General features: G+C 41.5%; 49 protein-coding genes and 1 pseudogene (1 of these 50 running past the window's edge). 17 read left to right on the forward strand and 33 right to left on the reverse strand.

The features are described from left to right. Positions 1 to 628 precede the first annotated feature (628 nt). From L1D22_RS19860 to L1D22_RS19905, 10 genes are all read right to left on the reverse strand, one after another. Positions 629 to 1165, reverse strand: coding sequence for a HEPN domain-containing protein (locus L1D22_RS19860; RefSeq protein ID WP_239830967.1), 537 nt, complete (start codon positions 1163 to 1165; stop codon positions 629 to 631). A gap of 161 nt (positions 1166 to 1326) precedes the next feature. Continuing rightward, positions 1327 to 2874 (reverse strand): VWA domain-containing protein, encoded by a 1548-nt coding sequence (locus L1D22_RS22420; RefSeq protein WP_239830968.1) that lies wholly within the window; start codon positions 2872 to 2874, stop codon positions 1327 to 1329. Further along, entirely contained in the window at positions 2867 to 4378 is a 1512-nt protein-coding gene (locus L1D22_RS19870; protein WP_239830969.1) for an AAA family ATPase, read from the reverse strand. The genes L1D22_RS22420 and L1D22_RS19870 overlap by 8 nt, the downstream gene beginning before the upstream one ends. Positions 4379 to 4425: 47 nt before the next feature. Beyond that, positions 4426 to 7704: a DEAD/DEAH box helicase family protein gene (locus L1D22_RS19875; RefSeq protein ID WP_239830970.1), complete on the reverse strand. Its 3279-nt coding sequence runs from the start codon at positions 7702 to 7704 to the stop codon at positions 4426 to 4428. A gap of 200 nt (positions 7705 to 7904) precedes the next feature. After that, a complete protein-coding gene (locus tag L1D22_RS19880; protein WP_239830971.1) occupies positions 7905 to 8795 on the reverse strand; it encodes a hypothetical protein in 891 nt (296 codons plus the stop codon). Beyond that, positions 8795 to 10261 (reverse strand): AAA family ATPase, encoded by a 1467-nt coding sequence (locus L1D22_RS19885; protein WP_239830972.1) that lies wholly within the window; start codon positions 10259 to 10261, stop codon positions 8795 to 8797. Before L1D22_RS19885 ends, L1D22_RS19880 begins: the two co-directional genes overlap by 1 nt. A 51-nt stretch (positions 10262 to 10312) precedes the next feature. Further along, positions 10313 to 11509: a restriction endonuclease subunit S gene (locus L1D22_RS19890; RefSeq protein WP_239830973.1), complete on the reverse strand. Its 1197-nt coding sequence runs from the start codon at positions 11507 to 11509 to the stop codon at positions 10313 to 10315. Continuing rightward, positions 11506 to 13101 (reverse strand): class I SAM-dependent DNA methyltransferase, encoded by a 1596-nt coding sequence (locus tag L1D22_RS19895; protein ID WP_239830974.1) that lies wholly within the window; start codon positions 13099 to 13101, stop codon positions 11506 to 11508. The genes L1D22_RS19890 and L1D22_RS19895 overlap by 4 nt, the downstream gene beginning before the upstream one ends. A gap of 156 nt (positions 13102 to 13257) precedes the next feature. Continuing rightward, on the reverse strand, positions 13258 to 16695 hold the full coding sequence (locus L1D22_RS19900; RefSeq protein WP_239830975.1) for a DEAD/DEAH box helicase family protein: 3438 nt from the start codon (positions 16693 to 16695) through the stop codon (positions 13258 to 13260). Between the two features lie 76 nt (positions 16696 to 16771). Next, the gene (locus L1D22_RS19905) at positions 16772 to 18256 is read right to left on the reverse strand and encodes a sigma-54 dependent transcriptional regulator (RefSeq protein WP_239830976.1); all 1485 of its coding nucleotides are present in this window, start codon (positions 18254 to 18256) and stop codon (positions 16772 to 16774) included. Positions 18257 to 18444: 188 nt separating this feature from the next. Here L1D22_RS19905 and L1D22_RS19910 point away from each other — a divergent pair, with 188 nt between their 5' ends. From L1D22_RS19910 to cas6f, 4 genes are read left to right on the forward strand one after another with little or no spacing between them, the layout of a single operon-like run. Next, positions 18445 to 19629 carry a TniQ family protein gene (locus L1D22_RS19910; protein ID WP_239830977.1) on the forward strand — a complete coding sequence of 395 codons (1185 nt, stop codon included), beginning with the start codon at positions 18445 to 18447 and terminating at the stop codon, positions 19627 to 19629. Next, a complete protein-coding gene (locus tag L1D22_RS19915; RefSeq protein ID WP_239830978.1) occupies positions 19630 to 21552 on the forward strand; it encodes a type I-F CRISPR-associated protein Csy2 in 1923 nt (640 codons plus the stop codon). Next, on the forward strand, positions 21536 to 22588 hold the full coding sequence (csy3, locus tag L1D22_RS19920) for a type I-F CRISPR-associated protein Csy3 (protein ID WP_239830979.1): 1053 nt from the start codon (positions 21536 to 21538) through the stop codon (positions 22586 to 22588). The genes L1D22_RS19915 and csy3 overlap by 17 nt, the downstream gene beginning before the upstream one ends. A gap of 2 nt (positions 22589 to 22590) precedes the next feature. Beyond that, on the forward strand, positions 22591 to 23190 hold the full coding sequence (gene cas6f / locus L1D22_RS19925; protein WP_239830980.1) for a type I-F CRISPR-associated endoribonuclease Cas6/Csy4: 600 nt from the start codon (positions 22591 to 22593) through the stop codon (positions 23188 to 23190). Between the two features lie 397 nt (positions 23191 to 23587). Here the strand turns inward: cas6f and L1D22_RS19930 are convergent, their stop codons facing one another. Next, a complete protein-coding gene (locus L1D22_RS19930; protein WP_210467767.1) occupies positions 23588 to 23794 on the reverse strand; it encodes a helix-turn-helix transcriptional regulator in 207 nt (68 codons plus the stop codon). A gap of 93 nt (positions 23795 to 23887) precedes the next feature. On the opposite strand from L1D22_RS19930, the gene L1D22_RS19935 reads away from it, so the two are divergent. From L1D22_RS19935 to L1D22_RS19945, 3 genes are all read left to right on the forward strand, one after another. Then, the gene (locus L1D22_RS19935) at positions 23888 to 24436 is read left to right on the forward strand and encodes a hypothetical protein (RefSeq protein WP_239830981.1); all 549 of its coding nucleotides are present in this window, start codon (positions 23888 to 23890) and stop codon (positions 24434 to 24436) included. Beyond that, entirely contained in the window at positions 24430 to 25827 is a 1398-nt protein-coding gene (locus L1D22_RS19940) for a DEAD/DEAH box helicase family protein (protein WP_239830982.1), read from the forward strand. The genes L1D22_RS19935 and L1D22_RS19940 overlap by 7 nt, the downstream gene beginning before the upstream one ends. 328 nt (positions 25828 to 26155) lie before the next feature. Then, complete coding sequence (locus L1D22_RS19945; protein WP_239830983.1) at positions 26156 to 26704, forward strand: hypothetical protein; 549 nt, start codon at positions 26156 to 26158, stop codon at positions 26702 to 26704. 358 nt (positions 26705 to 27062) lie between these two features. Here L1D22_RS19945 and L1D22_RS19950 read toward each other — a convergent pair whose 3' ends face one another. The 8 genes from L1D22_RS19950 to L1D22_RS19985 form a co-directional block, all read right to left on the reverse strand. Further along, the gene (locus tag L1D22_RS19950; RefSeq protein WP_239830984.1) at positions 27063 to 28043 is read right to left on the reverse strand and encodes a TniB family NTP-binding protein; all 981 of its coding nucleotides are present in this window, start codon (positions 28041 to 28043) and stop codon (positions 27063 to 27065) included. Positions 28044 to 28067: 24 nt separating this feature from the next. After that, entirely contained in the window at positions 28068 to 29939 is a 1872-nt protein-coding gene (locus L1D22_RS19955; RefSeq protein ID WP_239830985.1) for a Mu transposase C-terminal domain-containing protein, read from the reverse strand. A 2-nt stretch (positions 29940 to 29941) separates the two neighbouring features. Next, positions 29942 to 30562, reverse strand: coding sequence for a TnsA endonuclease N-terminal domain-containing protein (locus L1D22_RS19960; RefSeq protein ID WP_102285906.1), 621 nt, complete (start codon positions 30560 to 30562; stop codon positions 29942 to 29944). A 142-nt stretch (positions 30563 to 30704) separates the two neighbouring features. Beyond that, entirely contained in the window at positions 30705 to 31748 is a 1044-nt protein-coding gene (locus tag L1D22_RS19965) for a GMP reductase (protein ID WP_048606087.1), read from the reverse strand. 876 nt (positions 31749 to 32624) lie between these two features. Further along, complete coding sequence (locus L1D22_RS19970) at positions 32625 to 33062, reverse strand: PAS domain-containing protein (RefSeq protein WP_017058076.1); 438 nt, start codon at positions 33060 to 33062, stop codon at positions 32625 to 32627. 1 nt (position 33063) lies between these two features. Then, the gene (locus L1D22_RS19975; RefSeq protein ID WP_239830986.1) at positions 33064 to 34068 is read right to left on the reverse strand and encodes a response regulator; all 1005 of its coding nucleotides are present in this window, start codon (positions 34066 to 34068) and stop codon (positions 33064 to 33066) included. 335 nt (positions 34069 to 34403) lie between these two features. Beyond that, positions 34404 to 34649: a hypothetical protein gene (locus tag L1D22_RS19980; RefSeq protein WP_017630837.1), complete on the reverse strand. Its 246-nt coding sequence runs from the start codon at positions 34647 to 34649 to the stop codon at positions 34404 to 34406. Between the two features lie 165 nt (positions 34650 to 34814). Then, on the reverse strand, positions 34815 to 36167 hold the full coding sequence (locus L1D22_RS19985) for an MATE family efflux transporter (protein ID WP_239830987.1): 1353 nt from the start codon (positions 36165 to 36167) through the stop codon (positions 34815 to 34817). Positions 36168 to 36267: 100 nt separating this feature from the next. On the opposite strand from L1D22_RS19985, the gene L1D22_RS19990 reads away from it, so the two are divergent. Further along, positions 36268 to 37242 carry a LysR family transcriptional regulator gene (locus L1D22_RS19990; RefSeq protein WP_239830988.1) on the forward strand — a complete coding sequence of 325 codons (975 nt, stop codon included), beginning with the start codon at positions 36268 to 36270 and terminating at the stop codon, positions 37240 to 37242. A 90-nt stretch (positions 37243 to 37332) separates the two neighbouring features. Here L1D22_RS19990 and L1D22_RS19995 read toward each other — a convergent pair whose 3' ends face one another. Further along, positions 37333 to 38733 (reverse strand): alpha-amylase family protein, encoded by a 1401-nt coding sequence (locus tag L1D22_RS19995; protein WP_239830989.1) that lies wholly within the window; start codon positions 38731 to 38733, stop codon positions 37333 to 37335. A gap of 299 nt (positions 38734 to 39032) precedes the next feature. Between L1D22_RS19995 and L1D22_RS20000 the strand changes: the two genes are divergently transcribed. Further along, positions 39033 to 39932, forward strand: a complete 900-nt coding sequence (locus L1D22_RS20000) for a DMT family transporter (RefSeq protein WP_239830990.1) — start codon at positions 39033 to 39035, stop codon at positions 39930 to 39932. Between the two features lie 97 nt (positions 39933 to 40029). Here the strand turns inward: L1D22_RS20000 and L1D22_RS20005 are convergent, their stop codons facing one another. Beyond that, entirely contained in the window at positions 40030 to 40449 is a 420-nt protein-coding gene (locus tag L1D22_RS20005; RefSeq protein WP_239830991.1) for a VOC family protein, read from the reverse strand. 205 nt (positions 40450 to 40654) lie between these two features. Continuing rightward, positions 40655 to 41548, reverse strand: a complete 894-nt coding sequence (locus tag L1D22_RS20010; protein WP_239830992.1) for a DMT family transporter — start codon at positions 41546 to 41548, stop codon at positions 40655 to 40657. Between the two features lie 299 nt (positions 41549 to 41847). Here L1D22_RS20010 and L1D22_RS20015 point away from each other — a divergent pair, with 299 nt between their 5' ends. Beyond that, entirely contained in the window at positions 41848 to 42240 is a 393-nt protein-coding gene (locus tag L1D22_RS20015) for a hypothetical protein (RefSeq protein ID WP_239830993.1), read from the forward strand. A gap of 18 nt (positions 42241 to 42258) precedes the next feature. On the opposite strand, the gene L1D22_RS20020 is transcribed toward L1D22_RS20015, so the two are convergent. Further along, positions 42259 to 43239: a bile acid:sodium symporter family protein gene (locus L1D22_RS20020; protein ID WP_275665142.1), complete on the reverse strand. Its 981-nt coding sequence runs from the start codon at positions 43237 to 43239 to the stop codon at positions 42259 to 42261. A gap of 346 nt (positions 43240 to 43585) precedes the next feature. Between L1D22_RS20020 and L1D22_RS20025 the strand changes: the two genes are divergently transcribed. Next, on the forward strand, positions 43586 to 43852 hold the full coding sequence (locus tag L1D22_RS20025; protein WP_239830994.1) for a DUF3081 domain-containing protein: 267 nt from the start codon (positions 43586 to 43588) through the stop codon (positions 43850 to 43852). Between the two features lie 58 nt (positions 43853 to 43910). Continuing rightward, on the forward strand, positions 43911 to 44519 hold the full coding sequence (locus tag L1D22_RS20030; RefSeq protein ID WP_239830995.1) for a CIA30 family protein: 609 nt from the start codon (positions 43911 to 43913) through the stop codon (positions 44517 to 44519). Between the two features lie 152 nt (positions 44520 to 44671). Here the strand turns inward: L1D22_RS20030 and L1D22_RS20035 are convergent, their stop codons facing one another. The 4 genes from L1D22_RS20035 to L1D22_RS20050 all read right to left on the reverse strand — a co-directional run bounded on the left by L1D22_RS20035 (position 44672) and on the right by L1D22_RS20050 (position 48392). After that, entirely contained in the window at positions 44672 to 45697 is a 1026-nt protein-coding gene (locus L1D22_RS20035) for a zinc-binding alcohol dehydrogenase family protein (RefSeq protein WP_239830996.1), read from the reverse strand. Between the two features lie 196 nt (positions 45698 to 45893). Beyond that, entirely contained in the window at positions 45894 to 46679 is a 786-nt protein-coding gene (locus tag L1D22_RS20040; RefSeq protein ID WP_239830997.1) for a glycine betaine ABC transporter substrate-binding protein, read from the reverse strand. Positions 46680 to 46926: 247 nt separating this feature from the next. Next, positions 46927 to 48009: a major royal jelly family protein gene (locus L1D22_RS20045; RefSeq protein ID WP_239830998.1), complete on the reverse strand. Its 1083-nt coding sequence runs from the start codon at positions 48007 to 48009 to the stop codon at positions 46927 to 46929. A gap of 92 nt (positions 48010 to 48101) precedes the next feature. After that, complete coding sequence (locus L1D22_RS20050; RefSeq protein WP_239830999.1) at positions 48102 to 48392, reverse strand: putative quinol monooxygenase; 291 nt, start codon at positions 48390 to 48392, stop codon at positions 48102 to 48104. A 248-nt stretch (positions 48393 to 48640) separates the two neighbouring features. On the opposite strand from L1D22_RS20050, the gene L1D22_RS20055 reads away from it, so the two are divergent. Further along, positions 48641 to 49573: a LysR family transcriptional regulator gene (locus L1D22_RS20055; RefSeq protein ID WP_239831000.1), complete on the forward strand. Its 933-nt coding sequence runs from the start codon at positions 48641 to 48643 to the stop codon at positions 49571 to 49573. 102 nt (positions 49574 to 49675) lie between these two features. On the opposite strand, the gene L1D22_RS20060 is transcribed toward L1D22_RS20055, so the two are convergent. After that, complete coding sequence (locus tag L1D22_RS20060; RefSeq protein ID WP_239831001.1) at positions 49676 to 50062, reverse strand: hypothetical protein; 387 nt, start codon at positions 50060 to 50062, stop codon at positions 49676 to 49678. 230 nt (positions 50063 to 50292) lie between these two features. On the opposite strand from L1D22_RS20060, the pseudogene L1D22_RS20065 reads away from it, so the two are divergent. Next, a pseudogene (locus L1D22_RS20065) lies at positions 50293 to 50461 on the forward strand (transposase); the annotation flags it as partial. 675 nt (positions 50462 to 51136) lie between these two features. Here L1D22_RS20065 and L1D22_RS20070 read toward each other — a convergent pair. After that, positions 51137 to 52825 carry an SgrR family transcriptional regulator gene (locus tag L1D22_RS20070; RefSeq protein ID WP_239831002.1) on the reverse strand — a complete coding sequence of 563 codons (1689 nt, stop codon included), beginning with the start codon at positions 52823 to 52825 and terminating at the stop codon, positions 51137 to 51139. A gap of 754 nt (positions 52826 to 53579) precedes the next feature. On the opposite strand from L1D22_RS20070, the gene L1D22_RS20075 reads away from it, so the two are divergent. The 3 genes from L1D22_RS20075 (at position 53580) to L1D22_RS20085 (ending at position 55511) form a co-directional block, all read left to right on the forward strand. Further along, complete coding sequence (locus tag L1D22_RS20075; protein WP_239831003.1) at positions 53580 to 54434, forward strand: hypothetical protein; 855 nt, start codon at positions 53580 to 53582, stop codon at positions 54432 to 54434. A 99-nt stretch (positions 54435 to 54533) separates the two neighbouring features. Then, positions 54534 to 55010, forward strand: a complete 477-nt coding sequence (locus tag L1D22_RS20080; RefSeq protein ID WP_239831004.1) for a GNAT family N-acetyltransferase — start codon at positions 54534 to 54536, stop codon at positions 55008 to 55010. 90 nt (positions 55011 to 55100) lie between these two features. Next, on the forward strand, positions 55101 to 55511 hold the full coding sequence (locus L1D22_RS20085; RefSeq protein WP_239831005.1) for an META domain-containing protein: 411 nt from the start codon (positions 55101 to 55103) through the stop codon (positions 55509 to 55511). A gap of 196 nt (positions 55512 to 55707) precedes the next feature. On the opposite strand, the gene mnhG is transcribed toward L1D22_RS20085, so the two are convergent. The 4 genes in view from mnhG to L1D22_RS20105 are tightly spaced (at most 10 nt apart) and all read right to left on the reverse strand, a layout consistent with a single transcriptional unit that may run on beyond the window. Further along, a complete protein-coding gene (gene mnhG, locus L1D22_RS20090; RefSeq protein WP_060469771.1) occupies positions 55708 to 56004 on the reverse strand; it encodes a monovalent cation/H(+) antiporter subunit G in 297 nt (98 codons plus the stop codon). Next, entirely contained in the window at positions 56004 to 56300 is a 297-nt protein-coding gene (locus L1D22_RS20095) for a cation:proton antiporter (RefSeq protein WP_345772819.1), read from the reverse strand. The genes mnhG and L1D22_RS20095 overlap by 1 nt, the downstream gene beginning before the upstream one ends. A gap of 10 nt (positions 56301 to 56310) precedes the next feature. Then, positions 56311 to 56787: a Na+/H+ antiporter subunit E gene (locus tag L1D22_RS20100; protein WP_239831006.1), complete on the reverse strand. Its 477-nt coding sequence runs from the start codon at positions 56785 to 56787 to the stop codon at positions 56311 to 56313. Next, a protein-coding gene (locus L1D22_RS20105; protein WP_239831007.1) for a proton-conducting transporter membrane subunit crosses the window boundary here: on the reverse strand, positions 56784 to 57671 show its 3' portion. Its footprint extends 681 nt past the window's final position; only the last 888 of its 1569 coding nucleotides appear in the window; the start codon falls outside the window, past its right edge; it ends in the stop codon at positions 56784 to 56786. Before L1D22_RS20105 ends, L1D22_RS20100 begins: the two co-directional genes overlap by 4 nt.

The raw sequence follows: 57671 nt of genomic DNA on the forward strand, positions 1-57671 counted from the left end.
TTCGTCATATAACGCACCTTAGATGGATTCACTTACGTTCATCATACTGACTACCTAGCACTCACCCGATTTGTGTGGTTATCAGGAGGATCGTCCTCTCACGATTCGAATCCCGAGCAATTTAGATTGCTCTTCGTTACATTGTCTGAGCCGCTACTTTATTCAGGCCCATAGGTTCATCTGGTGATACAGATGGTCCACTCATAAAGCGGTGAACAACGCTTCATACGACTTCAGGTCGCACGGGCAATACTGTGTTAGCTGAATGTCTAACATTGAAACAACTCATACACCTTATTTTACCCACCTTTATTAGGGGGTTGATCGGGTGGTTAGCTGCCCATCAAAAATTTCTTTATGAGTCCCAGACAAAAAAAGAGCCGCTAAAAAGCGGCTCTTGATTTTCAAACTATTTGTTGAAACAACCATAAATTGATAACAATGAATCCATTAAAGTCATAGACTTAATCGAAAAACAACCATATCTTGATATCGCATAAAGCAACCATAAGTTGATATTTTTGTGGAACGAGGATTTCAGCGAAACTACAGCGGTAAGAAAGTTACTTTCAGTTAGCTAGTAAGATTCATCAAAAGAACCATCTCAAGCTTAGAAAACATCTAATCATTACAGTCCAGATAACCTTGTATCAGTCACGTTCACCAACTCTCTAAAGAATCGGATGCACTTGTCCAGTTCATCGCGCTTGACGATATGAGCTTCGGTTCTATCGGTTTGAGCGCGATGAACAGCCTCACCTCGTTTTTTTAACCATTTATTGAGTTGTGTTCTAGCTTCATCAGCGGTTTGAAAATTATTCCAGACCCAAGCTTCGGTCACATCAATACCGAAGAACTCAGCAAAAAGTGCTTTGGTCTTCTTTGACCCAGGATTGTTAAAGTACTTAAGATGCTCATCCAGTCGGTTCTCAACAATTCTTCCAAGTTGTGAGCCTATAACGACACCATATTTCGCATCAACAAGCTCTTTTGCTATGTCTTCTACATAGGTTTCCCAAGCAGTAAGAGTCATTATCAGAGTTGCTCTCTTAAGTACTTCTGGAGGCTGAGAGTTGGAGTGACATCCGTTTAACTGATCGTAACACTCTAATAATTGCTCAGCGTCTGAGATCGCGTACTCAAAATTGGCTTTCGCTTGTGACATCCTTTTTCCTAGTTATCATGACTATATGCATAAAGTGGAATTTACCATATCTAGGACTAAATCAATGACAACTAGGTTCAATAAAGTTGAGTTACTTCAATAAGCTAATGACTTTTGGTTGCTAATCGCGCTGAAAGCAGATTGGCATCACCAACGAGCGGCTAACGCTTTAAATCAACCCACTCCGAAAAGTAATGAATAGGGTCACAAATTTTGCTCATTGATGTGTAGTGATAATTACCGATTTGTATACCGTGTACCTGTAGCCCCTGCTTCTCTCTTCGGTTGCTAATTTTCCGACTTAACCCCGAAGTCACTGGGAACTCACCATCACTCACTAACAAAACATCGGCTTTATGCCATTCTTCTGAATCACACTTTTCCAGCGCTTTGTTAAGTGGCCCTTCAGCATCTGTACCACCTCCAAAAGACATCGTGAGGAAGTTAAGTAGGTCATTAAACCCCGAAGCATCTAACGTCAAATCAAGCTCACTAACCTCCTTCTTACTTCCAAAGAGATAAACGTAGCAACGCCGTTGCTCTTTGTAGGCCACTTTCAAGCATTCCAAAACGGTCGCTTTGGCAATGTTTTCTGGTAATCCCTTCATTGAGCCTGAAGTGTCCAAACAAATCACCATCGGACCTCGGTTCTTATTGCTTTTATTGCCCTGCTTTTCACTAACGGATTCTTGCTCTAGTTGCTCTACTGTTTCCAGGACCTCGGTCCCTTCCACTGAGTAAGAAAGTAAAGAATGCTCTGCTCGCTTAGCATGCCACAGTTTTTTAAGCACAGGATTGGTTAACAGTGAGGTTTCTTGGGGTAACATTCTAGAGATCGAATCTGACCGAGTAATGCCTTTAGTCTCCATTGGAACAAGAGGTGTTGCTACATACTTCTCATGTCTAGTAGCAACACTCATTTTGATTATGATTTCTTCAAGTACTGAGCCATCTGCTTGCTCGTCACGCCCTAAGTCTCGAATCAAACTTTGTAACTTAGGAAGTTTTTTTACAAGCTTGTTTAACCGAGCAATGTCGAGCCAACCATGGCTTTGGAAAACGCCTTTTGATAAGTCAAAGCCTAAACCAGTAATCAGCCCAAGTTCAGTAAATACCTCTTCTAATTGGGCCCATACTGCTAGCCTCTCTTGCCATACACTAGGCAAGATACCAACACCATTCTGTTCAGAGAGTAATTGCTGCCAAACTTCCTCTGAAGCAGAGGAAGCAATTCTTGTTTGCTGAGCATTAGTGAGAGAGATAGATTTAGTTTGTTTACGTTTGTTCTTTCTTTTCTCTAAAGCTTGCTTAATTTGACTTAACGCTTCTTCTTCCATCTGCTTAATCAGACCAGTAACTAACGGCGATGCTTTAGATTGAAGTTTATCTATCGTAATTAAAATGTCAGATAGCAGAGCATCTGTGACCTCTTCACTCTTAGCGCAGTAACGATTTAATCCAGTGTCTTCTAGCACTTTACAAATCGCATCAGTCAGAGACTGGGGGGCTAATGGCATTAAACTCGTCGGATTCGCCCCTACAAGAAGTTCATTTCTGGAGTTAACTAATGACTCGCACCGCTCTACTAACTCACCATTAGTATTTGTAATAACAGCCGGAAAAAATTTCTCCGGCACATTATCGAGGCATGTTAAAGGGCTATCCAAGTTCAATAACGGAGAGCTAATCAGATACTTTTCTCTAATCACACAGCTCTCCTTCCACTGGATCATCAGAAGAAACTAGCTCTGCAATCTCTATAGTTGGGTCTTTCTCTAACGGCAAACGACCAAACCCATCAACAAGTTTATTAGCTCTATTTAGTAGCTTTTCAGCTTGTTTTAGTGACTCATTGAGTGAGTCGACAATTTCTGGTGACAAATTGCAATCTAACCAAAGGTGGTTATTGAAGTATTGTTCAACAATGTGCAATTCTTGCTTCACAGTACCAATGTATTGATCGATGTTACTTACTATTTCTTGGACGCTTGATATTCGGCTGTCGATATGAGCCTTGGAAAACCTCACAATACCGATCAATGGATCGTTCTCTACTTTTTCCATCCATGGTTCACTCCTGTAATGTCTATTCGTCGTCTTATTTCCGTCATAGTCCTTATAAAGTAAATTGCCATTTCTATCCTTCGCTTGACGTTCACTAGACTTTTTAGTCGTTTCATTACCATCACAATCGATATAGAGTAGTTTTCCTTGAGCATCTTTTTTATGCGGACTGCTTTCTTCTGCTAACCTACTTTCCCATACACTCAAAAATTGTAATAGTCGAGATGGAGGTGTTTTTCCATCGACGGTCACCAAGCGCTTGTAGAGTTCTTGAAGGCCCTCAAGTTGCTCTGGTTGTTCCCATAAACAATGTGGAAGAATCCATGTGTCGTAAATACTGGTTTCATTAAAGCCTGAAGTGAAAGCTGACACTTTCATCAATTTGACCAGCTTACGCCAACGTCGATCAGATACGTAAATCTCTTGTGACGCTAAGTAATTACGAAACTCTTTACACGCTTCTTTCGTTGCTAAAGTCAACTCAACTTTCTCAGCTAGGCGCTGTACCTCATTTAGATCTTCAACCTTCAAACGTACATTGAGTTCTGGGTCGAACCCCTCTAATGCCCCACAAAGTAATGCATCAAAAGACTCCGTAGACACAGGCGACACATAAGAACGCAGAATGAATCTATCGTATAAAGCGCTGAGCTCCTCGCCTTCCGGTAACTCGTTACTTGCTGCTACAACAGAGATTAAAGGAACATTGACTCTTCGATTCCCGTTATCAAACTGGCGTTCGTTCAGCAAAGTTAGAAGACTGTTTAAGATTGCACTGTTTGCTTTAAAGATTTCATCGATAAACGCCACGGATGCTTCAGGCAGGTATCCACTAGTAAGCCTATTGTAACGATCCTCTTCCAACGCTTTGATCGAAAGCGGTCCAAACAGCTCTTCTGGAACAGAAAAACGCGTAACTAGTCGTTCAAAATAATTAGCCTCAACAAAGACACTTTTCAGCCGCTTTGCCAGTTCACTTTTAGCCGTTCCTGGAGGCCCAACTAGTAAGACATGCTCACCTGAAAGTGCAGCTAGCATCATAAGTCGGACTTGCTGCTCTCTTTCCAATAATCCATTACTCATCTGGGCCATTAGTGTTTGTAGCTTGTCTTTTCTGTTCATCGTTGTTGTACATACTGTCGTTGTCAAAATAAATTCCTTCTCTTTATGTCGTTAGCGTACATTTGGTAACGGATTTAGTCCGAGCACCACACGCGTAACTCAGCTAATGTTGTTTTCTTTATGAAAAGTTCTGTTGTTCCAAGTAATTTGAGCATTTCTTCTGTAATTTTCTCTTTGCTCACTCCCGGTTGCACCACTGCGACTTGAAACTCGATAGGAGTGGTACGTGAGCGATTTTTGATGCTTTCCAACTGAGCTATATTCCCTTTCAAAAAACGGCTTTGACCTCGCCCTTTCCAAGCTCCCTCACGCTTTTGAATATGTTTGCATAAATAAGGAAGACCAACATGCTTCCAACGTACAGAACGTTGAGCCTGCCCGCAGACTTCATAAAGATCACTTAGTCGTCTTCCAGGTTCATTACCATGAGAGTATTTACAGTGGTACAGGCTTAGAATTATCTTGTCCGGCAGAGATTTAATTGCCACTAAATCAGCAGCTTCTCCATGGTCATCATCATTGATTACGATGTCGTACTCTGAGTCGATAAGCTGCCAAGTTTGGTGCTGCACCGTATTAGTATTTAAGTTCGCACCCATTGACTCTTTCGTTATGTCCACGGTCCATCCGACAGGATTCAATGCGTCAGGAGAGTAACTACCTATATTGTCCCTCACCTCAACCCAATAGCAGTTATAAGAAAATGAACCATCAGCGTAATAGACGAATATCGGATCGTGGTACATCTCTTCTATGAGCGTTCTAGGTTCAGAGTTTCCTACTTGAATAGAGATCGGCTCACCTTCTAACAATTGATAGTCATAACCTTTCGACAGCTCTTGATCGATCAGCAATTTGTATTTCGATGCGGTTTGAGAGGACTCAAAAACCAGAATGGGTTCTTTGGTTTGTTCATCCCATGTCACTTTTAAGTCGACTTCATACAAGTAGAATGAAGATGAACCAAAGTATATTTTGACGCCCTCTTCATTACGGACTTGAAGTTGCTCACCCCACTGTATTGATATCGGCATATAAAGATGAGGGTTGTCTATTTTCTGAGGTCTCAAGAAGTCACGTGTAATGTTTGTATCATCATTACCACCCTCTACTACTTTATCCCACGCTGCTTTTGCCCAGAGTAACCAGTCGGCGATTGAACCCGCTTTGGGAGACCAAACTTTACCTTTACGCTCCGAACAGCCCCACAATACTTTGTTGCCATCCTCATACCCCATGGCCGCAATATTGCTAAGAGTTGACGCAGATTTTTCAACTGCGCTTAGCCCCTCGGTAACGTTTGGTCCAAAGAATTGCGTAAAGCTAATCGCTCCGTTTTGTGCAGAACCAAGATTATTCACCAGTGGATATTCGATGTTATTGAGAACATTAAAAATCTGTTTTCCTGACATAACATAAGTGGACTCACCACATAATTTTTCAGCCAGTATTTCTACTTTAAACCCCTTATAATCATTTGAATAAATGAGTAAAGCGTTACGTTCATTATCCCAATGAGCTATCAGTATTTTGTAGTTGATGTCTTTAACATCTTTAAAGTGACCCCATTTCACAGACGTGCTGGCTACAGCCAACAACACCAAAATATTTTCCTCGCTTGAAATTGAATGCCACATTTCATCATGACTGAATTTGATATCCGTGAACTTTTCAGGATTCCAACTTTCACAATCTGTCTTAAATAACATAGCTGAGCAAGATGGTCGCAAGTTCCAGAGCGAAAGCTGTTCGTGCAAGTCACCTTGTCCTCTAAGAGAGTCAACAACCTCCTGTAATCGCACCTCTCGTTCTATTTGATTCTCTGACAAGCGTCTTAACACTTCATCCCAATCAGCACCAAGTGCGTACAATTTCTGCAACGCACCTTCAACGCCAGGATCTGCTATATTTACAACCACACTTGCAGAACCAAGTGTTTCTTTGTGAGAGACACGGGTAAACCGCCCAATAAACTGTAACGTTATCGCCAAACTTTTATGATGGTCATGAATAGCCGCAATTTTTAGGTTTGGTAAATCGTACCCTTCACCTAGCATATCGACACATACTACCACTTTGGCTTCTCGTGCTCGCAGATAGGCAAGGCGCTTATTTTGTTCCGTTTTAGAAAGGTCAGAATGAACCAATACAGGTTTAAGCTCTGGCGCCAATTTCTGATATAGATTAAAGACTTCTTTCGCTCTTTCTTTAGTTTTCACCCTAGCCATCATTAAGTGATCAAGCCCTGAATCCATATCATGCTGTAGCAACTTGATTGCTTTATCTGCGATAGCGAGATCCATGGAGTCTTGAAAGTATTCTTCTACTGGTTCGAGCTGTACGTTAGTAAAATAGCCTGCTTTTTGAGCTTCACCCATGGTGTAGTTGTAGATGATTTTGGCACCCAAACTTTGAGTATCATTACGGAAAGGCGTAGCGGTAAACTGAACAACTCTTTTTCCAACAAATTGCTCTTTTATTCCATTCCACGTATTAGCTGAAATATGATGAGCTTCGTCAACAAAAAGATGACTACAAGCGTTGCAGATTGTTTCAAGTACACCTGAATTGGCAAAGCGTGATTTCAATATTTGAGGTGTTGCAACTAGCACATTAGCACTGTCGAGCAGCTTCTGCGCCTCTTCTACAGTCTTAATGCCCTTTTTGATCTTCACGACAGCAGGATGGAGTATTTCCTCGGGTACAACACCCAACTCTGCCAAGCAACCAAGAATTTTGAACTTATCGCCAATTTGATCTCGTAACGAATTTGAAGGAACCAACACCAGGACTTTGTCGCAGCGGTGGTAGATCGTTGTCGCCAACATAGTCTCTGTTTTGCCTGTTCCAGTCGGTAGAACGACTGTACTAGGCTCTATATTCGCTGATCTTGAAAACTCAGCCGAGATTGCGTGAAGAGCACCGACTTGAGGCGTACGCAATCCCAAGCTACCCGACTCTGTGTCCTCGGCCTTAAATATGAACTGATTCTGCCAAGACTTGGAAATTTGCGAGGGTTTCAAATCGTTCAATTTCGTCAACGGGTGGTTTAGCCATCGAAGTTCGGATTCGACAGCTAGCACCTTAAAACTTGCAGGTTTTAGTGTGTATAAAACTGGGTAACCTTCAAGGTGCGAAACACAAACACGCTTACTTTTAACAATATAAAACTTAGCGTAATCACCTCCAATTGGCGACTTACAGATAACGATATCAGCGTTATCTGTAGTAGCTATCGATACAGTGAGCTCAAACGAGCGACGTCCGAACCTCTCGACTCTATTTCCAGATACTTGGATATCCGGGAAAGAAAATGATGGAATTGTTAAAGTAGTAGAATTAGCGTCTGTCATATTCGATGGCACCTCGATTCGTAAATGTTGATACAACAATGCAATCAACAAGCATGCCAAACGCTAACATTATGATTTAATTGAATCTTTGCAAACTATCACAGTTTTATATGGTAATAATATTTACCATATGTAAACAAATTAACAGCCAAATAATCCTGCCACATGTATCGCATCAAGTAGCAGGCTCCAATTGTTCATTAAGGGTGGGAAGACCAAACATCTCTCACTAGCTTAAAGTCTTCATATTGACAAGAAGTATTGTAAGACATAGATTTCGCTTGTAGTAAGCCTTTAGGCATCGGAAGTATATCCATGAGTTCTTGACGTTGATCTCTATCTCTCGGCTCCTCAAAACCACCATCGTAGACCAACCCTCCTTTACTGGTAAAAAGCCCCCTCGCATGCAAAAATCTAGATCCTTCATCATCAGCACAATACCAATATAAATTAATATTGTCTGGCATTGTTCCTTTGAAGCTTTCTAGAGCTTGTCGCGTAACCGGCCATGGTGGTTTTCCATCTTCTTCAGAAAATATATGGAAATCTACTGAAGTTTTTTTACATAGCTTCATTATTTCAAGTAGTGTTTTTCGATAACCAGGTCTGGTGAAACAGATATACGGGTCGTAAATAGTTACCTTTTCTGCACCAAGTAAAAGTGCTTTTGCTGCTTTAGCAAGAGACACCGCAGTTCGAGGAAATTGCGAAGTATAGGAAAAATCATCATCAGCCAGATCAACAAAAGAACTTACGAACACAGGTATAGAATTGAGTGACTCCTCAACCACTCGATGAAATGGCTCGTTCCCATGGCTCATAGTTGCTGCATTAATCCAGCCTGCCCCTTCGAATGCTCGATTAAAAGCTACCGTTTTATTATCCTTGAACGCTCGAAGTCTTTCTGTAGCACGATCTAAAGTATCGCCTTGATGCGTTCTTCTCAATTGGTCTGAAACTTCCCTAAACCAAGCCTTAGGAAAACCAGATAATACTGCGCCGCGATCAAATCCAAGCCTTGCATCCAGCAATGCCAAATCAGCTAAGGAGTTGACTTCTGTAGGCGCTACCGCAAACTCCAAATGCAACATCAGAACAGCTCCTCCCTTCTTTCTTCAAAGAAGCCATTTGGCCAAGGTGCATCAAACTCACCCTCGTCAGTTGTTTTGATTGGAATTAAACGAGTTTTACCCTCGAATTGCTCACAGAAAACTATCTGTACATCACTTTTCTTACAACCAAATGGTTCGTATTCGATCTCTTCATCTGCGGTTTGGCGGCGACGTTTCAACAGCCTCAATAACAAATGTTCGCTGTGGGTCTCAACCAAGAACATACGGTCAGGGTTTTTCTTAGTTGCCTCGAGCATCATATCCCCTATGGCTAACTGCCACTTGGGGTGAATATGCAGCTCAGGTTGCTCACACGAAACGATAAGGTCTTGTTCAAGTGATGTGGCAACAACGAATGGGAATACTTGAGAAACGCCAACACCTACGCTTGATGGCAATAACGTAATATCGGTGTATAAATCCCTTAGAATAACTTTTTTCTCACTTAAATTTACGTCACCATAATCTTGTGCTTCAAAACGGTAATTAGTACCAAAGAAATGACTACTTTCAAATTTCTTACTAGTTTGAACTTTGACTTTATCTCTTGAGAATGCAAATTTTTCCCAACCAGCAGTACCATCATACCAACGCTGTGAGTTCGTGTTTTTGTTCAAGACAGTCGCACGTGTTGGTACAATACGTAATGGTCCTATATGGATAAAGTCTTCAAGTTTTTTTACTAATAGCTTTATTGGTGCAAACGCAGCTTGAGACAGTGAGGCTTCTGCAAACAACTGGGCTGCCAGTGGATGGCTTTCGAAAACATCAGACCAATCGAAGGGGGCATTGGATAGGTCGAGCCTTTTGTAGATATTTGGCAAAGCATCTTGGCCGTTTATTGAGACGTCTTCCCACTGGCCTGAATCAAAGAGGTTTTCGATTTTAAATGATTCATCTACTTCCCAATGTGGCAGTGGGTGATAGTGAATAATTTGGCAATCTGGTCGACCTGCTTGAGCTGTTGTTTTGAAAAACTCAATGCCGTGGCTTTTACATACATATCGACTGATGTACGCACGATTTTTAGTATGGTCCCACTTAATATCTAACTCGAAAGATAAAACGTCAGCTTCTGAATCAGGCGTAAAGAATAATGTATTCTCTAGTAACCAACGTTCGGACTCTGATAAATAATCATCCCAAATATCCGTTGCACCATCTCTAAAGTCCAGTGTTGCGCCTAGGGTGATAACGCCATTTAAATCCTTACCATGTACAATATTGTTAAAACCGCCAAAGTAAAGCGACTCCCCAGCGATCGAGCTGTATTGCGCATCAAAATTGCGTTTAGCGACCACTTCATACAGATACAGTAATGCATGTAAAACCGTGCTTTTACCAGTACTGTTGGCGCCAAAGAACAATGTAATGGGTGCCAGTGGAATCGTGGCTCTATTCTTAATACCCTTGAAACCACCAACGGTAAATGATGTTATTTTCATTTTTACCTAACCTTTGATCAAAAAAGAGGTATCCGAAGATACCTCTTAAGTTTATAGTTGGCCTGAGAAAGCTTTTTGGGAAAGGCTATCGAACAAAGGAAAAGCGACTTGTTTATTAGTTTTAGTATCTATATCTAAGACTTTATCAACAATATCGCAAAATTTCTTTTGTAGCTCCATCGGAGGAACTATTAAAGTTAGATTTTCAACCTGCTGTTTTGTTAAAGCCTCTCGTGTAGCACCTCCAGATGTAGCGATTCGCATCAACATTTGCTTAAAACTCGTCGAGGTTATTAGCCTCTTCGCAAATTCTGGTAAAAGTAACGCCCTATCAACACGTATTATACAAACGTGTTGGTTTACTCGAGCGGGTAATACGTTGCTTGGAACCATTGTACAACGACATACGGATGCGCCTGTAATATTCAAAAGAATATCTTGCTCTTGAACGACTACATTTTTAAGCTTTTCAGCCTGTTCGTTTGATATAAATGCAAGATCTTTATAGATAAAGGTATTATCATGCACATTAAGGCTTCTTATGAGAGAAATCCCGGCGCTCAGATAAGCTTCCTTCCCTCCGCGTGGAGTTGACCCACTACCAAGTTTTGATGTTAAATCTTGAAGCTTACGAACACCCCACCCCTTCGGATTCGTTACCGGATCACCAAACATATCCAAAAACACGCTGCGTAAGAACTCATCGGCAAGGTCAATGGCTTGCTTGCGTTTCTGGCGGATGGCATCGGCTTTATCCAAAATGGCGGAGATGCGTTTTTGTTCTTCTAGTGGGGGGAGTGGGATCTGAAAAGTTTTCAAATCAGTTGCTGATAGATTCGGTTGAGCAGCGCCATTTTCATATAATTGAATCTCTCTTTCGCAAAGAAAGCTACCTAAGTAGTGCTTCAAATAATCGATGTTTATTTTCTCATTCACGCGAATGATCACAAGAGATGAAGCTATTGCCCCTTTCATATCTGAGTCAACCAATGCGAACTTACCTAGAGAGCCTCGCAAACAAAAAAGGATATCCCCTTTTTCGATTTTCCCGCTGTTCAATGAATTGAACTTATCCTCAGTTATGTAATTGAGCGCATCTGCATAAATAGTATGAACAAGGCTTAGATTACCAGCATTAATAAATGGGACACCCTCATCAACAAAAGAGCCTTTTGATGGGTAGTTTTTCCCTCTATCACCATTAATAAACTGGGCTACGTCTCCAAAGCTTACGACGGGCCAACTCATAGCATCGACTCCAACTCATTTAGGTCAGCTAGAATGTCATTCTCGAGGGCTTTGAGTTTGCTCAGAATCACTTTAGGTTCTTCATAACTTTCTTGCTCGTAAACCACTTCTTTATAACGGTTGATCGACAGGTCATATTTGTTCGACTTAATATCCTCTTTATCAACCAAGAAGGCTTTTTGAGTTTTGTCTGCCCATTGTTCGGTTGACTCACCTGCCATTACCGCAGCTTGATACGCTTTGTACTGCTTAACCAAGTCTGGCAAGTCGTTATCTTTGATTGGGGTACGCTTATCGTCTAACGAACGGCCATCGGCTTGCACGTCGTAGAACCAAACCTTGTTTGTGCTGCCACCTTTGGTGAAGATTAAAATTGCAGTCGACACACCAGCGTATGGCTTAAACACGCCACTTGGTAGGGAAATAACCGCTTCTAACTGGTTATCTTCAATTAGGTGTTTACGCAGTGCTTGGTGTGCTTTAGAGCTACCAAATAGCACGCCGTCAGGCACAACTGTTGCGCTACGGCCACCGGTCTTAAGCATGCGTTGGATCAGAGCAACAAACAGCAGTTCGGTCTTTTTAGTTTTCACGACTTTTAGAACCGCAGAATCGACATCTTCTTCATCTAGGCTGCCTTTAAATGGCGGGTTAGCTAGGATGATATCGAAGCCATTTTTCGCCTCACCTGGGAAGCGTTCAATGAAGCTTTGGCTCAACGTGTCTTGGTAGTGAATATCCGGCTGTTTTACACCGTGCATCACAAGGTTCATTGCAGCAACACGCAACATGGTAGAGTCAAAGTCAAAACCGTGGAACATGTCGTAATCGATATGGGCGCGGTTTTCTAGCAAATCTCCAGCGTATAAGTGATTAAACACAGGGTTGCCGTATACATCTAAAACAGGCTTTCCTTCTTCATCAAATGCTTGCTCTTTCTCAGTGCCTTCTGGTGAAGAGTATTTCTCTAACAGGTATTCGTATGTTGATGAAAGAAAGCCGCCAGTGCCACAAGCAGGGTCACAAATGCGATGTGTTTCTTCAACATCGAGCATTTCGATCATTGCTCGAATGATATGGCGCGGTGTACGGAACTGACCGTTAATACCTGCGGTGGTCAATTTTGAAAGCAGGTACTCGTACAAATCGCCTTTTACGTCTTTGTTCTCTAAAGGAAGGTCACTGACCAATTCAACGGCTTTAACTAGCAAGGATTGCTTTTGAATCATTAACTGAGCGTCTTTCATAAACTCAGCAAACAAGGTGTCATCGCTGGTCAGCTCTTTAAAGAATGGAAATAGCTCGTCTTTAACCAATGGGTAAAGCTTTTCCGCACCTAAGTGACGGAAATTTTCCCAGCGGATATGTTGCTTGTCCTTCTCTTTATCTTCACTAACAGGAAAGCGACGATTAAATGGCTTACCAGTACGAGCGCTACGCTTCTCATCGTTGCGCTCATTCATGTCTAACATACGGGCATACATCAAGTAAGTGATTTGCTCAACGACGGTTAAAGGGTTGGTGATACCACCGGTCCAGAACTCTTCCCATAGCTTATCGATTTGGCTTTTTAGTGCACCTGATGTAATCATTATTTATTCTCTTAGTTTTTTGCTTGACTGCTTGCGTAATTCTTCGGCAAAGCGAGTTCGGGAGCAACCAGCGGGGTATTCAGAGCCTTAATTCAAGGTAATAGCCGCTGGTTTTAATGGGTGTAGTGTAATCAGCTTACTGTTTTAGCCAAAGGGCTAATTCACTGCTTTCTCGACGCTTGAGTGTTTATTACCCAAATGCACGCTAAAGCGACGCACAAATTGTTCAACTACATCTGCTTGTGCAGGGTTTGGGAACACGCCGTCTAATCCCGCATCGTCAATTTGATTAAATGGTGCGTCATAGAGAGCTTCAATATCAACGCTGCCATAACGACATAAGTGATTCTTGAGCATACCGATAAAACGCTGCTGTCTTGCGTTCAAGTGAGTATGAACTTGTTGAACGAATGCGGTAAATTCATGCTCAATTTGTTGTTCATCCATCCCTACAATCGTTCGTAAAATTTGGTCTAATTCGGCGGTTGATTCAGGGAAAAACTCTTTGAGTGTATGTAAATCCACATTTGGGTTTTGTGTATGCACTAATGCATTCAGTGTTGATAAATCAGCTTCTGTCACCGCTTGCCCGCCACGTATTTTCTGTAGAACAGTGTTAGATTCAAACAGTGGCGTAAGTGTTTTTTCAACTTCTTGACGGTAGATCTCGTAATCCACAGTGATGATGTCGGTTTTAATTTCTTGCGTTTCATACAGCCCTGGATCTTCTTGCAAGTCAATAATGGGCGTTTTCGGTGCAGAAGGCGCTACGCCTTTATCACGTAAATGGATAACCGTACGTAAATTATGGCGACACGCTTCTACCGCAAAATAATCGGCATCACTCAAATAGTTGGGTTGTTGAATCTGCTTGATCGTTGCCGCTTTACTACGCACTTCATTTAGATGCATCGACAAACTGATGACTTTATCTAAGATCGGCGGTGCCTCTAACTCAACTTTACTTGGCTGCTGCAGTTTGGTGAGTTGCAATTGTAAGAATTGCAGGTCTAAACGCAGCGCTTCACTTTCACCAGTAGTCTTCTTCCACTGCATCAGAGGCGCCATTTCATCAAAGAGTAACGCTTTAGTATCTGGCGCCATCTGCATTAAACGTTTTTCTTCACTCAACTGTGCTTTTAGTTTCCATTTCTCGCGTACCGCGATGGTTTGATCATTTAGAGAGTCAATGTCTTCCTTAACCTGCGGTATAATGTCGGCAAAGATTTCCATCTCTGCTTTTTTAAGCGCTTCGACGGCAAGCACTAATTTAGCTTCAAATACTTTTTGCGCCAAAGATTTACTTTGCGTTCCTTCATCCTCGTCTGGGTTCATTTTGAAGTGCTCAAAATTGCCCCAGTGGTCGAAGATCAGGAAGTGCTTTTTATCTGCTCCTGGTCCGTACAAGTTTTCACATAAACGAGTACCACGGCCCACCATTTGCCAAAATTTTACTTTTGATTTTATAGGCTTAGCAAAGACCAAGTTAACACATTCAGGTACATCTATACCGGTGTCCAACATATCAACCGAGATGGCAATGGTAACTTCATCGTCGTTACCTTCGACACTTTTGAAATTGTCGATAAGCTCTTCTGCTCTCTCATATTTTGAGTGAATAACTCGGCAGAAATTTCCACCCATATCTGGATACATTTCACTAAACAACTCAGCTAACAGTTCGGCGTGAGCTATGTTTCTAGCAAAGATAATCGATTTACCAGGAAGTTGCTCATCCACATCTTTTAAACCCTTTTCCATTAGGTTGCGGATGATTGCTCGGTTGGTATCTTTATTGAATATGGCTTTATCAACCTGCTTCGCATCGAAATCCAGAGTGTTTGGATCAATACCTTGATCTTCTAGTTCTGCAATCTGCTCATCCGTCAGTTCGCTTGCCTTAATGCCGTCACGTAAGAATTGAGTTGTGTGAGTAACGACTTTAAATGGAACTAAGTTTTTCTCTTCAATCGCTTGCTCAAGTGGGTAGTTCGCCGTCGGCATTTTGTAATCACAGCCGAACAACTGACTGGTTGAGCGCGAAATCATCTCAACAGGCGTCGCGGTTAAACCCACTTGTAATGCATCGAAATATTTGAATAGCTCGCCGTACTTGTTGTAAATCGAACGATGCGATTCATCAGCAACGATCAGGTCAAAGTGGCCAACATCATACTCTTCATAATTTTGGATCATACCCGGATAGGTCGCGATAACAATACGCGCCTTTGAAGCTAGTTCTTTCTTACTTTTACCTTTGATGAAAAGCGGCTCTTTAGTGTGCTCATTAAACGCATTACCAGCCTGTTTACGTAGCTCTTTTCGGTCACATAAGAACAGAATACGTTTCGCCCAACCTGCATCTAACAAGCGCTTGGCTAAAGCAATAGAGACTCGCGTTTTACCCGTCCCGGTTGCCTGTACAATAAGGGCCTTTCGATGCTTGTCTGAAAAGCGCTCACAAATACGGCTGATGCTTTCCATTTGATATAAACGACCCGCAACTTTTGTATCAATGGGTGTGCTGTTTAGATCTTTCTTTAATTCTCGTTGAAGAATCAGATATTGAAGGCTGTCTTTTGAGTAATAGCCAAAAATCAGTCTAGGTGCGTAGCCCTGAGCATCATCCCAAATATAGATTTCGTAGCCGTTAGTGTAGAAAATGACTGGGCGCTGGCCGGTACTTGCTTCTAGAGCGTCTGCATATAATTTTGCTTGCTCACGCCCTGCATTGGCATCTTTTCGAGTACGCTTAGCTTCAATAACTGCTAATGGTTTGCCATTATCATCCCACAATACATAATCGCAGCGACCTTTGCCTGTTGTGGTTGGTTGGCCGTCGACTTCGTACTCTTTTGACACCTGTTCCGTGCTTTCATTATCAAGAGCGACATCCCAACCTTCACTGCGTAATTCAGCATCAATGAGACGCTTACGAGTTTCGGCTTCATTAAAGTCAAAGCTGCTTTTTAGTGACAGGGTATTAGTGCGAATTTTATCGGCTTTAACGTGGTCAGTTTGCTGCTTCAGCTGAGCGGCTTGTTTCTGAGCTTCTAACTGCGCTTGCTTTACTTCTTCTAATTCTTTTAGCGCTTTCTTAAGAAGATCGTCATTTTGGTTAAGCTTCTGCTGTAACAGTTTGTTCTTTCTTTTGAACTCAGCTTTAGACTCTTCACCCGTTGGTGCATTGTCTGGAACAGTAAATTTAGGGCAACCTTCTAGATCACCGTCGCCATAGGCCATATAGAGCCAGCAACCAATAAAGTAAGACTCTTTCAACAACCAAATCGAATCATGTTGTGAGATTTTTCCTTCATGAGCAGCTTTGTTGCCCCCCTTGCGAACAGCGTGAAACTTATCAGCAATGGTTTTATCAACAACCGAGGTAAAAGCGCCACTGACAAGTTTGTCGTGCATTGAAGCATTGGGAGCAACAGGTAGGTGAAGTTCTTGGTATAGATAACCAACAATTTTTTCAACATAACAACGTAGCTTCACGAGAGCACTTTGCGGATCAACAACGGCATACGTTTCAGCAAAAGCACCAAGCTCAGCTAACTCTGGCCACTGTTCTCTCAAATGTTCAAAATTCATAGACTTCTTCACCTTTCTGTCTCCTAAGATGAGTGATACTTTGCAACGTTTACGCCAATTTCAAACTTGGTTGTTTTTATGATTCCAAATTAAGCGTTTTCAGCCAGTTATTCAGCGTTTGATGATTATTTAAACCCAACGATTTTGCAGCTTTAGATTTGTTTCCAGCAGCATAATCCATCGCAGATTCAATTGCACTTTTCTTTATATTATCAATATGTTGCTGAAGGTCACCAGGAACCCTAAATTCACCATTGTTCGCCGAAGTTAGGTCACGACTTATTATCGCGACCTCCAAATCTTGTTTAGTGATCTCTTTACCTTCCGACCATAATACGGCTCGGTTTAATGTGTTCCATAGCTCACGAATATTACCCGGCCAGCTGTATGCTTCTGCAAATTCTATTGCAGACTTGGAAATATTCTTACTCTCAAATAAGGGATGAGTCTTCATCTGCTGGTTTATCTCGATCATCAACTCTTCGATCAGGAAAGGGATCTCTTCTGAACGCGCCCTTAACGAAGGCAACTCAATCACTCCAACGGCTAGCCGATAGAAAAGATCTTCACGAAAAGACTCGTCAGAAACCATTTTAAAAAGGTCACGGTGTGTCGCAGCGATAATCCTCACATCAACACTTTTCGTGGCAACGTCCCCCACCTTTGTAATTTCCTGCTGCTGCAATGCCCTAAGTAATTTAACTTGAACGGCTAAAGGGAGTTCACCAACTTCATCAAGAAATAATGTTCCACCATTTGCTTGCTCAAATAGACCTGCATGATCTTGGTGTGCCCCTGTAAACGCACCTTTTACATGACCAAACAAAATGGAATCAACCAAATTTTCAGGTAAAGCACCACAGTTAACAGCTTTAAATGGCTTATCAGCACGAGGACTGGCTTTATGAATACCTTTTGCCATCACTTCTTTACCGGTACCACTTTCTCCGAGTAGCAAAGCCGGTAGATCAGCATAAGCCAATCGTTGCGCTTTCTTGATGACGTTCTGCATGACAGTAGATTTGGCCGTAATCGAATCAAAAGCACTATTGAGAGACGGTGTTTTTGAAGCAAGTTGAGCAATAGCTGTTGACGAAGATTTTTGATACTCAGCAGAAAAGTCTACAGGTACATCAACTTCGATTAACTGACCTTGAGGGGTAGTTTGAACTAACTGACATTTCGCAATACTCTTTCCAAGTAGAACAGAAACGACTGTCATTGCAGGCGTACCAGAGGTCAGGTTTAGAAAAATACCATCAGCCTGATCAGAGACATAAGCCAGTTGCTTGTGCATGACTTTGGTAATTGCAGTGTAATCAATTGGAGATGACAACCTGATACGTTGAATCTTTACTGAAGTATTGGAACGCCCGGCACAAGCAAGTTTTTTTTCAAGCCACTCTTTGTAATCATGCCATTCATCTTCCCATGTACTAGCCAGAATCACGACATCATCAAATGCTGGTGCTTTTAACGCAATAGTCGCAATTGAAGCTGTTTTATCTAGCTTCATCTGATCAAGGTCTGTTCTTCCAAGCCAACTAAGCAAGGTTGCCATTCTATCTTCCGTAATTATCTTTACTTATTGGTAAATACTTTACAGCAATAGTCGCTTAGTTGATATTCAATTAAGTGAAATACAGATCCAGATTACACAAAATGGAAACTTGTCTATAGCGTCTCAATCTGAAGTAAAACTCGGTTAATCATGCTGGTAACTCCTATATTTGGATTAGGAGGAGCTTAATGCTTTTACAAAGACCCAAACCACACAGTAACGAAAGCTTGGAGAGCTTCTTTATCCGAGTTGCAAATAAAAATGGCTATGAAGATGTGAACCGTTTTCTTATGGCCACGAAACGTTACCTTCAAGATATCGACTTCTCAGGTTTCCAGACCTTCCCTACTAACATCTGCAAGATGAATCCTGCGTCAGCCAAAAGCAGTTCCAGTGCCCGAATAGCTTCACTCCTGAAGCTCGCTCAATTGACGTTTAATGAACCGCCCGAGCTGCTTGGGTTAGCAATTAACAGAACAAATTTAAAATACTCTCCATCCACCAGTGCTGTGATACGAGGTTCTGAAGTTTTTCCTCGTAGTTTACTTCGAACTAAATCCATCCCCTACTGCCCATTATGTTTACAACAAAATGGCTACGCCTCCTACCTTTGGCATTTTGAGGGTTACGATCACTGCCACATTCATAATACACCTTTAATTACTGCCTGTAGTTGTGGGTCTGAATTTGACTACCGAGAGTCGGGGTTGAAAGGAAATTGCAGTAATTGCAAAGAACCTATAGCCATAAAGAGTTCAGAGGTGAGTCATGAGGCAATATTCACTGTTGCAAATTGGCTCGCCGGCAATGAGTCTAAAAATCTACCTAACGTCCCCAAAAGCTACCGTTGGGGGTTGGTTCATTGGTGGCTCCATCTTAATGACAATAAGTTCGACCATCTATTATTCACCCAATTTTTCTCGAATTGGCCTAGCTCGTTTCATTCTATGATTGATAGCGAAATCGAATTCAACGTAGATCACGCAATTGTTGGAAGAAAAGAATTGCGGGTAAAAGATCTTATGGGGCGGATATTTTTTAGTTCCATTCGATTACCAGAGCGCAACCTGCAGCACAATATCGTCTTAGGAGAGCTTCTACGGCATATAGAGACGCATTTATGGAATAGCAACGGTCTGATCGCTAACCTACGCATGAACGCTTTAGAGGCTGCTGTATTCCTCAATTGCAGTATGGATGAGGTAGCCTCAATGGTAGAACAGCGCATCTTAAAGCCAAATCGTAAAACTAAGCCAAACATGCCTCTGGCGGTTAACGACTACTTATTTTATTTCGGCGACATCTTCTGCCTTTGGTTAGCCGAATTTCAAACTGATGAATTTAACCGCTCTTTCTATGTGTCGAGGTGGTAAATGGAGAGTCTGAAAAAGTTACTACAATCAAGACCCGATGATTTGAACGTAGAATTAAAGCGAGCATTCCGCCCTCTTACTCCACATATCAATATCGATGGAAAGGAGCTTGATGCTCTCACTGTATTAGTGAACTTAACCGACAAAACAGCCGTTCAAAAAAACCTACTTGATAGGGTTAAATGCAAGCAAAAGCTTAGAGACGAAAAATGGTGGGCTCGCTGTCTAAAAACGGTTGAATACAGGCAAAGCCACAGCCTAAAATTTCCAGACATACGCTCTGAAGGTGTTATTCGCGCGACTCCTTTGGGGCAGCTACCCGATTTTTTACTTTCATCTTCTAAGTTAGAACCACACAACTGGGCGTACAGCCATGATTCCAGCGATGTTAACAAAAGCGCTTTATTAACCAATGAATTTCGTTGGAATGGTGTAATTTCATGCCTTGGTGATTTGCTTAAAGATGTGGAACACCCGTTGTGGCAAAAACTCAATACGCTTGGCTGCTACCAGAAAACACGTAAGGCTATCGCTAAAAAATTGGCTCAGATTTCTCAAACAACGATTAACGTCAGTCTCGCTCCAAATTACTTAACTCAACTATCTTTGCCTGATAACGACAGTTCTTATATTTCCCTCTCGCCAGTTGCTTCTCAATCGATGCAAAGTCACTGTTATCAAGCGCTAGAAAATGAGTATCGCTATACAGCGTTAACCCGTTACAGCCGCAGTACTAACATGGGAGTATTACCTATGACATGTGGTGGTGCTTTGAAGATGTTGAAAGCTGTCCCTAACTTTTCCCTTGCACCTCATTATCAGATAAACATTGGAAAATTTTGGTTAACCTCAAGTCATATTCAATCGTTAAAACAGTACCAAAGGCATACTCGATATTTAATGCCAGAAAACAAGCGAATCGCTTACCGGAGAACAGTCAAAAACGAGATACACGAGATGGTTAAGGCTTGGTTGGCAACACAAGACAACACCATGGATGTGAGTACTCTTGTTCAACATTTAAACGATGATCTATCCCGCTTCAAATCAGCTAAGTGTTTCGCATACGAGCCGAGCATTACTAAACTCCTGCTTGGGCTCATCAAGCGTGAACTAACCGAACCTACAACCGTTTCAACTAATATTTGCCGCAGTGAAGAAAAGGATTCATTTTTCGCTATTCCAAATATAAGAGTTTGTGGAGCAAGCGCGTTGAGTTCACCTATCACGGTAGGTCTTCCATCACTCACTGCTTTCTTGGGGTTTACTCACGCGTTTGAACGTAACTTAAATGAGTCTTTTCCTACGCTCGCAATTGATTCGTTTGCCATCTGCGTCCATCAACTACACGTTGAAAAACGCGGTTTAACAAAAGAATATATACAAAAAGCAAACCACACCATATCGCCACCCGCTACACACGATGACTGGCAGTGTGATTTGGTCTTTAGTTTGGTGATTAAGTTTAATCGTAGCTTGAACGTTGATGAAAATACTATTGTTCGAGCTCTGCCGAAACGGTTTGCCAGAGGTTCCGCTAAAATAGCCATTGCAGATTTCAAATACATCCGGTCATTTTCAACGTTAGAAAAGACGATTCAATCCTTTCCTCAGAAAACCGGCAAATGGCTATCGATGCATACTGAACCTATCGAAAACATGAGTGATATTTTATCGGAAGTTAAAGAGAACCGAAAATTAACCCCAAGCTGTGTTGGGTATCATTTTCTTGAAGAGCCGACCGACAAACCTAACTCTCTTCGAGGTTATAAACATGCTTTTTCTGAGTGCATCATTGGTCTGATTGAGCCAATCACTTTTGATCAAAACACCGACATAAATACTATTTTGTGGCATCACAAGTGCTATCAAAACTACCTTTCTGTGCAGCCAAGGAGTACCTATCATGGAACTACCGACTAACCTAGCCTATGAACGTTCAATCGATCCTTCTGATGTGTGCTTTCTAGTTGTGTGGCCAGATGGGCGAAAGACCCCCTTAACCTACACTTCTCGTACTGTACTAGGACAAATGGAAACCGCAGCCTTAGCTTATGAGCCGTCGGGGCGGAGCAAAGAGAGTGCAACCGCTGAAAAACTGGCTCAAGGTAACCCACATCAAGTCGATTTTTGTCATGCCCCTTTCGGTGCGAGCCACATTGAATGCTACTTTTCGGTCTCTTTTTCTTCTGAGCTACGCAAACCTTACAAGTGTAATTCGTCTACGGTTAAACACACACTAATGCAACTAATCAAAGCGTATGAAGAAAATATTGGTTGGAATGAATTGGTTTCTCGATATCTAGTCAATATATGTAATGGCTCATGGCTGTGGAAAAATACTAAAAAAGCCTATTGCTGGGATATAGAGTTAACCCCTTGGCCCTGGGCGGGAGGTGCTGTCAAATTTCAAGACATAAAGGCTAACTACCTAGAAAGAAATGACTTTGAGAACCATAAAGATTGGGAAGCTATTGCTCAAATGACCAGAAATGCTTTTTCTCACTCTAATGGTTTGGCCATATTTGAAGTGAAAGCCACCTTGCGGCTACCAACCAATAAACAGATTTTCCCGAGCCAAGCATTCACCGAAAATGAAAGTAACAACACTAAGAAACAAAGCAAGGGACGAATTTTTCAAAGCACAACGGTTGACGGTGAACGGAGCCCAATATTGGGTATTTATAAAACCGGCGCCGCCATAGCGACCATAGATGACTGGTACCCCGATGCAACTGAGGCACTACGTGTCGGTCGGTTTGGGGTTCATAAAGAAGATCTCACTTGCTACCGTCACCCTTCTACGCAAAAAGATTTCTTTTCTATCCTTAAGCAAACAGAGTCTTATATTGAAGCACTCACGTCTTCAGATAAACCAAATCAAGAGACCATAAACGACCTGCATTTTTTGGTCGCAAACATCATCAAGGGTGGAATGTTCCAACATAAGGGGGATTAAGTATGAAGTGGTACTACAAAACGGTCACTTTTCTGCCAGCGCGTTGTAACAATGAATCATTAGCCGCTAAGTGCCTTCGGATTCTTCATGGCTTTAACTATGAGTATGAAACAAGAAATATTGGCGTTTCATTTCCTCTTTGGAGTGACGATACCATTGGAAATAAAATTTCTTTTGTGAGCACAAATAAAATCGAACTCGATTTGCTACTCAAACAGCACTACTTCACCCAAATGAAAGATCTGCACTATTTTGATATATCAAATACAAAGGTTGTCCCTGACGGCTGCGAGTATGTTTCATTTAAGCGTTGCCAGTCGATAGACAAAGCAACACCTGCAGGACAAGCTAGAAAGGCGAAAAGATTAAAAAAACGTGCGGGGGAAAGAGGTGAGGAGTTTGACTTACCTTCATTCAAACAACAAGAGGTTGTTGCACTCCACCACTACCACTCGCTTGAGGAAGACAGTAAAAGTCGTGGCGGTAGTTTTCGACTCAATATAAGAATATTCAAAGAAGCTCGCTTAGACGGCGATGCACTATTTAGCAGCTATGGCCTTGCGAATACTGAAAACACATCTCAACCCGTACCCCTAATTTGACCCTATTTTTATCGACACTTTTAAGTCATTGAATTATAGAAACTTTATCACAGTGAGAAAAATAGGGTTAATTGACACTAAATCTATTAACTGATTGATAAATATATACTATTATTTAATTAGTAACAGTGAACTGCCGAATAGGTAGCTGATAATATCTGCTATATGACGGTCGCAGTCTGCAGGGAGTGAACTGCCGAATAGGTAGGAGACAATTCAATATCAATTGCTGTTGCTTCAAATCTCAAACCACTACCTTGTGGTTTGCTTTAGAAATTAATGAGGACTATAATCCTCAACACTACTGTAAAGTAGTTGATAACAAACGGACCACTTTCATTCGCGTTCAATAACAGTTTACTGCTGAATAAGTAGATACTTTAGGGCGACGCTGGTTTTATGGTAATAGCTCTCTCACATCACACTCAAGCACTTGTGCCAGCTGATAGGCTTTTTCGAGTGTGATGTTCACTTCGCCTCTCTCGATTCTACCAACATAGCTTCGATCAATATCAGCTAACAGAGCCAATTTGTCTTGAGAAATAGATTTATCTCTACGCATCCCACGTAAATTAGCACCAAACCGTTTTGCTAAGTCTTTCATTTAAAACGACTCTAAAAAACAAAACTATCGCCTCTTGATGCATTTATTACCACGGATTATAATCCGCAATTTACTCTTTAACTGGTTAACTCAATGCGTAAGCAACACCGAATAGATAACAACATTTACCAATATATATCCCAACCTGAAGTCACTGATTTTACAGTCGTTGGAGTGAGAGATTGGGTACTCGAATGCTCTAGCATGTATGGTAATAAAAATAACGCACGTTTATTCGTTGCTAGACAATTGGATGCATTGGAAAAAGCAGGTTTGATCGTATGCAAAGGAGCAGGCAGAAAGAAGGCATTCTTTAGATCTGAACGTTTCTTTGAAGCAAAGTTTAAATCTGTAGCTAAACAAAAAAGAAACCAGAAGATAAACGAATCACCTTTTCCACCGCAAACGTCTATTTTCATAGAGCTGCAACATGAAAAAGCTGGCATTGAGGCTGAACTAGCCATCACATTAGCTGAAGTGGACGAATACAAAGCTCTTATGGCTCGCTCAAGTGATCTTAACAAACTACTAAAAAAATCATATTTAGAAGCGACTCAAAAGTCAGCGGCTCTAATGGCTAAACTCAATGTTTGGACTCGCACAATGAAATTAATTCGACTTGATGAGTCAACTCTATGCTAAGAGTGTGGCAAAAAGAGTGTATCGCACTAGCACTTACTCATTATCAAAATGAGAAGCGTCATTTCTTAGTACAAGCGACTCCAGGCGCAGGCAAAACCATAATGGCCGCAAATTTAGCAAAACAGATGTTCGACAAAGAGCTGATTGACTTTGTTATTTGCTTTTCTCCTTCAAGAGTTGTATCAAGCAGTATATCTGATTGCTTCTCGTCAGTACTAGGAACTGCTTTTGACGGAAGGTTAGGGACACAGGGTTGCTCAATGACCTATCAATCCCTTAGACATATTGATGCCCAGTTTTGGTCAACGCTATCTAGGTATAGAGTTCTATGTATCTTTGATGAAATACATCACTGTGCAGGAGATAAAGAAACTAACACCAATTCCTGGGGGCACCATATACTCAATGAGGTACAGAAAGCATCAACCTATACTCTTGCTCTTACAGGGACACCTTGGCGTTCAAATTTAACGCCAGTAGTACTCTCTTCATATACAGGTCCTGAGGGGAATATTGTTTGTGACTATCAATATTCATTAGCTCAAGCAGTCAAAGATGGCGTGTGCCGAAGACCAACCATTGTTCTCATAGATTGCGAAAACTCAACAATTAAAGCTAACAACCATATTGAATCATTTAATTCACTGCATGAGTTGATCACAGATGGAAATATCAATTACTCAGCAATATTACATAATGAATTAGCATTAATTCACATCTTAGAAAGGGCTATATCTCGCTTAAAACTAATCCGCACTGAGTCACCTTCTGCCGGAGGCTTAATTGTCGCATCTACGATTAATCATGCAAAAAAAATAGCATCACTACTTGAAGACACATTCAATCAAACAACCTGTACGGTGACGTACAAAGAAGATGGCTCGCATGCACGTATTAACCAGTTCAAATCGTGCAATACTGAATGGATTGTTAGTGTAGGCATGGTAAGTGAAGGAACCGACATTCCTAGGCTCCAGGTTTGCTGTCACCTTAGCAATATAAAAACTAAACTCTATTTTCGACAAATCTTGGGCCGAATATTGCGCTCAACTTCAAGCCAAAATCAAGAAGCGTGGTTCTATACTTTTGCAGAACCTAACCTCATTGATTTTACTGAAGAAATTGAAAAAGACATCCCCAATAGCTGCCTGGTTCTTAAAGAGGAATCAGAGATATTAGACACACACCTAAATTCGAGTGAGTTAGGTTTAGAAGCGGCAATTACCGTTCAAAAAGACCATCAAATATCAATAAGTTTTAAAGACGATATAAGCTCTAAGTCACCATTCAACAGTAGCAATGTCCCTCCAGACAACGAAGAATTATCTTTGCAAGACTTCAACCAGAGAGTCATTGAAGCCTTTCACTATGACCGCCAATCTAGCATTTAGTATCGATAAAACAAATCGGAAGCAAAATCCCAGATACGTTTGCGGTGCTAGAATGTACAAAGCTGCGTCAATATCAATCAGCTGGCGATACAGTTGCAATGAATGCAGATAGGTATGTTAATGGTACTCAAACGGTCCAGCATTATGCAGACGAGCTTGATGTGGCGATTACAAGATCCCTAGCAATTTCTGTGGATATTGAACAATACAGAGTAAAAGGAACTGTGCATTTCTCTGTGCACCTAACGATGGTTGCCAAAAGACAAAATTAGTTCATTTACAATAAAGATTGATCTGTTTTCAGGTCACACTGAACAAGAGAAACGGTATGAGTAACATAATTATGGCAACTTTCGATGGTAATGCCAATGATTGTATAAGCGGTATCATGGCTAAAATTGTGGCACTTCATCTGGCAGATTCGGAGTATAAAAATAACGAATTTTATCTATCAGATGAAAACTTTGAATTAGCGAATATTGTTATTGGTCAACTATATGATCAAACCCAAAAGCTACGGGAGGTTTACCGTGAGATAAAGCGATCAGCGCATGTCGATAGCTACTTTGACAACTCAACAATCGATGAGCTATTTGTTGCTAATAGTTGTATCCGAGAGTTTGAAATGATTCTCAATGCAAAGTATTACGCCATGAGTTGTAGCGTTATCGTTTCAGGGCCGTCAGTGATGCAAATAATGAAACAGGTTCGTATGTCAGCAGCTAAGTTACGGAGAGCTATTGGTGATCTTATATCTGTCGAACGCCAACTTCGAGTAGCTTCAACGAACAAATATGAAAGCAGCTTTGAGATGACTAGTGATAAAGTCACCAAGCTCAAATTGGCAACAGAAGCGGCGATCACCAGTTATAGTTGAGGTAGGTTTAGTTGAAGAGCCTCTGAGTTCCAAAGTTGAAATGTACTAATTCAGCTGAAAGTTGCTCATTTATTTCGGTTTGCTGCTTGTTGTTAGATTTTCTCAAAGTTGTGTTCTTATTTTGGGAGCACAAAAAGACGGTCTGGTCCGCCCCATCAGAGTTGGATATTAAGTTAAGCCTCTCCATACCTACAGTTATCCAAGGCTTTATTTAGCACAAAACCAGACTCGTTTTTGTCCAGAGCCTTGAGAGGTGGCTTTTATCCGTAGCATTTTCTATCTCGAAAATGGTCTGATAAGTATATCCGCCACTGAGCTTTTAGCCTTGCATACAAAGACCGTAAAACAAAAAAACGCATCAAAATAAACCTTTTGCCGATACGTCTTTTTCTTGTTGAAACAGATAGTTTTCCCACCCAATATCTTGAGGGGGATGATTGATCTTCAATTCCTTAACGGTAACTTCAAAAGGATTTAGATTTTCACATGCGACCTGGCTTACTTTGGGCGCCGCTTTGGCAAAGTGTTTTAATGCAACTTTATTTGAATGATCACGTAATGCGAGCCTACTCGCTCTATTAATGAGTTTTCTGATTCGACGTAAATTACCTTGGGAAAATGCGTAGATACGCTTCATCATGTCAGGCTCAGCAAGACCAGAAGACTCACCAAAAGGTAATGCGTCATCAAGCATTGTTAAAAACGTTTTATAGATACTACGGTTATTTTTGCTGTTCAATCTAAAAGGCTCAAGAGTGTGCTGTAATTCGAAGCGTCCTGCTAATTGACTATTTGCCTCCAAAATTACCACCGAGTAAGGCATACCAAAAAGCACCACAGGTACCTTTGAACGTACAATGAGCATCTTTAACCAGTCAGCTGCACTATGTAAAATTTGCTTATTCTTACGATCTATCATGTGTTGAAACTCATCTATGATAATTAATTCAACTCCGCATGACTTCATTAAATCACTCATTTCTTGGGCGACCTTGACAGGATCACTCCCTCTAGAAAAAGCGAGTGGATCTCCTAGGTCAGATAGCAACTGCTCAGAAGCCGTAATCGGGGTCGCATTGGGTGGGAGAGAAGTCGATAAAATCGGTATAAAAGAACCTTCGCTTGTCTCTGAACGAGGGTTTTCGTTTAAATACTTATTTATCAGCGTTGTTTTTCCCGACCCAGTATCTCCAACAACGATCATACAGTCTGGTTCATGAATACCGTCACTAAATTCTCGGCAATCTGAAATATCATCAAGAATGTCGCTTATTAGCGGGCTCTGGATGAAAATCTGTTTGACCAAATCAGCTGTGCTTTCTGTTTTGTTACTATCCATGTCAGTTAGCCTTTTTGAATAAAATCACTTTATCGACCAACCATTAGTATTAACCTCGATATCCCAATCTAATTCATCATCAAGCTCTGATTTTACATAATCAGCTTTTTGTGTTTTTGCTTCTGAAGTTGCTCTTTTAGAATGCTCTTTTATACGCTGCACCCGAGATGTAGTTGTAGTCCCTAGAGAGTTCCGTTGCTTATTTTGACCTGTTTTTTCAAATGCCTCATCAATAATATCGAGGATTTTACGCCAAGCTTTAACAACATCTCTGTGGTTGTAGTTCTTGCGAATATGTCGCCTTGCGTAGTTACAACAAGTCTTGTGTAACCACTCAGAAACAGAATAGGCGTAATCAGCATCAATTGCGTCTACAGCAAAAAACTCTTCTTTCGTTTCATCAAGTACATAAACCCTACCAAGACAACTAGGATCATACTTGATTCTCACACGTACACTTTTCATGTCTTTACACGTTTTGTGCCCAAAATATCTTGCTAGACGAACACTAGAGTAGCGTATTGTTGTGCCTAACCTAACCCCATTCTTATCGAGAACTACCTCGCGGTTTTTTCCTAGGTTAAACTTCAATTCATCTCTAGACCCTTTGAAAGGACGTGGAGGAATTGAAGAATTAACAGCATCGATCCAACTTAGATTTGGGATATTGTTTTCTAGCCCGTTTTTTCCATTTTGGTAAACATCCACTATCCAGATATGAACCATTTCTTGTAGAAGCGAGTTATCAATAACTGCATTTTTGAGTGGATCGTAATCTTTTCTCTCAAATATATTAGTAAAACTCTTACCCGGCATTCTAGAGAGAAATCGATTATTGATAGTTCGAAAATATCGCTCTACTGACCCTTTAAGCCAAGGCTTTTTAGTCGGGTTTTTCTTAACTTTTATTTTCAGATCTTTGCACGCTATTTTGAAGTCACTACTGTTAAACTCAGTACCATTGTCGACAATCAAATGCTCAGGCAAGCCATAACAAGGCCAACACCCTTCTACTGATGGGTATAGTTCTTTAACGTGTTCTTTTGGAAGAATTGCATTCACAAGTGCTAGTGATACTGATAAGTAACTCGGCGGCTCGAACCCTAGATAGAAACCCACAATGCTCTTTGTATGAGTATCGTACAAAACTGTGAGCCACGGACGCCCCAATGGTATACCGTTTTTTTCATCAATAATAAATAAATCAAGCCTAGTATGGTCTGCTTCTACACGTTCCAATACTCGTGTTGTTGCTGGCCTTTTCCCCACTTTTCTGAAAGTAGAATCAGCTACACTTTTTCCCTTTCTAAGTAGTATTTTTTCGTACTCAGAGTGCTTCCTTAGTCTCTTCCTAAATGCCTGTATTGAGAACGGTTCAAATTGAGTCCCATTGATTTCATTATGCCGATCAATTTCAACCTCAAGAGTTACGTATGCCGATGTTGCTGTCGGGCATTCTTCAGAGAAGTAATTTCTTATTGCACCTTGAATTAAAGGTTCAAGTTCATCGGGAGTATTTCTTTTTGTATTGCCAGCAGAGACTTTCGGAATTAGGGAGTTAAGCTGAAAATTTGATTTTTTAAAACCTCTCCAGTACCTATAAATGCTGATTGCTGATGGTGTACTTGAACCAAATTTATCTATTAAAGCAGTAAGTGACTCATCTATTTGCTTTTTGGAAAAATCGGTACCATATTGATCTATAAGGAATTCTATAATGTTATATCTATATATGGCCTCATTTCTTCGGTCTTCATCAACAGAAAAGACATCCTTAAACGTCAGATCAACATCTTTCCATAAGGGGAGTGATAGCGTTTCCTTTGGTTTCGATTCTTTATCGAAGTTAGTACTTGGAAATAGCTCGCCAAATCGCTTAGAACCTTCACTTGGCATGCCTAAGAGCTCCAAATAGGGCTTTGCCAACCAATAGGCTGGTGCATATCAATACTTAACAACTGTCTGGCAATCAAATCATAAAGTGAGGGTAATAACTGAGAAGAATGAACTGAAGAATATTGAACAACCTGCTCTATCCTGAGCTCTCCATATTTCTTAAATAGATTCAATATATTTCTCTGAATGGAGTTAAGACGCTCATCGCAAGCATAACGATGAATGATCCTTAAATTATCGAGCAATGGGTATATTTGAATATCATCATCTGTCAATACGTGCAGGTCTTTACCGCCGCCCAATGCTTGTTCTTTCTGAGCTCTAAACTTTTCTTTAAACTCATCTTTTTCTGCAATGTGCTTGGGCTTTATCTCATAAAATGATTGGTATGAATCTTTGTATGTGACTAAAAAATCGGGCGTATACCTATGCAGCTTACCTTCGATAAAATATTCAAAACCGATAGGCTGCGCTTCGAAAGTTATAATCTGTGGCGAAAATTCGAAGTGGAAACATGCGTCAAACTCCAAGTCGGATTCGACTGTATGGATAGAGTTCGTTTTGAGGCTGACAAAGCGTGAGATGTTTTTTACTGACGAGTTTCTAAGAATCCGTTTTTTCATAATAAACAACCATACCTGTAGTAAACTTCCTCAAGTGTTGTACACTTTATAAGCAATTTCAAGGTATGGTTGTTTTTATTTCAGCGTATAGTTTCGTAAAATCAACGTATGGTTTTTTTTACACTATTCGAATTCGTTCAGATTACTCTTTACCGAATACGTTGTTCTCTTGTTCTTGTACGCGGATGAAAGTAGTACGCTTGGTTAGCTCTTTAAGCTTTGCTGCGCCTACGTATGTACAAGTTGAACGTACACCACCAAGGATGTCAGAAATTGTGTTGTGAACTGAACCACGGTATGGAAGTAAAACAGTTTTGCCTTCCGCAGCACGGTACTTAGCAACACCACCTGAGTGCTTATCCATAGCCGACTGTGAAGACATTCCGTAGAACTTCATGAATTGCTTGCCGTCTTGCTCAACTACTTCACCGCCTGACTCAGAGTGACCTGCTAGCATGCCGCCTAGCATTACGAAGTCAGCACCGCCGCCGAACGCTTTAGATACATCACCCGCACATGAACAGCCACCGTCACCGATGATCATGCCGCCAAGGCCGTGTGCTGCGTCGCCACACTCGATGATTGCAGAAAGTTGAGGGTAACCTACACCTGTTTTAACACGAGTAGTACAAACCGAACCAGGGCCGATACCAACCTTAACAATGTCTGCACCCGCTAGGATTAGCTCTTCAACCATGTCGCCTGTTACAACGTTACCCGCAGAGATAACTTTGTTCGGGAATTCAGCACGTACTTTTTGTACGTACTCAACTAGGTGCTCTGAGTAGCCGTTAGCGATATCAATACAGATAAATACGAAGTCTTCGCTAAGCGCCATGATTTGCTTAGTCTTCTCAAACTCAGCTTCAGATGTACCTGTTGATACAAATACGTTGTTCAGTGTTTTCTTGTCTGCTGTTTTAGCGAACTCAGCCCACTGCTCTACTGTGTAGTGCTTGTGTACTGCAGTCATAACACCGTGCTCTGCTAGAGCAGCTGCCATTTCAAAGCTTGCTACCGAATCCATGTTAGCTGCAATTACTGGAGTACCAGACCATTGACGACCGCTATGCTTGAATGTAAAATCGCGGGTTAATTCAACTTGAGAACGGCTTTTAAGGGTAGAACGCTTCGGACGGAAGAGTACATCTTTGAAACCTAACTTAAGTTCTTGTTCGATACGCATGGTGTTTTCCTTGATTCATAAAATTATGTGTCTCTCGCGAAATGCGTAGTAAAACCGTTGGCAGACGAGTTTACTTTTCTTCGGACACAAAAAAACCGGAGCGTTGGCAGACGCTCCGGTTTTCAGCATTATAGGTCGTGATTTAGTAACAGCAAGTCTGATATTTCACTTTTTTTTGTGTTATCCTCTCAAAGATTCCATATCTGGTAAAACCTCCCTAGATCAACCTTCTTACTAAATTCTTACTAATTAATAACTTAGCGAACCAATCACGCAAACGCTGTCGGTTTATTGCGCAATCGTTTTCCTTTCTCTTTCACACAATATCGCCTTCATTAAGAAAATATGTGAAGAAAGTGCCTCGAGATCACATAAAAATCACACTTTTCTCCAACAAAAAAATGTCTTTTTTCTTAAATAAATTCGATTTTTTCCCAAATTTTTTCTGTTTTCGTCCAAATTCGACAAACTCATCGTGCTGTTGGTTAGCATCAAGTATGAAAAATACACCTCAATTCGCTCTATCTTGAAGGCAAGGTTCATTTGGTTTCGACAATCCAAAGTTCGCCCTCTATTCAAAGCTACCTAAAACAACAAAATTTATAAACCACCAACAGCCGAGATCATGCTTCTCTGCTGTCTGGTAGTTCAGCCAATCGAGTTTCTTGAGAAAAAAGGTTCGAGCAAAGAGATTTCTCTGAAGTGGTGAGCTGTGTAAATGAAGGAAACTTGCAGTAAGCAGGCGAAAAAGATCGAAGCCTTTAAGGTCAATTAAAGAATAGAAAGCAAAAAATGGCTAAGGTGATTCACCTTAGCCATTTTTATTCGATATTTAGATTACTTTCAAAGCTATTAAACCAACGCCTAGAAGATGTATTAGCCCTTTTGAGACATCAAGGCTTCTGCCGTTGCATCCTGAATAGACAAGAACAGTGACGTAACTTGGCCTGTTGGTGAACGCATTGGGTTAAGCGTCACGTTCTGATACATGAAATCGGCTTGTTGAGTTACAGGCCTAACGTTACGACATTTAAACAGATAAGGCCTTTGTTGCCATGTAATGAAGCTGCGACAACCTAAATCATAAACAGGCTTAGTTTTGAGCCTAAACCACTCTTCAGGGATTTCAGGGAACAGTTCAAAGATCGACTTACCAATAGCGTCATGCGATTGCTTACCGCTATGGTGCGTCATGAAGCCATTCCAAACTTGTACCTGAAAGTCACGGTTAATGACCACCAGCCCCATATCGACGTTTTGAACCATATCCACCATCCAGTGAAACTGTTCAAATTCAGCAGGAAGATTCAGCATATTAAAACTCCTCCATTAGGTAGGCCAATTTGTTGTCTAGAAGAGGCAAAGATTCGTCAACGAACATAAACAGAAGGTCACAACGGATGGAAGTGCCATCAATGTTATAGCTGACTTCGAAGGTCATGGTCTTCTTAAACGAGCCACTGGTATTCTCAATCACAGAATCAATCGAGATGTGTTGCCCGAGCAGAACAGGAGAACTTTGGAAGAAGCGAACCTCAGATTGCTCCCCTAGCCCGTTAAGGAAAGAACCAACGAGAATATTCGACACATCCATCAGCAGTTCCAGTTCTTCAAGCTGTTCGCTTTCGGTTGGCACCTTCATGAGCTTCTTAAGATCGCTCACGCTGGAATCACTCAGTAAGACTAAGGCTTCACCTGCGATGCCTTCTCCGCTAAAGCCTTGGCAAACACCCGATACTTGGTCGTTGTCTGCTAAATCACGAAGTGCCATGTGCAATTCACTCACTTCGAAGATGTTCACGTTCGGCAATGGTAAGTGAACAAATACATTAAAGTGACGCGCCAATGCATCAGCTGCACGGCCTATCGCAACGTTCGCGACTTCCATGTAGATGTCACGTCGACGGAGTATTGGTAGTTCTAAAGCGACTGGGGTAATAAGTTGAGGCTGTTTTGGCGGCTCAACATGCTCACGTAAAATCGCTTTTAACGCTTCTTTATCGATCGGTTTTTGTAAAAACGCTTTAGCACCAAGGTCCATGACCTTCTGCTGCGCTTTTGGTTGGATATCACCAGAAACCACTACAACAGGCGTGGTGTCACCTAAACGTTGCATCTCTTCCAATGTGCCATAGCCGTCTAATTCCGGCATGGTGAGGTCGAGGAACATCAGTTTGAACTGGTTTTGAGCTAACTCTTCAAGTGCATTAAGCCCATGAACAGCAAAAGTTATATCTGCATTTAGAGAACTAGGCAGTGATCGAGCCATCTGCTTCCTTGCTAACGCAGAATCATCACATATAAGAACTGGGAACGACATAAATGCACCACCGACAAATTAAAGCTAATTCGGACGAGTGTAACAGATCATTATGGTATCAGGTACGGGGTGAATGGATTTATGTGTAGATTATTAGTAAGAATGATGAAACAAGCGGGTAAGCTATTATCTCGCATTATTCTTTATGAAAAACAATATGCTACAAAGACAATAGCAACTCAATATTATTGAGTATTAGCACTATTTTATTAAATGGTAACCTTAATAAGTAGGTTTATTAAGGCTCGGTTTACTCATGCATTTTTCGCTTCGATATATCCAACACGTGAGAGCTAATGGCAGATGTCTTATACATCAGAACAAATGCAAAAAAGCTAGAACTGGTAGGTAGGCCATAGGATCAACAAGGCAAAACGGATAATCACGGCAAAAACCAATAACGCGATTCCAAGTCGGTACCATTTGTATTCCGCAATATTCATTGGGATACGCTTGTAGAACATCGTAATCACGCCTTTCCAATCGCTACTGCGTCTTCCATATTGCATCATACTCGTCAAAACAAACAGTGCGCCAAGCACTAGCATCCCTTTTTCAGCCCAGAACAATCCAACTTCCATTTGTGTAATCCTTGATAAAACGGTGAGCAACTCAAATCATTCTAGTCATCTTTTAGCTCGGTTTCTGTAAGACCAAGGTCTATATTACGAGATTCACAGTTCAGGTTTTATAGTGAAAGGTTTATAGCTCAAGGTTGATGGTTAGAGGCTAGCAGAACAAGCCACTCACGAATAAGCATGATTCGATAGTTCCGGAGACTTGCTGTTCTTTTGAATGACAAACATCAGATGGATAAGCAGCAGAATACCCGTCACACCCAGACCAACACCAATCCCGCCCCAGATCCCTGCTAGCTCGAATTTTGGCATCAAGTACCAAGCAGCAGGCAAGCCAAACATCCAGTAACCAATAGCTGTCATCACCGTTGGCATAGAGACAATCTTCATCCCTCTTAGCAGGTTAATCGCCAGTAGTTGCCAAGCATCAACAATAAAGCACAGTGCAACAACCCAGATAACAGAAGCCAATAGCGATGTCATTGCACCAGTGCCGTCATCCAACTTGAAGATGGAAGCGATCATTTCAGGCCATAGGATGAATACGGCAGACAAGGCGACACTCAACACAGACACTAATATAAAGCTTTGAATCGAGGTTCTTTTGATGCCTTCGTAGTTGCCTGCGCCATAATCACGGCCTACTAAAATTGCGGCAGCTTGCGAGAAACCGAAGTTAAAGTTCCAAGTAAAGCTTAGACATTGCAGCAAGATTTGGTGCAGCGCCAGAGAGGCGATACTGATCGTTCCCGCCATCAAAGTGCCGCCGTAGATTAAACCGTGCTCAAGCAAGGCTGCCAAGCCGATAGGTAGACCCATCAACAACAATGGGCTCATCAGCTTAATGGAGTACTCTTCGGTATTTAACCAAGGGGCGAACTGTTTGAACTCGTCACGTTTAAACACCCAAACCGTGTATCCAACCATCACGATAAATGCCGCGATGGCCGTGCCTAAACCCAAGCCTGTTAGTCCCATATCGAGCTGGAACGTGAGGAAGTAGCTCACTGGTACATTCAAAATCACGGTGATAATCGACATCACAAGAATAGAACGCACATTACCAAACGCACTGGTTAAGCCACGCAGCACCAATAAGATAAGTGAAGGCAACATCACCCATTTTAGAGCGTGCACATATTCCATCGCTAAGGTGATCACTTCTTGAGGTTGTTTCGCCGCTTCCAATACAAGTGGCGCAAACCAGAAGCTAGCCATTAAGGTCACGCTGAGCACGAATGCCAACATAGTTGCACCTTTCACGGCCAATCTAATCTGAGTGTTGCCAAACTCTGGGCGTGCGACGCGCTGACCATAAGCAATAGCGATCAGGTTCGCTACACAACCGACAGTGCTGCTCGCAATAATAAAGATGAAGAAGTAAATAGAGGCACCTAAGCCACCAGCCGCAAGCGCTGACACGCTGATTCGCGACATCATCCAAACATCAGTAAGGACTAAAGCCATGGATATCAGCTGTGAAATGATCAAAGGGAATGCAAGAGTGAGTATTTTTTTCATGAGCGCCTCAGTTAATTTCGCCCAAAATACGCTCGATGGGGCTGGCGTTCAATTGATAAATTTGCGACTCTAACATTCTAAAAACTCATGCGAACGAATTATGACCCCATATCCTAGCTTGCCATCCTCCCATAATGGCTTAAAAGCCTTCGAAGCGGCTGCAAGGCTGATGAGCTTTACGTTGGCTGCCGATGAGCTCAACGTGACACAGAGTGCGATCAGCCGTCAGATCAAACAGCTTGAAGATGAGCTGAACGCATCTTTGATCATTCGTAAGCATCGAGCGATTGAATTAACGGTTCAAGGTCATGATTTGTATGTCGCTTTGCGTGAAAGCTACGGCAATATCGAATCGGTTATCGCCTCTTGGAGTGAACCAAAACAGAAACGCATAGTTATCAAAGCAACCCTGAGTTTCGCTACGCGCGTGTTGATCTCTAAGGTTCGTGAATTAAACGAGCGTTACCCAGATTACGAGATCGTGATCGTTCCTGTGATTGAAGAGGATGAAGCGATCAACAGCAGCGAATACGACTTGTTGATCTTCCACACTCGATTCAAAAAACGCTATGACAACGCGCCTGACATCACTTTCTTGCGTGAAGAGTTCATGGCGCCAGTCTGCTCTACGAGCTTAACCAATGCTGTTGGCTTGACTAAGAAAGATACCGACCTCGACTCAATCTTAACCATGCCACGGCTGCACCCGACCTTAGATCACCATGACTGGAAAGTATGGTTAGCCGATGTCGAATCACCTCCGAAAAAGCCCGTCAGAAATACCAGCTTCTTGTCTTTAGATATGGCGCTCAGTGCGTGCTTATCTGGTGAAGGCGTCACGGTAACGGATCTGCTTTTAGTTTTGCAGGATCTGCAACGCGGTTTCTTATATTGTCCAGAGAATGCCAAGATCCAGAACAGTGCTTGGACTTATTTCATTCACCAGCGTAGTCACACGCCTATCATCAACGACCTTATTGAATGGCTTAGAGAAGAGACAGAAAAAGAGATCGAGTTACTGAAAGCACTGTCTCATCAGAATCATTGGTTTGGTGTTATTAGCGATCAACAGTAACGATAAGCCTTAAGCTTAGATACAAATAAGCCGCAGAACTTACTGCGGCTTATGCTTTTTACCAGTGGTGTTCGCTCTAGAGAATTAGCATTAAAGCTTAAACATACGTGCACTGCGCGGTGGTAGATTGAACGTATGGTAGCGAGAAGAAATGGTTTCTGTCGCGCTGCTTAATACGTCTTTGTATTGAACATGCCAATTGAACTCATGTTGGTAGGTATCAACCGTCACGCCACGCGTTTCGCCACACTTGTTAATTCCAACAACGCCTTCTTTGCCACGCTTAAACAGCAAAGTACATTGGTCGCTCGAAATTATCGTCATCGACTTACCTTGCATCGAGTTATGGAAACTAAGCATATTCTTCATATTCGAGCTATTCCAAACATTGCCCCAACGACCGTTATCCTTATCTTCAGAATCCGGTAAATCATCACTGTAGATCAACGGCGTACCGCCATCTTTACCAAGGATATAAGCGTAAGCAAGCTGCTCATCTTGTGGATCCATAATTTGGTAACGGAAGCCGTCATTGGTTGGAATATCATGTGTGATCGCGAAGGTGATCGAACGATTATCGTCGAGTGCTTGGCCGTACGCTTTTGGATCATGCAGTTGGTTCAAGCCACCGCCCATAGAGAATGCCGATCGAATTGAAGCAAACAGCGGGAAATCGTACGCAGAGTGATTAGTGTTATTCAAGTAAGGCGCTAAGAACGACTCATAGCCACTGTTCCCTGCTCCGCCACTGGTAATCACCTCGCCAAACACATGCATGTTCGCGGTGATCTCAGGCGTAAATACTTGGTCGATTTGGTACTGGCTCATATGTTTCACCGCATCAATACGGAAACCTTTGATGCCCATATCTTTTAACGCTTTCAGATATAAACGTTGTTGTGACACTACCCAGTTATTTGGGTCGAGATCCGGAAGACCCACATCACCGTCAGCACCACACAAACGCCAGTATTGAACATGACCCGGATCGTTCCAGTCAGTAATACAGCCTGCGGCATGGAAATCGTTAGCCGAGACAAAACCTTGTGCTAAGTTGCCAAACAGAGTCTGCTCGGCATAGTAGCTTGAACGGCTGGCATAATCGTTTAGCACTTCAGTACCAGGGTAGTCCAAGTCACTTCGCTTCCAGCTTTCATTCGCCATATGATTCAGTACTACATCGGCGTAAACATCGACGCCCACAGCTTTGAGTGCGGTGATCATTGCGGCCAAATCTTGTTTATTGCCCAAAGGAGAATCAATGGTACGCAGATCTTGAGGCTGGTAACGTGCCCACCATTGGCTGCCACTGGATTTCATTGCCGGAGCAACCAACACTTTCTTGTAGCCCGCTTCGGCTATTTGGTTGGCATTGGCTGTTACGTCTGAGTACTTCCAGTTGAAAGCATGCAAAATGGTGTCAGCGTAAGTCGCTGAACTAAAAGAGCAAAGCGCGAGCGTGGATATGAGTAGGGTATTTATTGGTTTCATAGAACATATCTCTCATTATAAATTCATAAGAATGATATGAGTGATAAAGACAATTAAAACGACGGATAAATCAGAGTTGATTAGCGTCACCTTCTGTTGATATTGATTTTATAAATTTGAGCTATAGCCGATATTATGTTGGGCAAAATGTGATGTGCGTTTTATGGGGTTGTACAGATATACGTAAAGAGTGGAAATGAGAATTAATTGAATCAAGTTGACGAGAACAGGACAAAGACTTTGGTCGCCTCTCCTAAACTAAGCTATCATTCCTTCTCCCTCAACCGATTGATATTTTTATGCCTTCTTTCTCTTTTTCAATGATCCCTGTTGGGGTTCGATTCATGATCCTTTCTGCTTTTGGATTTGCATTGATGTCTGCTTGTGTGAAATACATCAGCAACTACGGCATACCTGTATTTGAAATCGTTGCAGCAAGAGCGCTGGTGTCTTTGATCATCAGCTACATCGACGTAAAACGAAAAGGCATTTCTATCTGGGGTAATAACAAACCTTTGTTGTTCATTCGAGGCGCAGTCGGCACTGCTGCACTGATGTGTGTTTACTACGCCGTAACCACGTTACCGTTAGCAGAAGCGACCATTCTACAATACGTACACCCTGTATTTACCGCATTGCTCGGTGTGTTATTCCTAAAAGAGCGCGTCCAAAAATCGACCATGATCTGCATTGCATTCTGCCTTGCGGGATTATTGGTGATGGTACAGCCAAGCATGAACAGCGGCGCGAGTAGCGAATTGCCTCTATTCAGCATTATGGTGGCGTTATGCGGCGCGTTTGGTAGCTCAATCGCTTATGTGATTGTGAGAAAGCTGAGCCAAACCGAAGACAGTTCTGTCATCATCTTCTACTTCCCACTGGTTGCTCTACCGATCTCAACAGCCCTTATCTGGAACGACTTTGTGTGGCCGAGCCTATTCTTAACCGTGATGTTGGTACTCGTCGGGATTTTCACTCAAATCGGCCAATACGGTTTAACCAAGGCGATGCAGACACAAGCCGCAGGCAAAGCTTCGGCTTACTCTTACGTTCAGATTGTGTTCTCGGCACTGTTAGGCGTGTGGATCTTTAATGAAATCCCATCAGTTTGGACTTATCTAGGTGGTGGCCTGATTGTCACTGGCGCACTCATTAACGTGTTTGGTAAACAGCTATTGGTGCCGTTCAAGGCTAAATAAGTAACCCACTCAATATCAGCTAATAAATAGAATCTAAAAAGGGCATTGCGGAATATTCCACAATGCCCTTTTTGTTACTTTCTACCCAGAGACGCTATTAGCTTGTAGCATTACGCAGCTTAGGGTCATCACTCAGATATTCAACGAACTCGATTTCAAAGCCTGCCGGATCCACAAAGTAGACATTTTTTCGATAAGGTTCTTCAGCGCCGGGTTTAGCAATCGGGAAGCCCGCATCGATAAGACGTTGAGTGACGCTTTCGATGTTATTGGTCACATAAGCAAAGTGTGCGAGACCAACTGAGTGCCCAGCCAAATCTCTATTTTTACCCTCTCCGTGATCACTCAATGCAATGTATTGGTACTCGTCGCCAAAATGCAGCCAGTTACGTGGCTTGCCTGACCACTCGCCTTTTCCTTCATCACGAACGTACCAATGTGGAAACGCCGCTTTATAGAAAGTCAGCATTTCAGGGATATCCTTAACGACTAAATTCACATGTTCAAGTTGGATCATTCTTCTCTCCTTAAAGTATTCTCGTAAGCAACGTTGCATATCCTAATACCTCAAGTTAAGTTGAGGTAAAGCACTAATTTGCATTTATTTCGAGAACGTTTTTAGAGCCAAAATTGTCGTATTTTGAAGCGATACAAAACCTAAGTTTAGACGACCTTCCCTATGTGAGTTATTTTGGAGTCGAGAATAACTGAGAGACAAGCCGCTATGGTTTAGGCGGAGTAACCTCAACTTCTAAAGCGGCTCGGTTTCTCCACTTAAAACTCTTCTTCCATTTAATCGGCATCATAGGAATAACGATCAGGCTTATACCCACCAGCGTCAGAATGTCTGGAATCTCGTCGAACCACATAACACCAAACAGTGTTACGAACACCAACCCGGAATACTCTGCGAGCGCAATTTGGTTAGCCGGTGCTTTTTTGTAAGCCACCACCACAAGCGCATGGTATCCAAGTACAAACAAGTTGATTGCCATGATCCAACCCACATGGCGCCATTCGATCGTTGACCAAGTTGGTAGTGCAAATGCCAGTGCGAGTGGCAGAGTCATAATGCTGGTCCAGAACAGAGTTGAGATGATGTGTTGCTCTGTGTTCAGGCGTTTGATCAAGATGTTACCCACGCCCATCGCAAGCGCACTGCCTAGCCCAGCAATCGCCGCCCAGTGAAATTGCTCAGGACGTAAGACGATTAATACGCCCACAAAACCAATTAAGGTCGCGATCACTTTTGAAGATGTCGGCCTTTCTTTCAACAGCACTATCGACAAAGGCAGCATAAGGATTGGTCCAACATAGAACATCGCGTTTGCTGTCGCCAAAGTAAGGTGTGTAATGGCGATCATCGCGCAGCCACTCCCTACCAAGATAAATTGAGCCCTTAAAAAGTTGATACGGCAACCGCCTTGCATACGCGTCTCTTTCGGTAACTTTAACCAAAATGGAAGCAGCAAGATCACGCTCAATAGCTGACGGATAAACACATACTGGAACGTAGGGACTTCGCCATTCAGTATCTTCAACGATACATCTGAAAAGGACGCAAGTAGGTTTGCGAACACCAAAAGCAAAATGGCGTGGTTAACAGCTTTATTCATACAGAAGGAAGATCACACATTTGTCATACAATTATGGGCGCACATCATACATGAGAATTTGAAATGTGTAATTGCAAAATTACTGACGCTCAGATTAATGCAATTTTGAATTTAACCTCGATGAACAAATTACAGCTATTCGTTCAATATTTAGCCACGTTAATATTCTCTTATTGACTGATACATCAAGTTACAAATCGCTTTCATAGTAACCAAGAACACTGATCTGGGTTAATAAACTGGTTTCACAATAACCTTACTTTTATTGAGGTCAGATAATTACAAAAAAGGAAGTTACAGTGAAAAAATTATTAGCACTTAGTATTGCAGCAGTCATCTCGGTTCCAGCAGTAGCCGACCACAATACAATCAACGGAATGGATTTCGGTCCATTGGCAAAGCTAGTCGGCACATGGAAATCATTAGAAACTGACGGCGTTGATGTCTCCCCAGGTCAAGAAGGCACAGAAGTGGGTGCGGGTGGCCCTGCAGGCGATACAATGACGTTAGTCGCGTCTAAGCGCGGTATCGCTGAGTCTGAATACATGACAGACAACGCAACCACTACAGGCTTCACAATGAACATCAGTATTTCAGACGACACGCTAACTTACTCTCAAACAACGGGCTTAGAGATCTACGACAACGCTTTTGCTCATACCGATTCAAGCACGCTAATTAAAGTGAAGTAGATTCAAATACAAACAAGTTTAACTCGCTTGTGTATCTAACTTGGCGTAACGATTGGCTAGCACCGCACAGTAAAAGATCTGAATTGGGTGATAAAGCATGATCGGCAGTAATATCATCCCTAGATTAGGGTTGTGAGCAAAGATCACCTTAGCCATAGGAATACCTGCCGCTAAAGTCTTCTTGGTACCGCAGAACACCGCCGCCACTTCATCTTGATGATTGAATCCAACTTTGCGGGCACTCCATTGAATGCCGTGTACCATCACCATCAATACCACTAAACAAATCACCGCTGAAACCAACAACAGCATCGGTGAAAAGTCGCTCCAAATACCATGCTCAATGGAGTCACAGAAAGCACTGTAAACAATCAGAAGTATCACGTATTTGTCTAATTTGTTGACCACTGACTTGTGTTTCTGAGTCCATTCGAAAAGTAACGGGCGCATCAACTGGCCGACAATCATTGGCAATAGCAGCATTTTAGATATCGAGATCACCGACTCCATCAAGTTTAGCTCTGCACCTTCCAATCCCATAAAGAGCTGAATCAGAAGCGGCGTAATGAACACACCTAAGATACTAGAAAGCGACGCATTGAATATCGCACCCGGTAGGTTTCCTTTTCCAATCACCGTCATCGCGACCGAAGACGAAATCGTACTCGGCAAAACGAAAAGATAACAGAAACCAAAGGCCAAAGCTGCTGGCATATAAGCGACAAAGCCTTGCCCGAATATCACCCAAAGCAGTGGGTAAACTAAGAAGGTCGCGCTTTGTACAAAAACATGCAGCTTCCAATTCGAAAGCCCCTCAAGAATGGCTTTGGGAGACAAACCCAAACCGTGTAAGAAAAACACCAAAGCGATGCCGAGAACAGTTACCGTATCGAGATGAAGTACCCCACCCGATTTACCCCAATCTGGCGTAAAAACAGCAACGACCATGGCCACCACCATCCCTACAAGAAACCATTCCTTTTTCAGTTTTTCTATCATGTTGACACGCACTTTCTGTAGATTCCATTTCAGCCAATAACCCGGCTCCGATGCTATTTATCCTATCGACTCTAATTTTAATTAACCACCATAAACGCAAATTAAGCTCGTCTTTATCTTGAGGGTTAACGTCGTTATTCGAGTTTGTTACGCCCGTTTTGCTCTGGATTGAGCAGATGTATGGAATGACGATGAAAATATTAGAAAACAGCGGTTTATCGAGAAGATAAGACCCTTTCAGTGATCGGGGCACAGAGGTAAGCCGTAAGGATATGAAAGAAAGACGTAGTTAATCTAAACACCAAAGATAAGCCTATTCTCAAAGGTGGCGCAGCGGGAGCAACACATGGACAACAGAATCACCATTATTGAGTTTCTCAGAGTGTTTGAGTTTATTCGCTCTTCCGGTGAGCTACTGGACAACAAATATCAAGTTGGCGAAATGACGGCTTGGCATGATTACGATGGTTACACCTGCTGGCTAAGCTACAAAGACGTCACTGTGACGCTGATGTTTCATGGCTCGCTAAAAATTGAGTACGACAACGCTTCAAACTATTCTGAATTCATCGAACACTGTCTGGGTATGCTCGCGACTGAACCTTCTCCATAACACGCGAACAGACTCATCACTACTATCGGCTAACGGCTAACGGCTAACGGAGAAAATCATGAGCGAATCTGCTTTTAAGGCATCTTCATTACGTAAACAAGTAGCTCCTTTATGGCTGATGCTCAGCCTTTCTTTTTTATGGTCTCAAGCGTCAACAGCAGGAACAGAGATGATTGATTTCACGCAAGCGAACGAACATAAGAACTGGACAGCAACCAACGACAACGTGATGGGTGGAATCTCAACTGGTGGGCTTATTTATAACGGTGGTATGAGTCAGTTCAAGGGAGAGCTCTCGTTAGAAAATAATGGTGGTTTCAGTTCAATCAGCCGCTCTATAGAGTATCTAAGCTCTGAGATGGACAGCGTAGAACTGACTTTTGTGGGCGATGGTCGTACTTACCAATTAAGGTTCACCACATGGAAAGATGGTTATCGAACCAACTACAAGCACAACTTTGAGACCATCAAAGGCGAGCAACTTAAGAAAACCTTCCAACTGAAGGACTTTCAAGCCGTGTTCAGAGGTCGATTACTCAGCGGAGCACCAGAACTCAAAGCTCAAGACATTAAAAAGATCGGCTTTTTAATTGCAGATAAACAGGCTCTGCCCTTCGAGTTAAATTTAATTCAGATTCAATTCAAAACGCTTCAAGAAACTGAGTAAAGCTCTGAGTAAGGCCCGAGGTAAACTACAGACGAACAAAAGCCCCTGATACCTTACCGATTCACGATAAGTATCAGGGGCTTTCTAATCCAGCGTTCGAGCTATTCAAAAGATCAACGATTCAAACCGTCAAAGATCTAAATCATTAACAATTAATATTTGATGGCTGTTTTACCAATCGACGCGCTGCTTTCAATACGTTGGTGCGCATCTTTCAGTGCCTCAACGCTAAAGCCATTCAATGTGGTGGTAAGTGTCGACTTAATACGACCAGCATCAATCAGGTTCGCTGCTTGGAACAGGATGTCTTGCTGTTTCTGAATATCGTCTGTGTTGAACAGTGAACGTGTAAACATCAACTCCCACACAAAGCCTGCAGACTTACCTTGCAGCGCAGACAAGTCAATGCCGCCATCAAACTCAACAATAGAACTGATCATGCCTTGTGGTGCAATAAGCTCGACCATTGATTCCCAGTGCCCTTTGGTATCGGCAACATTGAAGATGTAGTCGACATGCTGAATGCCTTGTTCTCGTACAGATTCAACCAAGTTACGGTGATTCACCACATGGTCGGCACCCATATCCCTTACCCACTTTTCAGTTTCAGGTCTTGAAGCCGTCGCAATAACAGTCAGGTTAGTCAGTTGGCTCGCCAATTGAATTGTGATTGAACCGACACCACCAGCACCACCAATGATCAAAATGGATTTTTTCTCTTCTGGACGCACACGTAGGCGATCAAACAACGCTTCCCACGCAGTAAGTGTTGCCAGTGGCATAACAGCAGCAGCTTCATCAGAAAGACTCTTTGGTGCTTTCGCCGTAATACGGTAGTCAACGGCTTGGTATTCTGCATTAGCGCCCATGCGAGTTACGTCACCAGCATAGTAAACGCGATCGCCTAGTTCAAAGCCTTCAACGTTTGTACCTTTACCGACAACTTCACCAACCGCGTCATAACCAAGGACTTTTGGTTGCTCAAGTGTTTTATCTTGAGCACTGCGAATTCGAATTTTCGCATCTGCTGGATTGATAGACGTCGCGCTCACTTTCACAAGCAGATCATGTTCTTTTAATTCTGGAAGGTTTGTTTCAAACTCAACTAAGCTGTCTTGCTCTGCAATCGCAAGTGACTGAGTAAATCCGATAGCTTTCATTTTTGATGGTACTGACATTGTGCTTTCTCCTTGAATTAGACAAGTTAATCTTAGTTGACTCTCAATTTAGATAAACCGCCTAATGTTTGAATCATATTCAATTATTTTTTGATAATCGTGTTGCCACTGATTGAGCAACGCGAACAAGTAACTCTGTTAGCTGCTGCATAGAGGCATAGAGGCATAGAGGCATAGAGGCATAGAGGCATAGAGGTTAAATAAGACCTTGCTCAATCAACCAGTCACGCGTGACTTCATCTTGCGGCTTACCTTCACGGCAAACTTTATAATCTAGCTCTGCGATAATATCGTTCGAGAATCGCAATGAATCTAACGTCTGGATCTGTTGTTCGCTAAACAAGTGCTTCTTGTCGTCTCTTAAAAGAAGTACCGCTCTATCAACAATACCGAGTAAGCCTTTTGGCTCTTTGAGCTCTCGAATGTCATAGCGATAGTGCAAAAATTGAGGTTTCCACAGCGGTACAACAACCCACTCCTTGTTCGCTACGGCTCTTTCAAAAGCATTAAAACAATCGTCTTCACTACCAGGAAAAAACTCGTAACCCACATCGCTCAAGCCGTACTCTTTCATCATCTGAATAGAGAAGCGTGTAATGCCTGCGCCGGGGTTAATGCCCTGAATGGTAGAGTTCATTTTCTCGACAACTTCAGGCTTTAATAGATCAGCGACCTCAGAAACCGCTTCTTCAGGGACATAATCAGGCACGCCCCACAACGCGTAAGGTTCATAGTGAAGGCCAAGTTCGATAAGTGGCTCAACTTCCTCAACGCCCGCTTTGTAGATACCGTGGCTTGATGGCAACCAAGCCGAAGAAAGCATGTCTACTTCACCCGCTTTTAGCTTTTCGAAATTTTCTTGATGAGGAGAGAAGACACGCTCGACCTTGAAGCCCATTGCGTTTAATACATTGGTAACCAATGATGCAGTGGTGCGGTGAAAAGACAAATCTGTTACGCCAATTGTGATTTTCTTAGTCATGTTGTTATCCCCTTTTGTTCGGCTTGATAGAGATAGTACATGGCTACAAATCAGCGAAAAACAGCCTAATATTTGAATAATTCTCAAATTATTTTTGTTAATGATATTCTTGAATCACCAGTAAGCTCTGAAGCTTAATTCCTAATTCTTGAACCCAATAAAAAAGCGCCATGTATCGTTGAGATACATGGCGCTTAGTAAAATTATGTTAATCAGATAACCAGAAGGTCATTCGATCGCAAGAGTATTAATCCATTTTGATGCGTAACACATGGTATGGCTTGCTTGAGCCCTCTTCACCTTCATTCAATGCAGGGTTTAAGTGCAGAGAGTTTTGTGTCACGTACAGGTAACCATCTTGGATTGAGAAACCATCAGCCCACGACAGTAACTTGTCGTCTTGAGCAAAAGTCTTGAATCCCTCTTTTGTTACGATACTCACAGCATTCTTCTCAACATCGCCCACGTAAATGTCGCCGTTATCCGCGATGATCATGCCATCACTCGGACGTTTCTCCCCGTAAAACTCGATGCCTTGAGCAAGCTCTTGGTCAGTCAGTTTATCGTTAGCAAGCGCCCCGGCGGGTAGTCGGTAGATCGAACTGCCGTTTACAGTTCCGAAGTATAGCCATTCGTTTTTCGAGTCAATCGTGATTGGATTCAATCCAAGATAAAGCGCATCTGAGTTGCCGTCTTCGCGTTTCGCGCCCATCAATGATCCATCGATAACGACATCATGCTCAGGTGAAAGCAATGCTTTGTAAGACTCAAGCACACGACGAGATTTACCCGTGTCTAAGTCAACCACAACGAAGGCAGGTGCAGGTTCACCAAACAGGTTTCCAAGCGTAGTATCCGCAATGTACATCTGGTTACGCTTAGTATCTAAAGCGAAATCCTGTAAGAACGAATTGCCGACAGTGACATCTTTGCTTATCTCGATACGCTTAAAAAGTTTGTTGTTTACGGTGTCCCACGCAACGATTTGTGCGGGCGCATCGGCGCTGCCCATGTCCAAAATCCAAACCACACCGTCTTCTGTGTTATCGATACCGATAACCGAAGAAAGTCCCACCTCGCCCGTTTCAGGTCCATCAGCCCAATCTTTGGTTGGGAAAGGTTTTGTTGAACCATCCTTCATTAATTCAACTACACGGAACTCAGGTGCATCAAGAGGTTGCATCGAAAGGAAAGTGCGACCTTGTTCCGTAACTGTAATGTTGCCTGGGCGAGTGCCGTCGAGCTGAGCGACAACTTCGATATCGGCTGCTTGTGCTGTGTTAAAGAATACAGCTGTGGTTAATGCTAATAATGATTTTACGTTTTTCATGAGAAATCCTCTCTCTACGCCTCCTTCTGGAGGCATATCATTTAATTCAGTGGTGTTTAGCGTTGTACGCAAATTGCTTCTGTAGCTAGTAGTTAAGCGATTTGGGTCATTTCGTTAACGGTAAAGCTTGCGACTGCGCCTTCTGTTGCTGTCATGTAATCCGCAAGGTGTTGGTTACCCATATGAGCTTGCCAAAGTTCACGTGATACCCAGTTTTCATAGAAAGTGAAATGAGCCGGGTTTTCATTATCTTGATGCAGGTCGTAATTGATGCAGCCTTCTTCAGCACGAGTAATATCAATCAGCTTAAGCAGCTCTGCTTTTACTAGCTCAACACTGTCTTGGTTAGCAACGATGTTTGCGACGATAGTTAATGTAGTCATGATGTGTTCCTTTTGGCTTTCTGCTTCATTGATGCAGTTTGTGACTGCAGTGCGTTGTTGGTATGAATACATAGTAGTTAGATTATTACTAACGAAAAACAGCCTTACATTTTAATTATTATCAAATATATTTTGACAATTAAGCGTATGAAGTTAGTTTTGAAGGAATAAAGTTGGATTAAGCCGCTTTGTGATTAGAAAATATTTCAATACAATGTTTAGAACATTATCAAACACAGGTAGATAATATGCTTCTTGAAGACTTGCAGGTCATTTTAAAAGTAGCGGAGTTTCGCAGCATCACCGCAGCAGCCACTAACCTAGACATGCGTACAGCAACCGCGAGTGCTGCCGTCAAACGTGTTGAAGCCGCACTGGGTGCTGAACTGTTTGTAAGAACCACTCGCCATCTAAGGCTTTCCTCTGCAGGCGAACGCTATTTACCTGAATGTGAGCAAGCCTTGAAGATGCTAGAGCAAGCAAAGCTCAACATGCGTGAAGAGCTTGGTATCTTGGACGGAGAAATCCGCATCGCGCTTTCTTCGGATTTAGGACGTAACCTCATTACACCTTGGCTTGATGAATTTCTGCTTGAATACCCAAAGGCGACACTTCGCACCAGCATCAGTGACAGCAACATCGATTTTTACCGTGATTCTGTAGACATGGCTTTGCGTTATGGTTCTCCGAATGATGCCAACATGTACGGCTTTAAGATCTGCGATGTGCCAAGAATATTGTGTGCAGCGCCTGAATACTTGGCCGAGATGGGAACACCAAACCAGCCAAGCGACCTAGCTGATTACAATGGTCTGCTGTATCAGCTGCATGATATGTTGCAAGACGAATGGGTGTTTAACGATGGCAAGCAGGATCATAAAGTGAAGCTAAAAGGGAATCGCGCCTCGAATGATGCTGACCTTGTTAGACGCTGGTGTGTTGCAGGGAAAGGTATGGCAATAAAGTCTTGTTTAGATATGTCGAGTCATCTGCTCTCTGGCGAAGTAGTTAAAATCATGCCCGAGTTCAAGCCAACCTCAACCGAGCTGTGGTTAGTGTGCCCGAGTCGTCAGTCCATCACCCCGACCGTTCGCTTATTAAGAGATCTATTCCGCGAGAAAACCTCAGAGATCCTTTCTCAACTGAGCGAGCAAGGCATTATAGAAACTCTAAAGTCTTAACGACCTAAAAATAAAAAAGCGCTAGTGAACTTTAAGCCACTAACGCCTTCAATCGTTTGAAGATTACACCCTATTGATGGATGTATCGTCTAATGCGAGTGCTTAGTTTGACTCGTCTTCAACATCACAGTCAGCACAGCATTGAAGCGCAATTTCATGTTCGAAGGTGATTGTGTCTTTACCTTCTTCTAGTAGTTCTGCGATTTCATCAGCGACTTCTTTCTCATCATCCGCTTCGATGCCGCTTGCTAGCTCTTCTTCTGAATAACCAAAGAAGTTCAACAATAAGTACTCACGAGCTTCGTCTTTCGTACAAACCACGTCTGCTGAAAGATCTGGCGTCACCTCACCTTGTGCAAGCGTCGCAGTTACTTGTGCTACTGCAGCATCTTTCATCGCAGGCGTTAACCAACCAAGATCAGTACTTACAGATGTCTTTTTACAGTCGAAGCAAGGCAGTTGGTGAAAGTAGTATTGAAAGGTAGTCATAGGTAATTTCTTCTTTAAATGTTGTGTAGCGAGATTATGCGCGTTTTGTAGCAAAATACTATCTCAACAGACACCTAAGACCAACTACTTGCTGCGTCTTCATTCAGTACATGAAAAAAATGCTACAGAGCGAGTAGTTTACTAGGGCGTGTTGATCTTTCGTGAGTATTTTTTAACGGCATGGTAAAGGGTTAATTTGCTTCGCCAAAAGTAAAACCATAACCAATACTATACCAAGAACAATGCTAACTGATATTAGATGGGAACGGTTACTCCAAGTTATGAAAAGTACAGGCCGTATTTACGATAAAACTGAACATCGAAACGACATTTGAAGGAATGCTTCATCGAATGAGGACAGGTATTACTTGGCGAGAGCTACCCTCTAAGTTCGGAGAGTGAAGTACCGTTTACAGACAATTTAATCCTTGGTCAAAGAAAGGAATTATGCCAGCATGTTATCGCTGGCACTGATGTTGATGTGGCTACCGATGTATTGTTAAACGCGAAATGTACAGCAAAGAGCAACACGCCTTAATCCGTTTAGCTCGCACCCGGACTCGACAAAAAACCAAGATGTAAAATGCTACATCACTCACTTTCCGAAAAGTGATATCAGGACTCGTATGCAGTCGAATGAGGATGGTGATGTGAGTGTTGGTTTTTCTTGGGATTTTGATTGAGCATGACTTGACCCCGCCTATACCCGACAGGCAACAACCCATAAGCACGCTCAGCGAGATAGTGCCTAGATCCATATCCATCTTGACTGTCATAAAAGGATAAATAGGCTAAAGAGGAACGAGCATACTTCCACATGCAATAATGAAGAGGAGTCTATATTAGCCATCGTTTCACACTTCTCTAGAATCATAATCCTGCATGCTAAAACCGTTGTGAGAGAGCTAATAGGTTCTTGCTGAATATCAATTTATATGAATACCGGCTAAGGCTATTTCGAAATTAACAGCGATGTTTCAATTAGGGTTCACCAGTGCCTTTGTTACCTCTATTTGTGCAACAAAGTCATTTGCGTTGCTGCTTGCTCCCCTCCCAAACATTTCCAATTGTTTATTAATCGTTTATCCATATTTTTCTAAGTGATAGTATTCCAGTGCTGTCTGGCTTTATTCCTTGAATTGTATTGACAACACTGTAACTACTACATTCACGCCATAGGGGAACGGAGATACAATTTTGAATCAACCAATCTTCACAACGGTATAATTGTTCGAAAAAATCTACTTCATCCACACTAGAAAGTAAGAGTTGATCAACGAAGGCCACAAGCATTTCTTTTTTGCTTTCTGAAAGTGAGTATTGTGCTCCTTCACTGCATAACAACCATTTATAATAGGCGAACAAATGGTTGTCTTGGGATAAATAACCAGTTATGTCCATATCATAAAACCCCAAGTTTCGTTGTTCTAATCTAACCTCTACTATGTCTAATCCACAACTTATTAAATAACTTAACAGAGCTATTCTTTTCGTCTCTTTTTCTTTGGGTTTAACAATACGTACTACTCTATTAGGTTTTTTTATATCAACATTTGGTATGTGAAAGCATTTATCTTGATGAAAGCCAGCTACAGAATTTGCAATAGGGGAAAAAGGTGAAGTCGTATTTTCACAGAAGTCTCTAACTTGTTTAATGACCCAAGCTCTCTCATTTAAAGTTAACCCGTTTTCATGACAGTTAAACTCCAACACTTCACATCCATTATCTAAAGGGAATTGAATATCAGTTTCTTTAGAGTTAGGGAGAAATCCATTATGCACTATGTGTCCCGTTGTTACTTCATGGCCTTGATCGATCATCCAAAACTCTGCACGGTCAATCAAACCACGTTCATGAAAATACTCTCTGTTTTTTGTTAGAACCCAACTTTTTAGGTTGGTGCTTTCTAATACAAATGGGCCTGTACCATAAGGAATTTCCCTTGTGTCTTCTTTTAAATAAATAGATGAACTAAGCTCTGACAAGAGGTGTAATATCATAAAGTCTTTTTGGGCCATTTTTAGGACTACCCAACTGTTAGAATAACTAACGTCCTTAACATGACGATACAATAACTCATACACGTGTTTCTGTTGTATTCTATCTAAAATGTTTTTTGCAACTAGTTTTGCAGTAAGTCGTTTACCATTGTGAAAATAAACATCAGGTTGAATACGCAACCATAGATCATTGCCACGATATTCATAATGATGCGCTAAATGAGGGCGGTTTTTCCCTGAGTATTTATCAAACTTCAACAACGTGTCAAACATGGCTTCAATGTAAAGCTTGGAATTAGAGAATTCAGCTTTCAGTGGATGTAATTCAGGTTGATAATAAGGTACTAAAGAGATAAGCGTATTTTGAGACTTAAGAGCTCTACTAGCATCTGATAACCATGAAGGTAGGTAAGTATAAAAGCTATCAATGAAATTGAAGTTTTCAGATAAGGTAACCGCCTCACTCAACTGTCCTCTTCGACAATATTCCTTTAGAACTATCAGCAAAATAGCGCTGAATTCCACATTAACGATTAGAGTTGATCTATTTCCTCGTCCTCTCCCTGATTTCCAATCAACCCATCCCATAGCAGACATTTTTTTCATTATTTTGGGGACGTTTCGAGTGGAGCAGTGGAGCTGCTCAGAAAGACTATTTATATCGGTTTCATGTTCACTATATCTAGGATAAAGGTCACATAGCTTCTTAAGTAAACGTAAGTTGGATCTGGAAATAAAACCTGAACTCTTTTCTTTTTTCATATCGGCTTTTATCGTTTAACTGTATAAAGTTCATCCTATGCTAAGTGAATAGCTGAAGACGAGTGGTGTTTCAACGTAGATTATACATGATATACAAAAACTTTTTCATTTATTATTCCATAATATATAGAGGCTTTGCCTTTTTAATTTAATAATCTACGATTTTCTCCGCTTCACCTACTAATAAATGCAGTCTCATATCTAAACGCAGTTACAGAACGACCAACCGGTGAGAAGCAGTACAACTAAGTGCAAATTAAAGAGGGTTCTCTACTCTATTGGATTAAGAAAGAAACGGTAACTAATAAAAAACATGGGAAGTCGCCAATTGAACAACATAGCCATTATTATTACAACTATGATGATACGAGTTTACCTCATAACTACAAAGGTTAAGAGGTTCATTGTTTAAACTGCTAAAATTTTATTGGCTTGTTCTAATTATGTTACATTAGTTACCAAACAAGGTTAAGTAAGTTGATGAGGGGATTAAAAACAAATGGCAAAGTGATATATCTATCACAGAATCATTACGCGCATTAAAAATACCACCGACTATACCAATAAACCTGAACTTTTATTTAATTAAAAGCCACTTTAATTTTGTGAAAGTTTACATCATAATTTAAGAGAAACACATTCTCAATCAGAGAGTAAGCTTTAATCTTATTTAATCTACAAAAACAGTTTATATGAAACTGCGTTTGTAATAACTTTCTGGTAAATGTCCGTATCGACTATTTAAGGTATCAATGTGAAATATTATCTTTTAATTTTCTTTGCAGTTCTAATTAACCCTGGTTTCTCATATGCTCAAAGTGCAGCGGATTGCCTAATAAAAGAAAAAGAACAATACGTGATTGATCATTATGATAACGGTAAAGTATTAATCATTGTCCAAGGTGGACCTGATCAATCTTTAGATAAAGATGTTTTTGAGTACATTAAGAATATCCAAGCTAATATTTTCCCTAATGAAAAAGATAGAGCTACTATAATTGCAGCACATCAAGCTCAAACATTATGTGGCGATTTGATTTCAAGTTATGATATCCCAATAAAAGAGGCAACGATATATTCAGACCTAAGTGTTGAAATTATAAATAATATAATTGAAAAACAAAAGTCTTACGGTAATGAAGTATACTTGATAGGGTATTCTTATGGAGCTTTATTAATACAAGATTACTTTTACAAATATGGGAATACTACTACAAAAAACTTACTTATGGTGGGTAGAATCAATATGGAAGAAAAAATATGGAGCCACTTTGGAAAAGGTTATTCCGGATACTTTGATGATAATGGTCATTTTGTAGAAGATTTTAGCGAAAAAGGTTATATAGAAAAGAATAATAATAAAATAGCCTCTATATTAGGCAGAATTAACTATATAGAAAAGTTAGGCAATGTTAATTTTGAAAATACTGCTTATATTTATTCTAGTATAGATGAAAGAATCGGATCACTTAATAAAAATGAAATCTCTTTTCTCAAAAAAAGAGGTGCCAAGGTTATTTCTTTGGAATACAGCCATGAAAAAACGATGCTTTTTAAGATTAGAGAAGGCATTGCGTGGCTAATATCAGACCTGAGTTATAAATATTAATAGATGTCATATTAAAAAATACACATTTGTTTTTATTATAATTTCATTGATGATCATGAGTAATTTATTATTTACCATTATAAATTTTTGGGGAAAGATATGAAAGTAACAAAAACAGTTAAATTTTTAAAGCTAAATAGAAATGTAGCAAATGATATGCTTGGTTTGTCAGTCAGACCAGAACAACAACATCTAATTTCATCAAATCCTGAGTGGATCATAGATGCATTAATGAATGATGATAGTATCTCTTATGGTGTTTATTTTGAAGGAGAACCAATCGGATTAGTTTCTATGATTGATCCGAGGGCGGCAGATCCTGAAGATAACTTTCAAGAAGACTGCCTATATGTATGGAGGCTAATGGTAGATAAAAATTCTCAAGGAAAAGGGCTCAGCATAAAAATACTCGAATTTGTCAAAAACTATGCTCAACTCGTGGGTTTACGAGGTATCTCATTAACCACAATGGATAAAGAAGCTAAGAATGCATTAAATTTGTACTTAAACTTTGGCTTTTTTCCCACAGGAAGAAGGCTTGATAAGGAAATTGAACTTCTGTACGAGCTCTTATAATGCCATGTAATTTATTTAGATAAAAGTGGAACTTGTATGATTTTTTATTGGTCTACAATACTTATAACACGATTGTTTAAGGTTAATAAAATGAGAACATTATTTTTTGTTTTAATTATGCTTTACTTTTCCACTTGCTTTGCTTCTAATATTAAGAATAAAGATTACAAAAATGGTCATTTCACATTTCACACCACTAAGTTTAATAAAAAAATATGGATTACCATCGAAGGTGAACATATAAATGGCTATCTTGGATGTAACCATATTAATGGCTTACTAGATTTTAACGATAAGTATATTTACTTAAAGTGGATAAAAAAAACTAACATTCTATGTCCGAGCAATATAATGTATTCAGAAAAGAAAATCCTTAATTCGATTGAAGTTATGAAGATAATTAATGATAAAGGTATAATTAATATAGTAGGTAAAAATAACTTTGTAGAAACCGTTTTTTTACCTACTAACATTAATGATGCAAGTATTAAAGAAGATTAACTTTATTAAGAACAACGTTTACACAAAAACGAGCCTTTTGGGCTCGCTTTTAACTATCTGTTTTTATGATATATTATAACGGTTCTACCGACTGTTGACCAATAATGAATTCTTCGTTGATTACCAAACAATTAAGGCATGCTAAAACATTATATAAAGGTAGCTAAAATTGGCATCTGGTAGATTGAAAAACATGCTATTTCTTATTTCTCCAGATTTGATAACCACTTTCCTGTGTCGCCTTACCAAGCAAGTGTGCTGCTACCGGGGCGGTGATTAATATAAACAACATAGTACCAATCACTCGTGAGATCACCGTAATATCGGGTATCGCAATTGCCACCGCCAATAACAGTGAAGCTAAGCCCACCGTGCCAGCTTTAGTTGCGGAGTGCATTCGCGTGTAAAGGTCAGGCATTCGTAAGATTCCAAGACTCGCGATGAGCGTAAACAAGGTTCCAAGACAGAGTAAAACCCCAACGATAATGTCCATTACACGTCTCCTTTTCTTTTGAAGATCAGCCTTGCAAACGCAATCGTCCCTAAGAAGGCTACTAGGCCGAGCGTGATAGCAATGTCCAACAAGGATTGCTGTCCGCTATCTAAGGTATAAACGGCAATAAAACCCACCGTTACGAATGAAATCAGATCAAGCGCTACCACTCGATCGGCCAAGGTTGGACCGAGCACTAAACGAATGAATGCCATCACGATACTAAGCAGTAGCCCGATATAAGCGAACATGATGCTCACTTCTAACCAACTATCGCTTTGTAAGAAACTGTCTATCTGTAACCCATCAACCACGAGTCACCTCCAAAATCCGTTTTTCTAAACCGTCTTTGATTTCTCGAATCACCTTTTTATGCTCGGGTGCAAACATCGCGTGCACGACCAAATGCTTCTTATCTGGGGTGACATCCAAGCTCAAGCTTCCAGGAGTAAGAGAAACCATGTTTGCGAGTAAAGAGATTTCTAAATCTGACTCAACATCTAACGGCACATACACGATATCCGGGTCACTTAAATGGGTTGGCGTAACCACATCCCATACAACCCTAGCCACCGATATCACCATTTCGTAACAGAAGAAAAGAAACAAGCCGACCAAAGCACGAAAACGTCGAAAATAACTGGTTTTCAATCCAAACGGTTGACTAAGTCGCAACGCCAAAAAGCCAACCACAAAGCCAAGAATGAAGTTCGTTCCTGTATAGTTGCCGTTGAGCAGCATCCATGACAAGGCGAGAAATAAGTTCAAAAACAGATAAATCATTGGTTCCCTCCCTCCGTGTTCAATGCAACGCTTTGAGCTATTTCGCTGTCTGCTATTGCACTGTCAGCCAACGCACTCTCTCCAAGAACCGCTTTTACATAGGCTTGTGGCTCAATCAACTGCTCTGCTGCGAGCTCTGCAAATTGGTAAAATGGCTCGGCGGCCAAACCAATAATCAGACTTAACGTGGTCAATGTTGCTATTGGCACGCAATACAATCCTTTTGTGTACTTGTTCATTGGCTGCGCTTTTAGTGTTTGTTGAGGCTTTTTCCAGAAAACCTCGTTCCAGATCTTGGTCATTGAGAACACTGTTAACAAACCAACTAAGAGTGCTGTCCCTGCAAGCCAATACAACTCGGTTTGCAAACTAGATTTGATGACAAGGAACTTGCCCCAAAAACCCGAAAGAGGTGGAAACCCCGCTAAAGAGAATGCAGGAATGAGAAACAAGAAAGCGAGCCAAGGCATGGCTTTGTAGACGCCGCCTAATTGCCCAAGATTGCCCGAGCCATATTTACGCTCTATGTAGCCGCCAATCAGGAACAAGTTTGCTTTCACTATGATGTGGTGGACTATGTAGAAAATTGCGCCAGCGATGGCGAGAGGCGTGTAGATCGCCAATCCCATGATCATGTAACCAATCTGGCTAATGATATGGAACGAAAGAATTTTTTTGATATTGAACTGACTTGCTGCGCCCAATACGCCAGTTAACATCGTCAATCCAGCAACCCACATCAAAGTCGGTTGCCAACCGCTGTCTGATAACGGGAAAATCAGGGTAAATACACGAATAAGCGCGTACACCCCAACCTTAGTAAGTAACGCTGCGAACAGGGCAACAACGGCGCTTGGTAACGTATGATAAGAAGCAGGCAGCCA

This window comes from Vibrio sp. Isolate34, assembly GCF_022397915.1.
Classification (GTDB): domain Bacteria; phylum Pseudomonadota; class Gammaproteobacteria; order Enterobacterales; family Vibrionaceae; genus Vibrio.

Excerpts from the sequence above, each read along its gene's own strand:
- L1D22_RS19860 (WP_239830967.1), bottom strand. The coding sequence starts at position 1,165 with ATGTCACAAGCGAAAGCCAATTTTGAGTACGCGATCTCAGACGCTGAG.
- L1D22_RS19875 (WP_239830970.1), bottom strand. The coding sequence starts at position 7,704 with ATGACAGACGCTAATTCTACTACTTTAACAATTCCATCATTTTCTTTC.
- L1D22_RS19880 (WP_239830971.1), bottom strand. The coding sequence starts at position 8,795 with ATGTTGCATTTGGAGTTTGCGGTAGCGCCTACAGAAGTCAACTCCTTA.
- L1D22_RS19885 (WP_239830972.1), bottom strand. The coding sequence starts at position 10,261 with ATGAAAATAACATCATTTACCGTTGGTGGTTTCAAGGGTATTAAGAAT.
- L1D22_RS19890 (WP_239830973.1), bottom strand. The coding sequence starts at position 11,509 with ATGAGTTGGCCCGTCGTAAGCTTTGGAGACGTAGCCCAGTTTATTAAT.
- L1D22_RS19895 (WP_239830974.1), bottom strand. The coding sequence starts at position 13,101 with ATGATTACATCAGGTGCACTAAAAAGCCAAATCGATAAGCTATGGGAA.
- L1D22_RS19900 (WP_239830975.1), bottom strand. The coding sequence starts at position 16,695 with ATGAATTTTGAACATTTGAGAGAACAGTGGCCAGAGTTAGCTGAGCTT.
- L1D22_RS19905 (WP_239830976.1), bottom strand. The coding sequence starts at position 18,256 with ATGGCAACCTTGCTTAGTTGGCTTGGAAGAACAGACCTTGATCAGATG.
- L1D22_RS19910 (WP_239830977.1), top strand. The coding sequence starts at position 18,445 with ATGCTTTTACAAAGACCCAAACCACACAGTAACGAAAGCTTGGAGAGC.
- L1D22_RS19915 (WP_239830978.1), top strand. The coding sequence starts at position 19,630 with ATGGAGAGTCTGAAAAAGTTACTACAATCAAGACCCGATGATTTGAAC.
- csy3 (WP_239830979.1), top strand. The coding sequence starts at position 21,536 with ATGGAACTACCGACTAACCTAGCCTATGAACGTTCAATCGATCCTTCT.
- cas6f (WP_239830980.1), top strand. The coding sequence starts at position 22,591 with ATGAAGTGGTACTACAAAACGGTCACTTTTCTGCCAGCGCGTTGTAAC.
- L1D22_RS19930 (WP_210467767.1), bottom strand. The coding sequence starts at position 23,794 with ATGAAAGACTTAGCAAAACGGTTTGGTGCTAATTTACGTGGGATGCGT.
- L1D22_RS19935 (WP_239830981.1), top strand. The coding sequence starts at position 23,888 with ATGCGTAAGCAACACCGAATAGATAACAACATTTACCAATATATATCC.
- L1D22_RS19940 (WP_239830982.1), top strand. The coding sequence starts at position 24,430 with ATGCTAAGAGTGTGGCAAAAAGAGTGTATCGCACTAGCACTTACTCAT.
- L1D22_RS19945 (WP_239830983.1), top strand. The coding sequence starts at position 26,156 with ATGAGTAACATAATTATGGCAACTTTCGATGGTAATGCCAATGATTGT.
- L1D22_RS19950 (WP_239830984.1), bottom strand. The coding sequence starts at position 28,043 with ATGGATAGTAACAAAACAGAAAGCACAGCTGATTTGGTCAAACAGATT.
- L1D22_RS19955 (WP_239830985.1), bottom strand. The coding sequence starts at position 29,939 with ATGCCAAGTGAAGGTTCTAAGCGATTTGGCGAGCTATTTCCAAGTACT.
- L1D22_RS19960 (WP_102285906.1), bottom strand. The coding sequence starts at position 30,562 with ATGAAAAAACGGATTCTTAGAAACTCGTCAGTAAAAAACATCTCACGC.
- L1D22_RS19965 (WP_048606087.1), bottom strand. The coding sequence starts at position 31,748 with ATGCGTATCGAACAAGAACTTAAGTTAGGTTTCAAAGATGTACTCTTC.
- L1D22_RS19970 (WP_017058076.1), bottom strand. The coding sequence starts at position 33,062 with ATGCTGAATCTTCCTGCTGAATTTGAACAGTTTCACTGGATGGTGGAT.
- L1D22_RS19975 (WP_239830986.1), bottom strand. The coding sequence starts at position 34,068 with ATGTCGTTCCCAGTTCTTATATGTGATGATTCTGCGTTAGCAAGGAAG.
- L1D22_RS19980 (WP_017630837.1), bottom strand. The coding sequence starts at position 34,649 with ATGGAAGTTGGATTGTTCTGGGCTGAAAAAGGGATGCTAGTGCTTGGC.
- L1D22_RS19985 (WP_239830987.1), bottom strand. The coding sequence starts at position 36,167 with ATGAAAAAAATACTCACTCTTGCATTCCCTTTGATCATTTCACAGCTG.
- L1D22_RS19990 (WP_239830988.1), top strand. The coding sequence starts at position 36,268 with ATGACCCCATATCCTAGCTTGCCATCCTCCCATAATGGCTTAAAAGCC.
- L1D22_RS19995 (WP_239830989.1), bottom strand. The coding sequence starts at position 38,733 with ATGAAACCAATAAATACCCTACTCATATCCACGCTCGCGCTTTGCTCT.
- L1D22_RS20000 (WP_239830990.1), top strand. The coding sequence starts at position 39,033 with ATGCCTTCTTTCTCTTTTTCAATGATCCCTGTTGGGGTTCGATTCATG.
- L1D22_RS20005 (WP_239830991.1), bottom strand. The coding sequence starts at position 40,449 with ATGATCCAACTTGAACATGTGAATTTAGTCGTTAAGGATATCCCTGAA.
- L1D22_RS20010 (WP_239830992.1), bottom strand. The coding sequence starts at position 41,548 with ATGAATAAAGCTGTTAACCACGCCATTTTGCTTTTGGTGTTCGCAAAC.
- L1D22_RS20020 (WP_275665142.1), bottom strand. The coding sequence starts at position 43,239 with ATGATAGAAAAACTGAAAAAGGAATGGTTTCTTGTAGGGATGGTGGTG.
- L1D22_RS20025 (WP_239830994.1), top strand. The coding sequence starts at position 43,586 with ATGGACAACAGAATCACCATTATTGAGTTTCTCAGAGTGTTTGAGTTT.
- L1D22_RS20030 (WP_239830995.1), top strand. The coding sequence starts at position 43,911 with ATGAGCGAATCTGCTTTTAAGGCATCTTCATTACGTAAACAAGTAGCT.
- L1D22_RS20035 (WP_239830996.1), bottom strand. The coding sequence starts at position 45,697 with ATGTCAGTACCATCAAAAATGAAAGCTATCGGATTTACTCAGTCACTT.
- L1D22_RS20040 (WP_239830997.1), bottom strand. The coding sequence starts at position 46,679 with ATGACTAAGAAAATCACAATTGGCGTAACAGATTTGTCTTTTCACCGC.
- L1D22_RS20045 (WP_239830998.1), bottom strand. The coding sequence starts at position 48,009 with ATGAAAAACGTAAAATCATTATTAGCATTAACCACAGCTGTATTCTTT.
- L1D22_RS20050 (WP_239830999.1), bottom strand. The coding sequence starts at position 48,392 with ATGACTACATTAACTATCGTCGCAAACATCGTTGCTAACCAAGACAGT.
- L1D22_RS20055 (WP_239831000.1), top strand. The coding sequence starts at position 48,641 with ATGCTTCTTGAAGACTTGCAGGTCATTTTAAAAGTAGCGGAGTTTCGC.
- L1D22_RS20060 (WP_239831001.1), bottom strand. The coding sequence starts at position 50,062 with ATGACTACCTTTCAATACTACTTTCACCAACTGCCTTGCTTCGACTGT.
- L1D22_RS20070 (WP_239831002.1), bottom strand. The coding sequence starts at position 52,825 with ATGAAAAAAGAAAAGAGTTCAGGTTTTATTTCCAGATCCAACTTACGT.
- L1D22_RS20080 (WP_239831004.1), top strand. The coding sequence starts at position 54,534 with ATGAAAGTAACAAAAACAGTTAAATTTTTAAAGCTAAATAGAAATGTA.
- L1D22_RS20085 (WP_239831005.1), top strand. The coding sequence starts at position 55,101 with ATGAGAACATTATTTTTTGTTTTAATTATGCTTTACTTTTCCACTTGC.
- mnhG (WP_060469771.1), bottom strand. The coding sequence starts at position 56,004 with ATGGACATTATCGTTGGGGTTTTACTCTGTCTTGGAACCTTGTTTACG.
- L1D22_RS20100 (WP_239831006.1), bottom strand. The coding sequence starts at position 56,787 with ATGATTTATCTGTTTTTGAACTTATTTCTCGCCTTGTCATGGATGCTG.